At 47.2% G+C, this 57,671-nt stretch carries 53 protein-coding genes and 1 pseudogene (2 of these 54 cut by a window edge); 37 read left to right on the forward strand and 17 right to left on the reverse strand.

All coding sequences use genetic code 11. The features are described 5' to 3' along the window. On the reverse strand, window positions 1–607 hold the 5' portion of the coding sequence (locus AVZ68_RS10345; RefSeq protein ID WP_059104476.1) for a cell wall hydrolase. The gene continues 14 nt to the left of window position 1, outside the view; 607 of the gene's 621 nt are visible here — the first part of the coding sequence; it begins with the start codon at window positions 605–607; its stop codon lies off the left edge, out of view. Window positions 608–1,333: 726 nt separating this feature from the next. On the opposite strand from AVZ68_RS10345, the gene AVZ68_RS10350 reads away from it, so the two are divergent. Beyond that, window positions 1,334–2,350 (forward strand): MFS transporter, encoded by a 1,017-nt coding sequence (locus AVZ68_RS10350; RefSeq protein WP_059104477.1) that lies wholly within the window; start codon window positions 1,334–1,336, stop codon window positions 2,348–2,350. Here the strand turns inward: AVZ68_RS10350 and AVZ68_RS19820 are convergent. The 4 genes from AVZ68_RS19820 to AVZ68_RS10365 all read right to left on the reverse strand — a co-directional run bounded on the left by AVZ68_RS19820 (window position 2,294) and on the right by AVZ68_RS10365 (window position 6,913). Continuing rightward, the gene (locus AVZ68_RS19820; protein WP_082676489.1) at window positions 2,294–3,076 is read right to left on the reverse strand and encodes an AraC family transcriptional regulator; all 783 of its coding nucleotides are present in this window, start codon (window positions 3,074–3,076) and stop codon (window positions 2,294–2,296) included. The two genes, AVZ68_RS10350 and AVZ68_RS19820, sit on opposite strands and share 57 nt — an antisense overlap. 480 nt (window positions 3,077–3,556) lie before the next feature. Then, window positions 3,557–3,832, reverse strand: a complete 276-nt coding sequence (locus tag AVZ68_RS10355) for a thioredoxin family protein (protein WP_059104478.1) — start codon at window positions 3,830–3,832, stop codon at window positions 3,557–3,559. A gap of 2 nt (window positions 3,833–3,834) precedes the next feature. Further along, a complete protein-coding gene (locus AVZ68_RS10360; protein WP_059104479.1) occupies window positions 3,835–4,242 on the reverse strand; it encodes a MerR family transcriptional regulator in 408 nt (135 codons plus the stop codon). A 253-nt stretch (window positions 4,243–4,495) separates the two neighbouring features. Next, the gene (locus AVZ68_RS10365; RefSeq protein WP_059104480.1) at window positions 4,496–6,913 is read right to left on the reverse strand and encodes a penicillin acylase family protein; all 2,418 of its coding nucleotides are present in this window, start codon (window positions 6,911–6,913) and stop codon (window positions 4,496–4,498) included. 166 nt (window positions 6,914–7,079) lie between these two features. On the opposite strand from AVZ68_RS10365, the gene AVZ68_RS10370 reads away from it, so the two are divergent. The 3 genes from AVZ68_RS10370 (at window position 7,080) to AVZ68_RS20890 (ending at window position 8,482) form a co-directional block, all read left to right on the forward strand. Further along, window positions 7,080–7,964 (forward strand): aldose 1-epimerase family protein, encoded by an 885-nt coding sequence (locus AVZ68_RS10370; RefSeq protein ID WP_059104481.1) that lies wholly within the window; start codon window positions 7,080–7,082, stop codon window positions 7,962–7,964. 142 nt (window positions 7,965–8,106) lie between these two features. Next, window positions 8,107–8,256 carry a protein YhfH gene (gene yhfH / locus AVZ68_RS21055; protein WP_157404636.1) on the forward strand — a complete coding sequence of 50 codons (150 nt, stop codon included), beginning with the start codon at window positions 8,107–8,109 and terminating at the stop codon, window positions 8,254–8,256. A gap of 97 nt (window positions 8,257–8,353) precedes the next feature. After that, window positions 8,354–8,482, forward strand: coding sequence for a hypothetical protein (locus AVZ68_RS20890; RefSeq protein WP_281176613.1), 129 nt, complete (start codon window positions 8,354–8,356; stop codon window positions 8,480–8,482). A 92-nt stretch (window positions 8,483–8,574) separates the two neighbouring features. On the opposite strand, the gene aceA is transcribed toward AVZ68_RS20890, so the two are convergent. The 3 genes from aceA to AVZ68_RS10385 form a co-directional block, all read right to left on the reverse strand. Next, a complete protein-coding gene (gene aceA / locus AVZ68_RS10375; protein WP_059104482.1) occupies window positions 8,575–9,855 on the reverse strand; it encodes an isocitrate lyase in 1,281 nt (426 codons plus the stop codon). A 388-nt stretch (window positions 9,856–10,243) separates the two neighbouring features. Then, complete coding sequence (locus AVZ68_RS10380; RefSeq protein ID WP_059104483.1) at window positions 10,244–11,143, reverse strand: hydroxymethylglutaryl-CoA lyase; 900 nt, start codon at window positions 11,141–11,143, stop codon at window positions 10,244–10,246. After that, window positions 11,127–11,786, reverse strand: coding sequence for a GntR family transcriptional regulator (locus AVZ68_RS10385; protein WP_059104484.1), 660 nt, complete (start codon window positions 11,784–11,786; stop codon window positions 11,127–11,129). The genes AVZ68_RS10380 and AVZ68_RS10385 overlap by 17 nt, the downstream gene beginning before the upstream one ends. Window positions 11,787–12,038: 252 nt before the next feature. Between AVZ68_RS10385 and AVZ68_RS10390 the strand changes: the two genes are divergently transcribed. The 24 genes from AVZ68_RS10390 to AVZ68_RS10495 all read left to right on the forward strand — a co-directional run bounded on the left by AVZ68_RS10390 (window position 12,039) and on the right by AVZ68_RS10495 (window position 38,999). Further along, the gene (locus tag AVZ68_RS10390) at window positions 12,039–13,238 is read left to right on the forward strand and encodes a CaiB/BaiF CoA transferase family protein (protein ID WP_059104580.1); all 1,200 of its coding nucleotides are present in this window, start codon (window positions 12,039–12,041) and stop codon (window positions 13,236–13,238) included. A gap of 43 nt (window positions 13,239–13,281) precedes the next feature. Continuing rightward, a complete protein-coding gene (locus tag AVZ68_RS10395; protein WP_245628111.1) occupies window positions 13,282–13,542 on the forward strand; it encodes a hypothetical protein in 261 nt (86 codons plus the stop codon). Continuing rightward, a complete protein-coding gene (locus AVZ68_RS10400) occupies window positions 13,539–15,074 on the forward strand; it encodes a sodium:solute symporter family protein (RefSeq protein WP_059104485.1) in 1,536 nt (511 codons plus the stop codon). The genes AVZ68_RS10395 and AVZ68_RS10400 overlap by 4 nt, the downstream gene beginning before the upstream one ends. Window positions 15,075–15,091: 17 nt before the next feature. Then, window positions 15,092–15,721 (forward strand): flavin reductase family protein, encoded by a 630-nt coding sequence (locus AVZ68_RS10405; protein ID WP_059104486.1) that lies wholly within the window; start codon window positions 15,092–15,094, stop codon window positions 15,719–15,721. Window positions 15,722–16,104: 383 nt separating this feature from the next. After that, window positions 16,105–16,236 carry a hypothetical protein gene (locus AVZ68_RS20895; RefSeq protein WP_281176614.1) on the forward strand — a complete coding sequence of 44 codons (132 nt, stop codon included), beginning with the start codon at window positions 16,105–16,107 and terminating at the stop codon, window positions 16,234–16,236. 593 nt (window positions 16,237–16,829) lie between these two features. Further along, on the forward strand, window positions 16,830–17,516 hold the full coding sequence (gene pcrB, locus AVZ68_RS10410; protein WP_059104487.1) for a heptaprenylglyceryl phosphate synthase: 687 nt from the start codon (window positions 16,830–16,832) through the stop codon (window positions 17,514–17,516). A gap of 31 nt (window positions 17,517–17,547) precedes the next feature. Beyond that, window positions 17,548–19,794, forward strand: a complete 2,247-nt coding sequence (gene pcrA / locus AVZ68_RS10415; protein ID WP_059104488.1) for a DNA helicase PcrA — start codon at window positions 17,548–17,550, stop codon at window positions 19,792–19,794. 15 nt (window positions 19,795–19,809) lie between these two features. Further along, entirely contained in the window at window positions 19,810–21,819 is a 2,010-nt protein-coding gene (gene ligA / locus AVZ68_RS10420; RefSeq protein ID WP_059104489.1) for an NAD-dependent DNA ligase LigA, read from the forward strand. A 32-nt stretch (window positions 21,820–21,851) separates the two neighbouring features. Continuing rightward, window positions 21,852–23,024 (forward strand): CamS family sex pheromone protein, encoded by a 1,173-nt coding sequence (locus AVZ68_RS10425; protein WP_059104490.1) that lies wholly within the window; start codon window positions 21,852–21,854, stop codon window positions 23,022–23,024. Window positions 23,025–23,278: 254 nt separating this feature from the next. Further along, on the forward strand, window positions 23,279–23,983 hold the full coding sequence (locus AVZ68_RS10430) for an N-acetylmannosamine-6-phosphate 2-epimerase (protein WP_059104491.1): 705 nt from the start codon (window positions 23,279–23,281) through the stop codon (window positions 23,981–23,983). After that, window positions 23,980–25,014 carry a DctP family TRAP transporter solute-binding subunit gene (locus AVZ68_RS10435; RefSeq protein ID WP_059104492.1) on the forward strand — a complete coding sequence of 345 codons (1,035 nt, stop codon included), beginning with the start codon at window positions 23,980–23,982 and terminating at the stop codon, window positions 25,012–25,014. Before AVZ68_RS10430 ends, AVZ68_RS10435 begins: the two co-directional genes overlap by 4 nt. Before the next feature lie 19 nt (window positions 25,015–25,033). Continuing rightward, window positions 25,034–25,510, forward strand: coding sequence for a TRAP transporter small permease (locus AVZ68_RS20500; protein ID WP_059104493.1), 477 nt, complete (start codon window positions 25,034–25,036; stop codon window positions 25,508–25,510). After that, window positions 25,511–26,788: a TRAP transporter large permease gene (locus AVZ68_RS10445; protein ID WP_059104494.1), complete on the forward strand. Its 1,278-nt coding sequence runs from the start codon at window positions 25,511–25,513 to the stop codon at window positions 26,786–26,788. It abuts the gene before it with no gap. A 27-nt stretch (window positions 26,789–26,815) separates the two neighbouring features. Next, window positions 26,816–27,733 carry an ROK family protein gene (locus tag AVZ68_RS10450; protein ID WP_059104495.1) on the forward strand — a complete coding sequence of 306 codons (918 nt, stop codon included), beginning with the start codon at window positions 26,816–26,818 and terminating at the stop codon, window positions 27,731–27,733. 24 nt (window positions 27,734–27,757) lie between these two features. Beyond that, a complete protein-coding gene (locus AVZ68_RS10455) occupies window positions 27,758–30,193 on the forward strand; it encodes a sialidase family protein (RefSeq protein ID WP_059104496.1) in 2,436 nt (811 codons plus the stop codon). Window positions 30,194–30,292: 99 nt separating this feature from the next. Next, complete coding sequence (locus AVZ68_RS10460) at window positions 30,293–31,159, forward strand: N-acetylneuraminate lyase (protein ID WP_059104497.1); 867 nt, start codon at window positions 30,293–30,295, stop codon at window positions 31,157–31,159. 255 nt (window positions 31,160–31,414) lie between these two features. After that, entirely contained in the window at window positions 31,415–32,254 is an 840-nt protein-coding gene (locus AVZ68_RS10465) for a MurR/RpiR family transcriptional regulator (protein WP_245628112.1), read from the forward strand. Window positions 32,255–32,547: 293 nt separating this feature from the next. Beyond that, window positions 32,548–32,838, forward strand: coding sequence for an Asp-tRNA(Asn)/Glu-tRNA(Gln) amidotransferase subunit GatC (gene gatC / locus AVZ68_RS10470; RefSeq protein ID WP_059104498.1), 291 nt, complete (start codon window positions 32,548–32,550; stop codon window positions 32,836–32,838). An 80-nt stretch (window positions 32,839–32,918) separates the two neighbouring features. Beyond that, complete coding sequence (gene gatA, locus AVZ68_RS10475) at window positions 32,919–34,370, forward strand: Asp-tRNA(Asn)/Glu-tRNA(Gln) amidotransferase subunit GatA (RefSeq protein WP_059104499.1); 1,452 nt, start codon at window positions 32,919–32,921, stop codon at window positions 34,368–34,370. 17 nt (window positions 34,371–34,387) lie between these two features. Continuing rightward, window positions 34,388–35,818: an Asp-tRNA(Asn)/Glu-tRNA(Gln) amidotransferase subunit GatB gene (gatB, locus tag AVZ68_RS10480; RefSeq protein WP_059104500.1), complete on the forward strand. Its 1,431-nt coding sequence runs from the start codon at window positions 34,388–34,390 to the stop codon at window positions 35,816–35,818. Window positions 35,819–36,009: 191 nt separating this feature from the next. Next, the gene (locus AVZ68_RS10485) at window positions 36,010–36,915 is read left to right on the forward strand and encodes a diacylglycerol kinase (RefSeq protein ID WP_059104501.1); all 906 of its coding nucleotides are present in this window, start codon (window positions 36,010–36,012) and stop codon (window positions 36,913–36,915) included. Window positions 36,916–37,110: 195 nt separating this feature from the next. Then, entirely contained in the window at window positions 37,111–37,245 is a 135-nt protein-coding gene (locus tag AVZ68_RS20900) for a hypothetical protein (protein ID WP_281176615.1), read from the forward strand. A 70-nt stretch (window positions 37,246–37,315) separates the two neighbouring features. After that, window positions 37,316–38,191, forward strand: a complete 876-nt coding sequence (locus AVZ68_RS10490) for an ROK family protein (protein WP_059104502.1) — start codon at window positions 37,316–37,318, stop codon at window positions 38,189–38,191. Between the two features lie 22 nt (window positions 38,192–38,213). Continuing rightward, on the forward strand, window positions 38,214–38,999 hold the full coding sequence (locus AVZ68_RS10495; protein WP_059104583.1) for an SDR family oxidoreductase: 786 nt from the start codon (window positions 38,214–38,216) through the stop codon (window positions 38,997–38,999). Between the two features lie 167 nt (window positions 39,000–39,166). Here the strand turns inward: AVZ68_RS10495 and AVZ68_RS10500 are convergent, their stop codons facing one another. From AVZ68_RS10500 to AVZ68_RS10520, 5 genes are all read right to left on the reverse strand, one after another. After that, complete coding sequence (locus tag AVZ68_RS10500; protein WP_059104503.1) at window positions 39,167–41,134, reverse strand: TRAP transporter permease; 1,968 nt, start codon at window positions 41,132–41,134, stop codon at window positions 39,167–39,169. A gap of 5 nt (window positions 41,135–41,139) precedes the next feature. Then, on the reverse strand, window positions 41,140–41,640 hold the full coding sequence (locus AVZ68_RS10505) for a DUF1850 domain-containing protein (protein ID WP_059104504.1): 501 nt from the start codon (window positions 41,638–41,640) through the stop codon (window positions 41,140–41,142). 21 nt (window positions 41,641–41,661) lie between these two features. Then, complete coding sequence (locus tag AVZ68_RS10510) at window positions 41,662–42,663, reverse strand: TAXI family TRAP transporter solute-binding subunit (RefSeq protein WP_059104505.1); 1,002 nt, start codon at window positions 42,661–42,663, stop codon at window positions 41,662–41,664. A gap of 145 nt (window positions 42,664–42,808) precedes the next feature. Further along, on the reverse strand, window positions 42,809–44,170 hold the full coding sequence (locus AVZ68_RS10515) for a sigma-54-dependent transcriptional regulator (protein ID WP_059104506.1): 1,362 nt from the start codon (window positions 44,168–44,170) through the stop codon (window positions 42,809–42,811). Then, on the reverse strand, window positions 44,167–46,161 hold the full coding sequence (locus tag AVZ68_RS10520) for a transporter substrate-binding domain-containing protein (protein ID WP_059104507.1): 1,995 nt from the start codon (window positions 46,159–46,161) through the stop codon (window positions 44,167–44,169). The genes AVZ68_RS10515 and AVZ68_RS10520 overlap by 4 nt, the downstream gene beginning before the upstream one ends. 247 nt (window positions 46,162–46,408) lie before the next feature. On the opposite strand from AVZ68_RS10520, the pseudogene AVZ68_RS19825 reads away from it, so the two are divergent. After that, window positions 46,409–46,525: pseudogene (locus AVZ68_RS19825) on the forward strand (SDR family oxidoreductase); the annotation flags it as partial. Between the two features lie 63 nt (window positions 46,526–46,588). Here the strand turns inward: AVZ68_RS19825 and AVZ68_RS10525 are convergent. After that, window positions 46,589–48,040 carry an aldehyde dehydrogenase family protein gene (locus AVZ68_RS10525; protein WP_059104508.1) on the reverse strand — a complete coding sequence of 484 codons (1,452 nt, stop codon included), beginning with the start codon at window positions 48,038–48,040 and terminating at the stop codon, window positions 46,589–46,591. A 151-nt stretch (window positions 48,041–48,191) separates the two neighbouring features. On the opposite strand from AVZ68_RS10525, the gene rlmD reads away from it, so the two are divergent. From rlmD to AVZ68_RS10550, 6 genes are all read left to right on the forward strand, one after another. Continuing rightward, entirely contained in the window at window positions 48,192–49,565 is a 1,374-nt protein-coding gene (rlmD, locus tag AVZ68_RS10530) for a 23S rRNA (uracil(1939)-C(5))-methyltransferase RlmD (RefSeq protein WP_059104509.1), read from the forward strand. Window positions 49,566–49,659: 94 nt separating this feature from the next. Further along, window positions 49,660–51,135, forward strand: coding sequence for a protein adenylyltransferase SelO (locus AVZ68_RS10535; protein ID WP_059104510.1), 1,476 nt, complete (start codon window positions 49,660–49,662; stop codon window positions 51,133–51,135). Window positions 51,136–51,270: 135 nt separating this feature from the next. Beyond that, window positions 51,271–51,414 (forward strand): YycC family protein, encoded by a 144-nt coding sequence (locus AVZ68_RS19830; RefSeq protein ID WP_082676493.1) that lies wholly within the window; start codon window positions 51,271–51,273, stop codon window positions 51,412–51,414. A 110-nt stretch (window positions 51,415–51,524) separates the two neighbouring features. Beyond that, window positions 51,525–52,007 (forward strand): nucleoside deaminase, encoded by a 483-nt coding sequence (locus AVZ68_RS10540; RefSeq protein WP_059104511.1) that lies wholly within the window; start codon window positions 51,525–51,527, stop codon window positions 52,005–52,007. 126 nt (window positions 52,008–52,133) lie between these two features. Further along, the gene (locus AVZ68_RS10545) at window positions 52,134–52,397 is read left to right on the forward strand and encodes a type II toxin-antitoxin system Phd/YefM family antitoxin (protein ID WP_059104512.1); all 264 of its coding nucleotides are present in this window, start codon (window positions 52,134–52,136) and stop codon (window positions 52,395–52,397) included. A gap of 11 nt (window positions 52,398–52,408) precedes the next feature. Further along, entirely contained in the window at window positions 52,409–52,708 is a 300-nt protein-coding gene (locus tag AVZ68_RS10550; protein ID WP_218970841.1) for a type II toxin-antitoxin system RelE/ParE family toxin, read from the forward strand. 173 nt (window positions 52,709–52,881) lie between these two features. Here AVZ68_RS10550 and AVZ68_RS10555 read toward each other — a convergent pair whose 3' ends face one another. Both AVZ68_RS10555 and AVZ68_RS10560 read right to left on the reverse strand, forming a co-directional pair. After that, a complete protein-coding gene (locus tag AVZ68_RS10555; protein ID WP_059104514.1) occupies window positions 52,882–54,633 on the reverse strand; it encodes an ABC transporter ATP-binding protein in 1,752 nt (583 codons plus the stop codon). A gap of 46 nt (window positions 54,634–54,679) precedes the next feature. Next, window positions 54,680–55,465, reverse strand: coding sequence for a MerR family transcriptional regulator (locus AVZ68_RS10560; RefSeq protein WP_059104515.1), 786 nt, complete (start codon window positions 55,463–55,465; stop codon window positions 54,680–54,682). Between the two features lie 209 nt (window positions 55,466–55,674). Here AVZ68_RS10560 and AVZ68_RS10565 point away from each other — a divergent pair, with 209 nt between their 5' ends. Both AVZ68_RS10565 and AVZ68_RS10570 read left to right on the forward strand, forming a co-directional pair. Continuing rightward, window positions 55,675–56,106, forward strand: coding sequence for a VOC family protein (locus AVZ68_RS10565; RefSeq protein ID WP_059104516.1), 432 nt, complete (start codon window positions 55,675–55,677; stop codon window positions 56,104–56,106). Next, window positions 56,107–56,535: a DinB family protein gene (locus AVZ68_RS10570; protein ID WP_059104517.1), complete on the forward strand. Its 429-nt coding sequence runs from the start codon at window positions 56,107–56,109 to the stop codon at window positions 56,533–56,535. Window positions 56,536–56,612: 77 nt separating this feature from the next. Here the strand turns inward: AVZ68_RS10570 and AVZ68_RS10575 are convergent, their stop codons facing one another. Continuing rightward, a protein-coding gene (locus AVZ68_RS10575; RefSeq protein ID WP_180316694.1) for a multicopper oxidase family protein crosses the window boundary here: on the reverse strand, window positions 56,613–57,671 show its 3' portion. It continues 486 nt past the right edge of the window; 1,059 of the gene's 1,545 nt are visible here — the last part of the coding sequence; the start codon falls outside the window, past its right edge; its stop codon occupies window positions 56,613–56,615.

Consider the following 57,671-nt stretch of genomic DNA (forward strand, 5'->3'; position numbering starts at 1 on the left):
CGTGGTTCCCGATCGTTTCTGTCGTTGAGCGGCTATCCAACCAGTTGTTGGTTGCAATGGCTGGGTTATAAAAAAACATCGCATCATTTCCTGACGAAGCATGTGTCGCCAGCGCTTCTTCCGCCGCGCGTGTGCTCTGTGCGTCAGCAGGTGCGTGGATGCTGCCGTCTATAACCGGAGAGAACTGTCCTGCTTCATAGATCACGCCTTCGATGGAGTTCGGATGACTGCCTGCATCCACACGGTTGAGGACAACATGTCCAACCGCCACTTGACCAGCGTACGGCTCTCCCTCAGCTTCAGCACGGATAGTGCGGGCGAGAAGGTCGAACTCGCTAGTTGACGCTGCGACAGCCTCTGTTTGCGTTCCGCCGACTTGAGCGGTGTTTGATTCGGTTTGAGTACCGTCAATCGAAAGTTGCTGACCTGGAAAGATCAACTCTTTATTATCAATCTGTGGATTCATTTGCGCAAGTTGTGATTGAGAAAGGCCATTCTTGCTGGCAATTCCTCCAAACGTATCTCCGCTTTTGACTTCATATCCTAGGGCTGGAGTGGCAACGAGCATTGAGACTCCTAGAACTGATGTAGCTACTAGTTTTTTCATACGATGTGCACGCTCCTTTTAAAGTAGTAGTGAGCCTTTCCTTCAATCCATAGACTCGAACCTGCATTCAAACACAGGCAGGAAGGCCCCGTCAACCAATGGGCTTGGCTCACTGTGTGTGAGTCTAACAATCTAGCGAGCAGATGTCTAATAGAAGGGCTTGGGAATCTGGGGAAGTGGAGGCGGTTTGAACAGAAGCAAGGGTCTTGGAAGGCCTGTTAGCAATCTCGGCTTTAAAATTTCAAGGCAGGACTGAGAATCTCGACAGTAAAAATTGTATCGCCATGTAACAGTTACCCATAATAACAAAACCACTCCTGAAGTGTAATATAGAAGTGGTTTTTTCATTCCAAAAACGTTTTTTTTACGCCTGTTTACGGAAAAAACTCGCAATTAGGAGCTGATTTACTGTTGGTTAAATATGCAGATAGATGTCTAGTTAAAAAATATTGCGCTTTATCGAGCAATATTTGAGCAGACAGCTTTTAGATTTATCTCCTATGATAAATCTGAGGTGATACGCATGCTCCGAGCTTTAAAGAGAGCCAACATTAGAGATTACTTGCTTGCCACAACTTTTTCAAGTTTGGGTAACAGTATAAGTGCCTTTGCTTGTTTATTTATCGCATATGAGCTTACAAGCTCTGAATGGCATACTACACTCAGTGCAGCTGCCACAACAGCTCCCTACTTGATAGTCGGGCTACCTGGGGGAATTGTTGCAGATTGGTACCCAAAACAGTTTTTACTGCAACGGTTGTCACTGGTTTATATCTTATTGTTAATGACGCTTTTTATCATTGGTGTTTTTGGTGCACTTTTTGGTTGCTACTCACACTTACATTTGCACTACATACCATTGGAAGTTTCTACAATCCTCCATTGAGAGCTTTATTGCCGTTAATTACGCTTCAAGAAGAACGTTCTACAGTTAATAGCCTATTTGACCTTGTGAGTCGAGGATCAACGGTATTAAACCCAATGATTGCGGGAGCTTTTATTTTATTTATGGAGTTGTATGTATTGTTTGCTGTGAGCATGGCTTGCTTTATCCTTACATTTCTAAAGTTAAAAAAGATCAACGTTTCTGAGTTCAAAACATCTGATAGAAAGTCTTTACGAAAAGGGTGTGAGTCACTTGCCCAATTTTTTACATGGGCTAAAAACGATTCGATGATGCGATTACTTTTTCCTTCAACTTTTATGGTGGTATTCTTCTATACGTGGACATGGCAAGTTGGTCTTTTATTAGCTCTCCATGAGCTCACCCAAAATGGTGAAGAATACTACACCTTTCTACAAGGAATTTTTGGTGCAGTTGTTGTTATTGCTAATATAGTGATCCCTATTGTTTTTAAGCATTTCTCCATCAAAACCTACGCGTACGCATCTTTACTATGGGGTATAGGAATGCTTGGCTTTGGTTTATTTTATAACGTCCCAGGGTTCATATTTAGTATAACTATTGTTGGCTTATCCGTGCCTTTCGCTGGCTTGGCTCGTGTCTATATTCTACAACATTATGTTCCAGAGTCCATGCATGGTAGGGGATTTAGTGCGAACGCTGTACTTTTATATGCTTCAAACACCTTGTCATTGCTACTGATCGGTTATCTCGCTTCATATGTAGAAATTGCTTCACTGATGCTTATTAGTGCTGTACTCATGCTACTAAGCAGCTTCTGTTTAATAGTGATCATTACTATAAAGCGACCGAAAGTTAGAAGGAGTGATGCCATATAATGTTTTAAAATAAAAGGTGTAACTCGAAACATTTTTAAACCCATACTCATGACTAATGGAAGTAATTGTTTTCACGTTTCTCTTTAAATCTTCTTGACTTTTCATCACTCGGTAGATCTGTAACCAAGAATAAGGAGAGGTTCCTGTTTGCTCTTTAAAAATTCGACTAAATTGATACTTGCTTGTATTTGCGACAGATGCCATCTCACCTAGGTTCCATTGGTTCCGATAACTTTGTTTTAGAGCGTCGATAACACGTTCCACCAAAGCATGATCATGAACCGAACTCCAAGATGACTGATAACTATGAATCGTGTATTGCTTTAGTAAATGAACAAATTGAAAGATGCTATGCTCAATAAAATTCAATAAGTCATCTTGATTCGGTTGACTTCGTAAATATCCTCGTACAAAGTTAGACCATTGATTGAGGGATGGATATTTATAAGTAACGCTGGCAAACGTTAAGTCCGTACTGTGGAATAAATCAGAATTAATCTCAATAAGAAACTTCTCTTCTGTAACCGACAATTGGCGGTGTGAATCGTGAGGATTTAAGAGTAATAATTCGTCTCGACCAATTTGAAAATCACCCTGCTGGGTAGAATATCTACTTGGTCCTTTTAGAGAAAAGATACATTTGTAAACTCCATCGTCTCTCCAAGGTCTTTCTCCAAGCCCATCATGACGGTATAGAATTCCTCCATTTGAGGATAGTATATACATGGGAATTCACCCTTTACGATAATCTTACCACTAAAAAACGAACTAACCTACACAAATGCTTCTTCAGCTATATGGTCCTAAAAAAGAAAACGGACGCTAACTCTTATTTAAGTTTAGCGCCTCGTTAGTTAAATATTGTTTAATCGTATACTGAAATAGGGGTTGCCTACTACCCTTCCATTCACTCAAGCCATCTTGGGGCTGTTTTTTTAAAGTGAACGCCTTTGCCTAGCCACGTTAAAAAAATACCCCGAAGAGACTTCGAGAGATTCATGACCAGTAATTGAAGGGCAATCACCGTTTCACTGGTGTTTCGAAGGCATGCTCGGATAAGACCGGGCCATAGAAACGCCCATCCGTGGACATGGCTCATGGCCACCTTAGCCTCAACTCCACATTCGTATGGGCTTTCCCACGGACCAGCGCCTGTGAAGCACCGTTCTGTAAATTAAAAGCCTTAAATCACACTGTTCCGGTGAATTATTTACCTTGTATCTCTGCTTCTAAAGTATTGAAGTCCACTCCGTTGTTAAGGCAGCAATCCACTAATTTCCCGTCAATAGCAACCGCCGGAATCGATTGAACCCCATACTCTTTAGCTTTATCTCCACATTCATTGGTGTCACACTTTTCGTTCAAATCATACACAACAACTTGATGCTCAGAACTTTGTTGCGTAAGTTCCTTGACTCGTTTTACAGTGCCTTCACAGATGGGGCAACCTGACGTAAATACTTCTACTAAACGCTTAGCCATTTCTAACTCACTCCTTTAAAATTTTTGATAATGGGACATTCTCCTTTTGAAACACTGGAACCAGGACACTTTTCCGTCAAGTCTTCAAGCAATGTTTTCATTTGGTGTAGATCATGAATTTTCGTTTCAATCTCTTTTATTTTACTTGTTGCAAAATCTTGGATTTCCACAGAACGAAAATTTTCATCCTTTGAAGCAGATAAGAGGTTTTTAATTTCTTCGAGAGTAAACCCTAAATCCTGCGTAAGTTTGATGAATTTAACATCTTCTACGACTTCTTGAGGGAATTTCCTGTAACCTGATTCCGTTCGAGGAGGATCAGAAATTAACTCACGCCTTTCATAATATCGAATGGTTTCAATATTGACGTTTGCTTCTTTTGCTACTTGGCTTATTGTTAATCCTTCCATTTCATCCCCTCCTTGGCTATTAGTATGTACCCTGTACTATGGTACAGGGTCAATAGTAATTTTATCCTTTTTATCAATAACCTTTTTCCATTAACTGCCCCAATCATAAGATTGATAATCGGTTTCAGTATAGAACTTTATTTCCATGTAAGACCCTCCTTTTAACTTGATCTGGCAGTCTAAAGAAACCTTAAGCGAGTGGACGCCGAAGCTAGAAAAAACTTGCTAGAACGCTAGCACGCAAAAGCGATTTCTATTCAGGAACAAGCTGCAAGTGCTCACCTTCTGCCCGATATACCTCTAAATCGGTCGAAGTCGCGTGAAATCGACCTTCCACCCAGTCTTCAAGCTGACTGTGGTACGTATCACTGGTCACGTGTCCTGATTGGCCCGGGCCGACAATATGGTAGCTCTCGCTCAAGTCCTGCAAATCCATCACGCCTCGCCAGCCGGCTCCGTGGGTCGTCGCCCCGGTTTCACTGTTGTAGCCGGCCGCCATAACCGTGATGCGGCTGCCATCCACGGGAGTAGGGCTTGCATTGAAGAGATAGTTAAGCGGAGTGACGGCCGCAAGCGGGTGGCTAAACGTCACCTGGTGGAACTCTCCCCATTGCCACTCCTCTGGCGTACTTCCTTGAAGCGCTTCGGCACGATCGACGGCTTGTTGAAGGCTGGCCGTGGCGACTTCACCAAGACCGCCCCCTGCCTCGATCCACGGTCCAGCATCTCCAGCATGGGCCGCACGGATCAGCTCATCAACGATTCCAGCCCGGCCTTCAAATAGTTCAAGCATTTCTTCTGGAATCCGCTCTTTAAACAGGAGGGCGGACAGCTCCTCCATCCAAAAATGAAACAGCAGCGGTCCGGCTTCCTCGCGGTTATCGAGCTGGTTCCATGAGGCAAGCATTTCGAGCGCCTCTCTGTCGATGGCTCGCAAGCTCTCCTTATTTAGTGCCTCTGTTAAAATCGGAAGCATTTCTTCAGCCTGCAGGTTCACGGTGTCCATCTGTAGCGTCTGCATGTCTTCGGCCGTGTGCGCATCGCTTTCTCCAAGTACATCAAGGATGCGTTGATGACGATAAGGTTGAGCCCATGTGTGCGAGAGATGATATGGGTAATCCTCTCCGCCAATTTGATTGTTTGCGGTGGAGATCATTCCTGATTCGGGGTTCACAATCTTCGGCAACTCCTCCCAGGGAATGTAGCCTTCCCATTCATAATCCGCGTCCCAGCCTGGTACAGGCAAAAGGGCGTCTTCCTCACTTGAGCGTATCGGAATTTTTCCGTTGGCCCGGTAGGCAATCGTCCCGTCTGTACTCGCAAAAACAAAATTTTGCGCGGGGGTCTGGAAGTCGGTTAAGGCTTCGCTAAACGCGTCCCAATCATCGGCCCTGTTGTAATCCAACACGGCTTGAAGTTCCGTTGAAGCTTCGTGAGCGGTCCAGCGCATCGAGAGCGCGTAATCGGCTTCCTCATCAACATGAGCATATTCAGAGAGGAGCGGTCCGTTCCTTGTCAGCACCACCTCATGCAACACAGGCTCTTCTTCTCCAGAGATCGCAATCTCTTCGGTGACGACCTCGGCATCGTACCATTCTCCCTCATAGCGAAACTGTTCAGGGTTGTCAGGGTTGCGCTCTTCTAAATAAAGCTGCTGTACATCCGGCCCGACATTCGTCACGCCCCAGGCAATGTCTTGATTGTGACCAAGGATAATGCCAGGAACGCCAGCGAAAATCACGCCGGTCACATCGACGGTAGGGGAGGAGAGGTGGCTTTCATACCAGATGCTCGGTGTTCCCATTCCTAGATGTGGATCATCGGCAAGAAGCGGCTGTCCGGACGCGGTTTTTTCCCCGGAAAGCACCCAGTTATTGCTTCCATTAAAAGGGTGAGGCAAATACGAGGAGACGTTGGCAAACGCTTTTTCTACATCCACGTCCGAATCCTTGACCGCTTCTAAAATCACAGGCCCATCCTCTGGATAGCTTGGCAAAAGATCCAGTGCTTCCTCTTCACTCACATTTTGGGCCAGCCAATAGCGAAACGCCTGCCCTTGCCAGTTGCCGCCAAGGTCATAGGCCATATACTTGCCAATGGTAAGCGAATCAAGCGCTGTCCATGGTTCGGGCTCATAGCCTAGGAGGCGAAATTCTATTGGCAGCGTCCCTTCGTGTACGGCGTTTTCGATGTAGGCATTCACCCCCTCCGCGTATGCCTCTAAGTAGTCAAGTGTTTCACTGTTGTACGCAGATAAAGACGCTTCTGCTGCCCGTCTGAGCCCGAAGGTACGAAAATACTTATCGGTATCAAGCGCCGATTCACCAATAACCTCACTGAGCATCCCGGATGCCTGACGCCGGCTTAAGTCCATTTGAAACATGCGATCCTGTGCAGTGATGTAGCCCTGACTGTAATATAAATCCTCATCGTTGTCTGCTTCAATATGGGGCACGCCCTGCTCGTCACGATAGACGTTCACCGGTGCATGGAGTCCCGCTAATGTGTGCTCGCCGCTCGTCTCTGGGATCGGTTTTTTCAGCTGTAAATAGGCCCAGAAAGCCACACCAATAAGCACAAAGACAAAAATTGTAATCGTAATGAGTACAATTCGTTTCCAGTTTAGTCTCTTTTTTGGCGGTAGCCGTCTTTCAGGTAAAGGCATGTTCATAAAATTCCCCCTTGTCTATATAAGAAAACGGTTACAACTTAGGGTATTCGGGATGAGCAAGCAATAATCCTGCTAGATGGATTCTGCAAACAACGTAAGCGTTCTTGCAATTTTTGTTCAATCCTTCATACTACGAAAGTAAAGAGGGAGAGAGGAAGGGAAATTAATGATCGTCATCGAGAATGAGTGGTTGAAAGTGAGTATCGCCAGCCGTGGGGCAGAGGTGCGCGAGGTTGTTCATAAGAAAAACGAGCGAAGTTATATGTGGGAGGGTGACCCTACTTACTGGGGACGTATATCCCCCGTGCTTTTCCCGATTGTCGGGCGTTTGAAGAAGGATCGCTATCAAGTGGATGGAGTGCAGTATGAGCTTTCGCAACATGGATTTTTGCGTGACCAAACGTTCACGATCGGGAAGATAAATACAGAGCAAGCGGAATTTATTTTTCAATCAGAAGGGCGCTTTCAAGAGCAATATCCGTATGAGTTTAAGGCTGTGATTACGTATTCCCTTCAGCGGGAAACGCTCTCCGTTCACTGGGAGGTTACGAACGAAACTAACGAAGCGATGTATTTTTCCATTGGCGCTCACCCGGCATTTCGCGTTCCACAGTTCGAAGGGGAAACGATCAACGACTACGAGGTAACGCTGAGGCCAGCGGAAGGGAAAACGGTGATGGAATACGAGCTTTCAGAAGGACTGGTCCGTGAAAAAGAACTGCTCACCAGTATGGATCGAGCGATTCCACTAAGCCACTCTGCTTTTAAAAATGACGCTCTGATCTTTAGCCATATAGACAGTGTGCGGCTCGCGTCAACAAAAAACAAATTTGCCATTGACGTCGTGCTCCCAGGCTTCCCATTCTTGGGGATTTGGTCGAAATACGATGAGAAAGAGGAGCGCATCGCCCCTTTTGTTTGCATCGAGCCATGGTACGGGCTTGCTGATATGGAAAAAGCAACGGGGGAATTAAGCGAGAAAACCGGTATGAACAAACTGGAAGCGTCTGAGGTGTTTCAGGCGGAATATCAAATGACCTTTTACGAATGAAGGAGAAGCATCGCTCAATGGGCGGTGTTTTTTTCTGAAAAAAAACAGCCGTATTTTATATAACAGTGTTTACTTTTTTCTTCTGTTATAATACAATACAAGTAACAAGCTCACATCAAAACGAAACCGAGGAGGGGTTCCTATGCAAGAACCGAAAGTACGTACACACATCGAGTTTTCTAGTATGACGGATTTGAGAACATGCCAAGATTGTGGTGAAGTGATGACGGACGCAGAAGAGACAGTTTTCACCCAATGTGACCGCTGCTTGCGGCATGTGGACCATAATTAAGACGGGTTAGATGAGTTCGAGGGAATTCCTCGAACTCATTTTTTGAGCGGATATGTAGGTAGAGGGAGTGGTGAGTGTGAGTGAGGAGGGCTCGAATGTGGGTGAGAAGGGCTCGGATGTGAGAGAGAAGAGCGCGGATGTGAGAGAGAAGAGATCGGATGTGAGAGAGAAAGTCGCGGATGTGAGAGAGAAGGGCGCAGATGTGAGAGAGAAGGCTCGAATGTGAGCGAGAAGAAGGGCCCGAATGTGAATGAACAAGAAAAAATGCAGAGAAATTGAAAAAGCGAGCGTCTCCCCACGGGCGCTCGCTCTTCTCATTTAAAACTGTGCCGCCTCGGTCGATCCAGCAAGGGCCGTCGTTGAGGAGGTTCCCCCTGCAATGGCCTGAGCCACCTCGTCAAAGTAGCCTGTGCCAACCTCGCGTTGGTGGCGGGTGGCGGTGTAGCCCTTTGCTTCAGCGGCAAATTCGTTTTGCTGTAGCTCCGAGTAAGCGCCCATGCCCCGCTCTCTGTAGCCGCTAGCCAGTTCAAACATACTGTAATTAAGCGCATGGAAGCCAGCGAGCGTCACAAATTGGAATTTGTACCCCATTTTTGCAATTTCTTTTTGAAAGGTCTCAATCGCCTCTTTATCGAGATTGGCTTCCCAGTTGAAGGATGGGGAGCAGTTGTACGCGAGAAGTTTAGTCGGATACTTTTCATGAATTGCCTCCGCAAACTGTCTGGCCTCTTCAAGACTTGGCTTCGATGTCTCGCACCAGATCAGGTCGGCAAAAGGGGCATAAGAAAGTCCGCGAGCAATCGCCTGCTGAATGCCTGCATTCGTACGGTAAAAGCCTTCAGCCGTCCGCTCTCCGGTGATAAATTTCGCATCCACGGGGTCAATGTCGCTCGTAATCAAGTCCGCGGCGTCGGCATCTGTTCGCGCTAACACCACGGTTGGTGTCCCGGATACATCGGCGGCAAAACGCGCCGCGACAAGATTGCGCACCGCGGTTTGTGTCGGAATGAGCACCTTCCCGCCTAGATGGCCGCATTTCTTTTCTGAAGCGAGCTGATCTTCAAGGTGAACGCCGGAAGCGCCTGCCTCAATCATCGCCTTCATCAGCTCAAACACATTCAGCTGCCCACCAAACCCGGCTTCAGCATCGGCAATGATCGGGGCGAAGTAGTCCACGTCATCGCTGCCTTCCATATGCTGAATTTGGTCGGCGCGAGAGAGGGCGTTGTTGATACGCTTCACGACTTGGGGCACTGAATTCGCAGGATAAAGGCTTTGATCGGGGTACATTTCCCCAGCCAAGTTTGCGTCAGCTGCGACTTGCCAACCGCTCAAGTAAATCGCTTTCAGACCTGCTTTGACTTGCTGCACCGCCTGGTTTCCGGTAAGCGCCCCAAGCGAGTGGATGTAGTCTTCTGTATGCAAGTAGTCCCATAGTTTCTTTGCGCCCGTTTTGGCGAGCGTATGCTCTACGGACAGTGAGCCGCGCAGCCTCACAACATCTTCCGCGGAATACGGACGTTCAATCCCTTGCCAGCGCTGCTCTTTTTCCCACTGTCTGTTCAATTCGTCGACTTGTTGCTGAAAGCTTTCGTTCATTTCTCTCATCTCCCTTTCTGTTATATTACAGATTTGGTTACATGTATTAATATATAACAGTTGATGTTGTTATGCAACAGATTTTTTTGAAAAATTTTGCGCGGGTGGCTGGCTCTTTAACGCTTTCGCGGGGTGTATACTTAATACTGTTTGCATGTGTACCAAGAGAGAAAAGTCTCTAATATGGACTTGCTTCGGGATCAGAAGCGCAAAAAAAAAGGGGAAGAAGATGTATGAAAGAGAGGATGCTTACTAACGAGCGATCTTCAAGGTGGAGTTTGAGAAATAAGCACGGGGATTCTAAGAGTGCTGGTAGAGGTCTGGTCCTTTCCGTTCAAGGGAGAAAGGGGCACTGTCATTCCCGGTGCCCCTTCCACAAGCTCTGAGTTTAAGCTTTCGTCAACTCGGACCGTTTGCCCGCCTTCATCACTAACCCATCAAGCGCCTTGCCCATCCAAGATTCCACGTCTTTAGCGAGGGCAATGACCGCGTCAAGATCTACTCCTGTCTGTATATCCATCTCGTGGAATAGATGAACCAAGTCTTCTGTGCAAATATTTCCTGTCGCCTTTGGGGCAAACGGACAGCCGCCCAGTCCGCCAATGGAGGAATCAAAGTGGGAAACACCTGCTTCATAGCCAGCAACCACATTTGCGAGGCCAAGGCCGCGAGTGTTATGAAAATGGAGGCCGAGGGAAGTTTCGGTTCCAAACTGTTGGTAGAAACGTTGGACCACTGTTTTCACTTGCATGGGATTAGCCATTCCTGTTGTATCGGCGAGAACGATTTCCTTTACCCCTGATAGGAGAAACTGCTCGCACACGCGAAACACGCGGTCAGTGGGCACATCGCCGCTAAAGGGGCAGCCGAAAGAAGTCGCAAGCACGGCGACAGTCGGACGCTCAGAGGCGGCCTCCCGGACGGAGGGCAGGAGGTCCTGCAATCCTTCGTCAACGGTTCGACGCGCGTTTTTTTGGTTAAAGGCATCGCTTGCGGCCATGGTGACATGAAGCACATCGATTTTCGTTTTCAGTGCCCTGGCAATCCCCGATTGGCTAAGTGCCAGCCCTGCAATGCTGACGCCCGCACGTGGCTGCCATGTGCTCATCACGTCCTCGGCATCAGCCATTGTCGGGACAAGCTTGCGGTTCACAAATGACACCGCTTCCAGTTTTGGGATGCCGCTTGCCGCAGCTCGTTCCATCATCTCGATTTTCTGGTCGACGGATAAAAACGTCTTTTCATTTTGCAGCCCATCTCTAGGTCCTACCTCACAAATCTGTATCATCGGTTTTTCCTCCTTCATAGTAATGAAGCACGTAATCCCTTCCTCTGAAAATATGTTCATTCATTGCTGCTCTCGCTCGTTCGCTGTCTCGCTTTGAAATAGCTTGCACGATGGTCTGGTGAGCGCCAAGCGATTGCCACAACCCCTCTTCACCGAACCAATAGAAAGACCGGTAAATAAACGGGAGGACGACAACTTTCGAGATCAACTCCTGAACATGCTTGTTTTGACTGGCTTGAAAAACAGCGTCGTGGAAACGTTTATTCACCTCTATAATGCGATGAATGCGTTTGGAATGGGGCTGTTGGGTTGTCCGTATTGCTTCCTCGTAGTTGGCGTTGGCTTGCATCATTTGTTCAATGTCTGAGGCCGTATGGTGGGCGGAAGCCTGCCCGGCGGCATAGCTTTCGAGCATCGCTCTAAGGTCATAAATTTGACGCAAGTCGTCTTTTGAAAACGTTCGAACGGTAAACCCCCTCTTTAACGGTGTGATTAGGCCGTCAAATTCGAGTTGCTTCAATGCGCTTCTAATCGGAGTGCGGCTCACATCCCAATCCTTCGTAAGTCCTTCTTCTGTTAACCGCTTGCCTTGGGCATACACTCCCGTCACGATGGCTTCTTTGATTTGTTCATATACGCTCATGTCAACACCTCAGACCTATCTTATCGAATGTTGGCAGTGTTGGCAATTAGAAATGTATACAAATGTGTTGGAGGAAGAAGATTTAATTGATGAATAAAATCTGTTATTTAAGGGTTTATGGGATATATATTAAACTTTTTAAAAATTACATTAGACTTTTTGTATACAAAGTGGTAGATTAGATGAAAAGAAAGCGCTGACATTTAAAGAAGGATGTGATTCATCGTGGTCAAACAAGATCGTGAAGGGAAGATTGACGCGCGGCTCCCGTTGGAAGGGGTGCGCGTGCTTGAATTAGGGACACTTATTGCGGGGCCTTTTGCTGGGAGGTTGCTTGCCGATTTTGGAGCTGAAGTCATTAAGATTGAAGCCCCTGACAAAGAAGACCCCATGAGAGGGTGGGGGCAAAGCAAGGATGGGGTAGGGTTGTGGTGGCCCATCCAGTCAAGGAACAAACAGTCGATCACCCTCAATTTACGTGAAGCGAAAGGACAGGAGTTATTCAGAGACCTGGCAAGAGAGGCAGATGTCATTATTGAAAATTTCCGACCAGGAACGATGGAGAAGTGGGGGCTTTCCTATGAGGCTCTAGCCGAAATCAACCCGCGCTTGATTATGATGCGCACTTCGGGGTTTGGGCAGACGGGTCCATATAAACATCGTGCAGGTTTCGGCAGTGTAGGCGAAGCGATGGGCGGAATACGTCATGTTACGGGCTATCCTGATCGGCCGCCGTCTCGGATTGGGATTTCCATTGGGGACACGCTTGCGGCGCTGTTTGCCACCATCGGATGTTTGACGGCCCTTCACGAACGTGAGCATTCTGGTCAAGGCCAGGTCGTTGATACGGCGATTTACGAGTCTGTGTTCTCCGTGATGGAAAGCATGATTCCTGATTATCTGCTGGCAAGTGTCGTTCGTGAAAGGATGGGCAACATCTTGCCAGGTATCGCTCCGTCCAACATTTATTTCACAAAGGATGAGACCTACATTGTCATTGGCGCCAATGCGGATGGAGTGTTTCGCAGGCTTTGTGAAGCCATGGAGGCGGACGACCTTTCTTCGCATCCAGACTATCGCACGCACGAGGCTCGCGGAAAGAATATGAAAGCGTTAGACGCGCGTATTGAAGCATGGACAAAATCGTTAAACGCAAGGGAGGCACTGGAGGTTCTAGAGGAAAAAGGCGTGCCCTCGGGGTTGATTTTTTCAGCGGAGGACATTGTCGACGATCCTCACTATCAAGCGCGAGAGATGATTGTGGATGTGGACCATTCGGAACTGGGGACGTTTCCCATGCCTGGCGTCGTACCGAAGCTTAGCCGGACACCAGGAAAAATTAGAAAGCCAGGAGCTACCAGTGTGGGAGCGGATAATGAATTCATCTATAGGAACATCCTAAACATCGACAAAGACGAGATGGAAAGGCTTAGAAAGGAAAGCATCATTTAGTGGCTCGTTGACAACCGATTCATTGAAGGGGAGGTAAGATGAAGTGGAGCGAAAAATAAAAGAGCCCGTAAAAAAACCGTGGATTTGGGTCGTTATGGGACTGCTTGTGTTGTTGAATGCGCCCTGGTACTTACCCGTAGGAAGTATTGAACCTTACATTTTCGGCGTCCCTTACTGGGCACTGATTACCGTTGTTCTTTCTCTTGCTCTGTGTGGATTTTTAAGCTGGCTTTGCCTTCACCACTGGAACATTGTTGAGGATATTGAAGAAGAGGAAGATAGGGAAAGGAGGGAGAAAGAGTGAACCTAACATTTTCCGGTACGGATGGGATTATCATATTGAGTGTGTATGCGTTCATTATGCTGTTTATCGGCTGGTGGGCGGGCCGGGGAAAAAAGCTGAATGAATCCCTTAGCGATTATTATTTAGCGGGCAAAAACTTAGGGATCATTGCGCTATTCTTTACCCTTTATGCGACCCAATACAGTGGGAATACAGTAGTGGGGTATGCGCCAACTGCTTACAGGGAAGGCTTTGCCTGGCTGCAATCCATCCCGTTCATGACGATCATTGTTGGGGTTTACTTGTTGATCGCTCCTCGCCTTTACGCCATTTCTAAGCGTGCCAATTTCATCACACCGACCGACTGGGTGACGTATCGGTTTAAGTCCAGCGCCGTAACGGTCCTCGCAATTTTTCTTATGCTCTGGGGGTTAGGGAATTACTTGCTTGAACAGCTTGTTGCCATCGGCCAAGCGGTGTCCGGTTTAACTGGAGGAACGATCCCCTATGAGTTTGCCGTCATCGCCTTTGTCTTCGTGATGCTGGCGTATGAATGGATGGGAGGAATGAAAGCGGTTGCCTTCACGGATGTGATGCAGGGAATTGTGTTAATGGTAGGAATTGTCATTCTGCTAGTAGGGGCTTTCACGCTCACAGGGTCCGGCTTTACGGGATTATCGGCGGATATTGCTTCTACAGCCCCGGAGAAAATAGGGGTCCCAGACACGGTCACCTCAGTTAATTGGATTAGCATGATCTTACTCGTTGGGTTCGGGGCGGCCATTTATCCCCATGCGGTTCAGCGCATTTACTCCTCCAAAAGCGAGCGGACGCTAAAGCGCTCCTTATCGCGCATGGCCTGGATGCCGCCTATTACGACTGGATTGGTCTTCATTGTCGGTATTATCGGAATTCAGCTTTATCCAACTCTTGATGTAGCTGAATCCGAACAGCTCATAGGCATGATTGCCAATGAAGTGGCTGCGATCAATAGCTTCTATTATTGGGTGATGGTTCTGTTCTTTGGCGGGATTGTCGCGGCGATTGTATCGACCGCTGACTCCGCTCTGCTTAGTTTCTCATCCATGGTTTCCAACGACATCTACGGAAAGTTTGTAAATCCAAAGGCCACAGAAAAGAAAAAAGTAAAGGTCGGGAAATTCGCTGGTATCGCCGTGATTGGGCTGCTTTTGTGGATTGCGTGGAATCCGCCGGGCACGCTTTATCAAATTTTTGTGCTGAAATTTGAGCTACTCGTACAAGTCTTCCCTGCGTTTGCTCTTGGGTTGTACTGGAAGAAGCTTGCGGCTGGGCCGGTTTTTTGGGGGATGCTAGTTGGGGCGATCATCGCTGGTACAATGACATTGACTGGAAATAGTACCATCTGGGGGATTCATGGCGGGGTACTGGGACTTGCGGCCAATTTCTTTATTTGCGTCACGGGGTCTTTGTTGATGCCTGCACCGGTTGAAACGCAAGAAGAAGCCAAGCAACTTACCTCCCTTCAATTAGATCAGGTTCGAAGCATGGAAAAAACAAAATCGTTAGGCTGACAGAGGAGGTATCAGTTATGCCAACAAATGAAGCGTACACATTTGACCCAAAAGAGTTAACCGATAAAAATATCTACAAACTGATGACAGGGTCGATCGTTCCCCGTCCGATTGCGTGGGTCTCTTCAAAGAACAAGAAGGATGAATTGAACTTGGCTCCCTTTAGCTTTTTTACCGTTGCTTCTCGCAAACCGCCAACCCTTCTAATTTCGATAGGGCCTGGGGTGAATGAGCGAGAAGGAACCATCAAAGACACACTGACAAATATTCGTGAAACGAGGGAGTATGTCATTAATATTGTCCCGGAGCAGCTCGGGCAAAACATGCATCACTCCTCGGCAAGCGTGAAGCCAGACATGAACGAATTTACGCTAGCGGGAGTCACGCCGCAAGCTTCGCAGACGATCCATGTGCCCGCTGTTCGAGAGGCGCCGATTGCATTTGAAATTAGGCTTGATCAGGTTATTCCAATTGGTGAGGATCATCTTGTCTTAGGTCAAGTGCAGCGAGTACGTGTTGAACAGTCAGCGTATCTAGGGAACTACAAAATCAATATTGATGGCTGGAAGCCGCTTGCACGCTTAGCTGGCAACTATGCGGGGCTGACCGACTCTTATTCGCTGGAAGACTACGAGGGTAAGATCTAAAAAGAAACGTTTGTTGAACGTGGGTGCTGACCTTAAAGGAAAGCACCTTTCTTTTGGCTAGCTCCGGCGGGGGGAGCTCGGTATTCCCAGTCCTGCCCGGAAATCCAAGGCCAGGATTTCTCGTGCAGGCCTTCCAAAATCCGGGCTCACTGGCAACTCAGCTGCGCTTTTCGGTTTCTGCTGCTTTCCCACTACTTTTGCCGAATGTTGTAAAACTTCTCTGTCCATGAAGGATTGCAAAGGACGATGCCGAATCCAGTTACAAGGCTCTTTCGTTTAATTGATTCTCTATTCTTTCAAGGAGTTACATCTACTCTGAATGATTGGAGCATAGAATAGGGGATGTAAGGAGCATTCCGAATGGATAGGGGGCGAACCTAGTCATGCAACCAAAGGAAAGGATGGAAGCACCAGAAAACGTCGTTGTTGGTTTTTTGTGGGCATTCCTGCTAAGTCTTCCAATGTGGACGTTCGTTATTTACATCAGTTTCCTTGGTTTTCGCTATTTCTTGTAAATAGGTTTTTGAGATATGAATGCCAGCCAGCCACAAAAGCGCTGGTTTTTTTTCTTGAAAACCGTTCAGAAAGCTATTGACAGTGATAATGATATTCGTTATCATTTATTTAGACGTTGACATTCGTACGTTACGTCTTGGTTAATATAGACCCCCTCTAACCTTTGCCCATCCCAGGCAAAGGTCTTTTTATGTATAGCTTCGCGCTTCTGTGCGACCCGCCCGCGCCTTTCGGTTTGTCTAGCTCCGGCGGGTAGAAGCGTCGAGATTTTTCAGTCCTGGCTCGAAAGCCAAACCCGGGATTTCTCGTCCAGGCCTTCCAAAATTCGCGCTTCTAGGTGACCCGCCTGCGCTTTTCGGTTAATTTCTAGGTTTAAGGAGTGAAACTGAAAGCGACTAGGGCTTTTCCTTAATCTCTCTCACCCCTACGGCAAGATTCCTTCCACAAGGCAACCACAGATTTTGCCATTGCCTCCTCTTTTTTCGTCATTTGTTCAGGGGACAAAGCGGGGGATCTTTGATATAATGACACGCAGAACGAACGTACGGGACATAAAGGAGGCAGGGGCTACTCAGTCGTAGCCTTTTTACGAATGAAAAATTACAATGAATGGCGCCATGTGTTCAAATTGGACCCGAACAAGGAGCTGACGGACGAAACGCTTGAGGCGATTTGTGAATCAGGGACGGATGCGATTATCGTTGGCGGGACGGACGAGGTGACGCTTGATGACACGCTTGCGCTACTTGTGCGTGTGCGACGCTACCCTGTAATGTGCGCGCTTGAGGTTTCCAACATAGAGTCGATCACCCCGGGCTTTGATTATTACTTAATTCCGTCGGTGCTAAATAGCCGTAACGTCGAATGGATCATCGGACAGCACCATGCGGCCGTTAAAGAACATCGTGTGCTGATTAATTGGGACGAGCTTCTTATTGAAGGCTACTGTGTCCTCAACCCAGAAGCGAAGGTTGCGAAGAAGACGGAGGCTGACACTGCCTTATCCACGGAGGATGTGATGGCGTATGCCACACTCGCTGAACAAATGTACACATTTCCGTTCTTCTATTTGGAATACAGCGGGGCATACGGAGATCCAGAGCTTCTGCGTCAAGTGAAGAGCGTCTTGAACAACACTCGCCTCGTGTACGGGGGCGGCATCAGAACGGCAGAAGAGGCCAGAGAAATGGCGGCGTATGCAGATACAATTGTCGTCGGAAATGCGATTTATGAGAATGAAAAAGAAGCCATCAAGACGGTCAAAGCGGTGAAAGGATAACGAATAACGGATTTTTTAAGGCGGTGAGCTTATGCAAGATACGATTATTGAAAAGATGCTTCAGGGACTCAATAAGGAGCAGCGAGAGGCGGTCACGCATACCGAAGGCCCTGTGCTGTTGATGGCTGGAGCGGGAAGTGGGAAGACGCGGGTGCTCACCCATCGCATGAGCTATTTGCTTCGTCACAATGGGACGCCCCCATGGAGCGTTCTCGCACTTACGTTTACGAACAAGGCGGCAAGAGAAATGAAGGACCGTGTCGCTTCCCTTGTTGGACCGATTGCGGAGGACATTTGGATTTCGACGTTTCACTCCATGTGCGTGCGCATGCTTCGACGAGACATTGATAAAATCGGCTTTAGCCGCAACTTTTCGATCCTGGATTCCTCGGATCAACTGTCGGTCATTAAGCAAGTGTTAAAAAGTCAAAACATCGATCCGAAGAAATTTGATCCCAAAAGCATACTCGGGACCATTTCAAGCGCCAAGAATGAACTGAAAACAGCGAAGCAGTTTGCCAAAGTGGCAGCGGGTGTCTACGATGAAGTCGCTGCGGATGTGTATACCGATTATGAAAAGCGGCTTAAACAAAACAATGCGCTTGATTTTGATGATTTGATTATGCGGACGATTCAGCTGTTCTCAGATGTGCCAGAAGTGCTAGAGTTTTACCAGCGGAAGTTTCAATACATCCATGTCGATGAGTATCAGGATACCAACCGGGCGCAGTACCAGCTTGTGCGTATGCTTGGCGACCGGTCGAAAAACGTCTGTGTTGTCGGGGATTCTGATCAGTCGATCTATCGCTGGCGCGGGGCGGACATCGGCAACATCCTCTCGTTTGAAAACGACTATCCCAATGCCAAGGTGATTCTGCTTGAGCAAAACTATCGCTCAACGAAGACGATTTTGAGCGCGGCGAACAGCGTCATTGAAAACAACGCCAATCGGAAGCCAAAGAGATTATGGACCGAGAATACCGAGGGAAGAAAGATTGGCCTTTATGAAGCGGCGACAGAGCAGGCCGAGGCGCAATTTGTCGTTGAAAAAATACGAGAAGCGGCCAGAGAACCGGGGTTTTCCTACTCGAATGTGGCGATTTTGTACCGGACGAATGCGCAGTCACGTATTATTGAGGAATATTTTGTGAAGTCTAATCTTGACTATAACATTGTCGGCGGAACAAAGTTCTACGATCGAAAAGAAATTAAAGACATACTCGCATACTTGCGCCTCATCTCAAACCCAGACGATGACATTTCCCTGCAGCGGATTGTCAATGTACCGAAGCGGGGGATAGGGGCCACAACCGTCGACAAGATTGCTGCGTATGCGGCCGCCAGCGGGCTTTCGATGTACGCGGCCCTTGGTGAGCTTGAGGAAATTGGCGTCACCGCTCGCGCCTACACAAAGCTTGTGGAGTTTCGGGAGCAAGTCAAAAACTGGACACAGATGCAGGAGTATCTCTCTGTTACGGAGCTTGTCGAAGAGTTGTTAGAGAAAACCGGTTACCGGGAGATGCTAAAAAAGGAGCAGACGCTGGAAGCGCAGAGCCGCTTAGAAAATATGGATGAGTTCATTACGGTGACGCAGGAATTTGAGAAAGGAAGCGAGGACAAGACACTCGTTGCGTTTCTCACCGACCTTGCCCTCGTCGCTGACATTGACAAACTGGATGATGAGGAAGAAACGACAAAGCGGGACGCGATCACGCTTATGACGCTTCACTCGGCCAAGGGTCTAGAATTCCCACTCGTCTTTCTCATCGGGTTAGAGGAAGGCATTTTCCCTCATAACCGTTCCTTGTTTGAGGAAGAAGAGATGGAGGAGGAGCGACGCCTAGCCTATGTAGGGATTACGCGCGCGGAAAAACAGCTCTATGTTACCAATGCGAAACTGCGTACGCTTTACGGCCGTACCAACACGAATCCAAGCTCGCGCTTCATTGCGGAAATTCCGGCAGAGTTTGTAGAGAGTGAAAATCAACCGTCAGGGCGTATGGTGGGCGCCAGCCGAAAAACCGCTGCTAGTGCCGCGGCTGGAAGTGTCCGTACTCGTGCTAGCGCCCAGAGCTCGGGGCGTTCTCAGATGGTCACAACCGGCGGGGACGCCTTTGAATGGCAGGTCGGAGATAAAGCGACCCACAAAAAATGGGGCAGTGGGACCGTTGTGAGCTTAAAAGGAGAAGGGGATGCGCTTGAGCTGGATATTGCTTTTGCTCAGCCGACAGGCATCAAGCGGTTGTTCGCCAAATTTGCCCCGATTACAAAGGCGTAGGAAAGGAAGTCGTGTATGGAAAAGCACCAGGCCGAGCAGGAGATGGACGCACTACGGAAGGAGCTAGAGGACTACGGGTACCATTACTATGTGCTCGATGCCCCGATCGTTCCAGATTCCGAATATGACAAGCTCCTCAATCGTTTGCTTGAGCTGGAGGGGCAGTTTCCAGAACTAATAACGGAGGATTCCCCAACGGTACGCATCGGCGGGGAGCCTCTTTCTGCTTTTAAAAAGGTTGCCCATCGTGTACCGATGATGAGCTTAGGCAACGCTTTTTCCGCGCAGGACCTGCGTGACTTTGACCGACGCGTTCGTCAAAACGTCGGTGATGAGGTTGCGTATGTCTGTGAACTGAAGTTTGACGGTCTCGCTGTCTCGCTCACCTATGAAGAGGGAAGGTTCGTACGGGGAGCGACGCGCGGCGACGGAACGACGGGGGAAGACATTACCCATAATTTAAAAACGATCCCGGCGATTCCGCTTCGGTTGAAGGAGAACGTTATGCTTGAGGTGCGCGGAGAAGCGTATATGCCGAAGCACTCGTTTGAGACGCTAAATGCGGCAAAGGAGGAAGCGGGCGAAGAGAAATTTGCCAATCCACGCAATGCGGCTGCTGGTTCTCTGCGTCAGCTTGACCCGAAAATCGCTGCTAAGCGCAATCTCTCTCTCTTCGTCTATTCAATTGGGGAGCTAACGGGAAAAAACATGGACACTCATTACAAAGGGCTCATGTATTTAGATGAGCTAGGATTTAAGGTAAACAAAGAAGCCACGCGCTGCGAGTCTATGGATGACGTGATTGCCTATACCGAGCGCTGGGTGGAGAAGCGTCATGAGTTGCCATATGAAATTGACGGCGTGGTCATAAAGGTCGACTCCCTTGCAATGCATGAGCGTCTCGGTTTTACCGCGAAGTTCCCACGCTGGGCCACTGCCTATAAATTTCCCGCGGAAGAAGTGGTTACCGTCTTACGGGAGATTGAGCTGAACGTCGGTCGCACAGGGGTAGTCACGCCAACCGCTCTTCTTGATCCGGTTCTTGTGGCTGGAACGACGGTGAGGCGGGCGTCGCTTCACAATGAAGACCTGATCCGAGAAAAGGATGTGAAACTTGGCGATACAGTGGTCGTCAAAAAAGCGGGGGACATCATTCCCGAGGTGGTTAGCGTGCTCACGGAAAAACGCACGGGCGATGAAGTCGATTTTGCGATGCCGACTCACTGCCCGGAGTGTGACAGTCAGCTAGAGCGACTCGAAGGAGAAGTGGCGCTGCGCTGCCTGAACCCGAAATGCCCTGCTCAAATTCGTGAAGGGTTGATTCATTTTGTTTCCCGGAATGCGATGAATATCGATGGTCTCGGAGAGAAAGTCATCAGTCAGCTGTTTGCTCATGAATTGATTGCGGATGTTGCTGATTTGTACTCCCTCAAGCGCGAGGACCTTCTTGAGCTGGAGCGTATGGGGGAGAAGTCGGTGGACAATCTGCTAACGGCGATTGCTGTATCGAAAGAAAACTCTCTGGAACGTCTGCTATTTGGCCTCGGCATTCGCTTTGTTGGTGCCAAAGCCGCACGGACACTCGCCGAACAGTTTGAGACAATGGAAGCACTGCAAGAAGCTTCCGAAGAGGATCTACTGGCCGTTAATGAGATTGGTGAGAAAATGGCGGCTTCGATTGTCGCCTATTATGCGAAACCTGAGGTACGCACACTACTCGCCGAATTACGCAGCGCAGGCGTATCCATGGAGTTTAAAGGCAAACAGCCGCGGGAGTCCGAGCAGGTCGATTCCTTTTTCACGGGCAAAACCGTTGTCTTAACAGGTAAACTTTCAGAACTAACACGTAACGAAGCACAGGAAAGAATTGAAGCACTTGGCGGCACGGTAACCGGAAGTGTAAGCAAGAAGACGGATCTGGTTGTAGCTGGGGAGGACGCTGGATCGAAGCAAAAAAAGGCAGAAACGCTTGGCATCGAATTGTGGAATGAGGCCAAGTTTATCGAGGAACTAGAAAAGGCATAGATCAGCTTTTTAGAAAGAGGGGAAGCTTTCGCGTGAAACGGTTAGGGATTCTAGCAATGGCGAGTGTGCTGATGCTTAGTGGATGCTTATTTGGAAGCGAAGACGAGGAAGGCACGGAAGACGGAAATGAGAATGAAGAGGAAATGGCTGTCGTTCCTCAAGTTCCCAGCTCGGAAAACTACTACCAAAGCATTCTCGGGGAGGACGGCTCGTATGTAACGGGGGCGACTCGTGGAGTCGGCGTAAACAGAATGGGGAGTCGTCTCGATTTGGACCGGTTAGAGCTTGGGTTAACTGACCTTGCAAAAGACGAGTTTAGCACAGAGGACTACGTGTTTCGGGAAGGGCAGTTGATTTCAAGAGATGAGTTAAATAGCTGGTTAGGCCGGTACTCAGAGGGAGAGGAAGGCAATCCCCTCGGTCTGAACCCCCCTTTAGGGGACGGGGATTCAGAGATGGAGCAGGAAGAGAATAGCCCTCTGGTTCTTTCCCATCTGTTGGAGCATAACTACTTGGTTGAGGGGGAGAATGGAAGCTATCATCTCGGAGGCATCGTTGTGGGTCTCTCGCTCAACAGCGAGTATGATTTTCGGGTGACAGATGATGAAGGAAGAATTGATTTTGGCAATGCCACGGTTAGTGAAGAGTTGCGCGAACAAGTGGGAACGGAAGCGGCAGAACAAGTTGTTGAACGGCTTCGAACTTCTGATGAGGATGAGGAAGAAGCGGCTGCTGCGGAGGTTCCGATTATGGTCGCCTTATTCACAGAGGAATCGGGCAATGCGGTTGGTGCAGGATCTTTCTCGATGGTAGGTGTGGCTGAGCCAGGGGATGAACTTTCATGGCAAGAATTAAATCAAGAATCGTATGTTTTCCCATCGTCAGAAGCCAATGAAAATAGGCGTCCGGACGTTGAGCAGTTTGAACGGTTCCAATCCGACATCCAGAACTTTTTCCCGGATTACGATGGCGTCGTTGGTCGTGCTTCCTATGAAAACGATCAGCTCCAGGAAATAACGGTGGATGTGACGATTCGTTTTCAGGGGAAAGCAGAGGTTGTGGCTCTAACGCAATACATCGCCGGTCTTGTTCAGGACCACTATGATCACATCTACATGGATGTTAACATCACTTCCGTTTCTGGTCATGAGGCCGTCGTGGTTAGTGAACCAGGGGAAGAACCGATGATTCACGTCTTTAATTGATGAAAGGGGCTCATGAGGGCCTCTTTTTTTATTTTGTTTTTGAGAGAGCCTAGCCAATAACTTTACCCGGTGTTCATGCATTTGCACAAACCGAGGAGGTGTCCATCTCTCATTTTGAAAGTAAACTCCATAAATAAAATTATATTGACAACTAGGTGTCTTGTTGATACGATGAATGCAACAGAAACATGGTAGCGCTTTCTGACTATCTAGAGAGCAAACGTGATAAAGACGTAAGTAGGGAGATAGGAATCATGAACAAACAATTAATTATTTCTTGTCAGGCGTTAGAGGATGAACCTCTCCACAGTCCGTTTATCATGGGGAAAATGGCTTTGGCAGCCTCCCTCGGAGGGGCGAGCGGGATTCGGGCCAACAGCGTGGCCGACATTCAAGCGATAAAGAAAGAAGTGAACATTCCTATTATTGGAATTATTAAAGAGACTTATACAGATAGTGATGTTGTTATCACGCCAACTTTGAAGGAGGTGAAACTCTTATATGAGGAAGGGGTCGATGTGATTGCGTTTGATGCCACAGCGAGAATCCGTCCCGGCCGTCTCAGACTTGAAACGTTTGTATCAGCCGTTAAAGAACAGTTTCCTGATCAAAAGTTAATGGCGGATGTGTCTACGGCAGAAGAAGCGCACCATGCAGAAAAGTGCGGAGTGAATTTGGTTGCGACGACCTTGGTCGGCTATACCGAGTACACCGCAGGGCATGACCCGTTAACGGTGTTAGAAGAAATTATTCAATCCACGCGTGTCCCGGTTATAGCGGAAGGGAATATAGACACCCCTGAAAAAGCCAAGCAAGCGCTTGTACTTGGAGCAAAAGCCGTTGTCGTCGGCAGCGCCGTGACACGTCCACAGTGCATTACGAAAAAGTTTAATGAGAAAATGAGAGAATTGGATGAAGTTAAGGATATGAAATCAACCAAAAGGGGGCAGCAACGATGAAAAGAAGCTTGGTTCTCTCGTCTGTGTTAATGGGACTGTTTATGACGGCTTGTGGAAGCGATGAAATGACATCAGAAAATGAGGGCAATGAAAGTAATGTGGAGCCAGAGGAGTCCTATGAGTTGCAATTCGGGATGCAAGCAGGAACTCAGTCCAATGAATACGAGGCAGCACAACAGTTGGTGGATTATGTAGAGGAAGAAAGCGATGGAGAGTTAAGCATTTCCTTATATCCAGATGGTCAGCTCGGGGATGATCTAGGCATGCTCGGTCAGCTACAGGATGGCTCCCTCGATATCACCTTAGCGGAAATGGGGCGGTTTGGGCAGTGGGTTCCACGTGCAGAACTTTTAATGGTCCCTTACATGATTGAAGATTACGAGCATTTAGAGCAGGTTGTCTATGAAAGCAGTTACGGGGAAGAGTTGCGCGAAGAGCTCATCAACGATTTTAATCTTCGGGTTGTAGATACTGGTTATAATGGGACCAGGCAAACAACAACAAACACCGAAATTAATGAGCTCAAGGACTTGGAAGGCTTAAGTCTGCGTGTACCGGAAGCGCAAACACTGCTCGATTACGCGCAATATGTCGGAGCCAACCCAACGCCAATGAATTTTGGAGAAGTCTATTTGGCCTTACAAACAAACCAAGTGGATGGACAGGAAAATCCACTATCAGCAGTCGATGCGCAATCGTTTTATGAGGTGCAGGATTACCTGGCGATGACGAATCATGTGGTTAATGACGCAAGCTACGTTGTGAGTGAATTAACATGGCAGGAGCTTCCCAATCATCTGCAGGAAATTTTAAGTGATGGAATTAGTGAGGCCTCTCAGTATCATACAGAATTATTTGTCACAGAAGAAGAAGAATTGCTTGATTTCTTTGAAGAGGAAGGAATGACCATCACTCACCCGGACTTGGAAGAATTTGAAGAAGCTGTGTCAGAAGTGTATCCGGAGTATTTAGAGAAGATCGGCGAAGGCGCGGAGGAATATATGGATCAAATTGAGGAAGCCCGGCATTAAAACGTAGGTGGGATCAACCATGTTAAAAAAACTGTATGACAACTTTGAAGAAATTGCTGGCGGCGTTCTGTTTATTGGAATGTTTCTTGTATTGGTTGCCCAAACTTCAGCACGCCAAGGGTTTAGCGCACCCTTGGTCTGGTCTGAAGAACTCAGCAAACTGATCTTTATCTATGTCGCTTATTTTGGTGTCATCTCTTGCATCAAAGATAATAGCCATGTCTCTATTGATATATTCGTGAAAAAACTTCCTGAAAAGGCACAAAAATGGGTGTATATCTTTAACCAATTGTTAATTCTGGCAGCGCTCGTGCTTATTTTTATTATCAGCATTCCTATTGTTGAAAGGCAGGCAACGCTCAATATTATTACTCTCCAAATCTCGTACATGTATATGTACATTGCTCTCCCTGTCCTGACGCTTTTCATGATTTTCCGTTTAGTCGAACGGATTGTCAATGAATGGCGTAGAGGGAAGACAAGGGAGGTAGAATAAATGGATGTCCTGTATCTCTTTATTTTGTGGATCATACTGCTTTTCTTGAGTGTTCCCGTAGGCTTTTCTCTAATCATTGTTGCGTTGTTGTATTTCATCATGGGCGATTGGCATCTCGTCTATGCATCGGCGACTCAGTTGGTCAATGGGATCGACAATTTCACGTTGTTAGCGATTCCCTTCTTTATATTAACAGGGACTTTAATGAATTCTTCTGGTATCACGGATCGCATTTTTAATTTTGCTAAATCACTTGTAGGACATGTAACCGGTGGCATGGGCCATGTCAATATTACGGCCAGTGTGATGTTTTCAGGAATGTCCGGGTCCTCGCTTGCAGATGCAGGGGGTTTGGGGCAGCTCGAAATCAGAACGATGCGCAAGGCAGGGTATGACGATGACTACAATGGGGGATTAACTGCATCATCGGCCATCCTCAGTGGGATCATTCCGCCCAGCCTGAATATGATCATTTATGCAGCGATTGCAGGCGTCTCTGTTTCTTCCATGTTTATAGCAGGCATCATCCCCGGACTACTTGTTTGCTTATCCCTTTATATAACAGCGTATGTGATGGCCAAAAAACGGGGGTACCCAGTCCAAGAACGAGCCAGTATGAAAACGATCGGTAAAGCCTTTTGGAAAGCCTTTTGGGCCCTGTTGACGCCTTTTATCATTATTATTGGGATCTTTTCTGGGTACTTTACTCCGACGGAAGCTGCGGTTGTCAGTACGTTATATGCGATGATTCTAGGGTTTTTTGTCTATAAAGAACTGACGTTAAAAATATTGTTTTCAAATATTGTGGAGGCGATGAAATTAACGGGGGTCGTCGCATTGATGCTCATGGCCGTGGAGTTTTTCGGTCAAGTGATTGCTCGCGAGCAAATTGCTATTCGGGTGGCTGATTTCTTTTTGAACGTCACTGAAAATCGGATCTTGTTGCTGTTGTTAATCGGCTTGCTGTTACTTATACTCGGTACGTTTATTGAAGCGCTGGCGTTACTTGTCTTGCTTGTACCTGTGCTTATTCCTGTTATCACTGCTCTTGGCATTGACCCAATCTTTTTCGGAGTTTTTGTGATCCTCATCTTGATGATCGGTATTTTGACACCCCCGATGGGAATGGCGTTATTCGTTGTTTCGCGTGTGGGGGATATTCCGATAGGGACGATGTTCAGAGGGGTCATTCCGTTTTTGCTTCCACTCGTTGTAACAGCAGTGATTTTAATTCTATTCCCTGAGCTTGTGACGTTCTTGCCAAACTTTTTTAACTAGTGTGTGCATGGAAATGGGGGACGCAGATTGCTTTATGGAGCTTTTGATGTAGGTGGAACAAGTATTAAATATGGCGTTGTTGATGAGCAAGGAAGCATAGTATTCAAATCTCATATGGCAACAGAGACCAGGGCAGGCGGACCGGCCGTGGTTAAACAGATCAAAACAGTCACGACAGCTCTAAAAGACATGTATGCGCTGACCGGCATCGCCATCAGCACGGCCGGGCAGATTGATAATCGCGAAGGCAAAGTCGTCCATGCGACGGAATCGATTCCCGGGTATACCGGGCTGCCGATCAAACGAGAGCTGGAAAAAGCTTGTCAATTGCCTGTGGTCGTGGATAATGACGTGAACTGCGCAGCGCTTGGAGAGTATTGGAAGGGGGCTGCACAAGGAACGGAAAACTTTCTGTGCATGACCCTTGGTACGGGCATCGGTGGTTCCATTGTGGACGTTGGTGAGATCTATACCGGTGCCTCTTTTTCCGCAGGGGAATTCGGGCATATGACGCTTTACCCTAACGGAAAATCGTGCCCGTGCGGCGACAAAGGATGTTATGAAATGTATGCTTCCAGTCGGGCTCTTGAAGAGAGGGCGCAGGAATATTGGAAAAGGGGTGTTTCGCTGCCGAAGTTGTTTGAAGAGGCCAGAAACGGAGAGAAAACAGCGGAACTCATGATTGATCGGTGGGTCTCGGATGTAGCCCTAGGCATTAAGACGCTCGTCCACGTGTTCAACCCCCCTTTACTGGTCATCGGGGGCGGAGTTTCTGCCCAAGGCGACTTTTTGTTGAACAAAGTAAAAAAACAAGTATTTGCACACATCATGCCATCCTTTCAACGATCCTTACAGCTGAAGATGGCCGAAAATGGAAACGAGGCCAACTTACAAGGCGCTGTTTTCCAATGGATTGCTGCTAACGGAAGCGAGCGATCATTTTGAGTAAAAAGTGAGGAGGCGTTTATATTGACCACAAAACTGTTCAAATTTCTTTTTGTGATGACTATGGCGTTGCTTATTGTTTTGCAAGTGGGGGAGGATTCTCCAACATTCGCCAAGACCAAGGAGCCTGTCTTGAGAGTGGAAAATCAAGCGATTGTGGATAATCAATTTGTAAATCTGGAAGATGAAGTTGGTCAATTGAAAGAGTTGGATGAAGGAACGATTATCGTAAGATTCCGCCACACTGGATCGTCTTTCATGTCCCTTATTTCATTGAGCAATAAAAACTTTCCGGACAGCCATTTCCATTTTTATATTTCCCCCAGCGGTGTAGGAAGTGAAAATCGATATGAAGCACCTGGGGAGCCGAAAGAAAACATCCATGTTCAGTCGGACTCGCTGACATTGCAGGAAGGTGAAGTGTACACCGTAGCGATGGTGATGGATAAGGGTGAGGGGTATAAGTATTTTCTGGATGGTGAATTAATCAAAGAAGATACACAATCTCCACGAAAGTTTTTGAGCAATGTTTATGAACCGAACAGTGCCTACTTAGGACAAACAGACAGATCACAAGGGAACTCTTATCCTTTCAATGGAGACATTGATTTCGCTGAAGTGCACAGTGAACCTCTTTCTGACGGAGTACTAGAGGATATTACTGGCGAAACTGCGAAATCCGATCCGGTTACGAATCCTATGCCTGATGACGCATTTGTATCAGAGCCTGAGAGTATCTTTTATCCAGGGTTTATGGATTCGCCTAATTTCCGAATCCCCGCATTGTACTATACAGAAAATGGCACACTTCTTGCCGGTATTGACCGTCGCGTAGGGGGTGGAGGCGATTCACCAAATGATATTCATGCGGCAGTACGGAGAAGTTTAGATCAGGGTGATACGTGGGAAGACGATGGGATTCTGATTAATGCTTACCCGGATGATGCTTCTAATATTGACTTATCTTTTGTGCAGGATCAATCAAGCGAAAGAGTCTTCGCACTTGTAGACGGATGGCCAGCCGGAGCAGGCCTAATGGGTGGATTTGGTACCAATACGTATAAAGGAACCGGCTTTGAAACGATAGATGGCAAAGATTATATGTTCCTTACCGATGAAGATGATAACAGGTACACGATCAGAGAAGAAGGTAAGGTGTATGATGAAGGAGGGAATTCAACCGATTATTCCGTTGACACGGAAAGGAACTTATTTCAGAACGGGGAAGAGATTGATAACATTTTTAGTCAAACATCACCTTTGAAGCCATTTAAAACTTCCTATTTGGAACTGTATTACAGTGATGATGAAGGAGAGACGTGGACGGGACCGATTGACTTGAATGATCAAACAAAAGAAGAATATATGATGTTTTTAGGGGTGGGTCCCGGTAATGGTATTCAGCTGAATGAAGGATCGAATAAAGGCAGACTCGTGTTTCCTGTTTATTTTATAAATGACAATCTCAGACAGGCGAGCGCTGTTATTTACAGCGACGATAATGGGGAAACATGGCATCGTGGAGAGTCTCCTAATGAAGGCAGAGATGTGGGCGATGGAGAGATCATCAATGAAGAAGATTTCACCAACCAAGCTCATGAAATCACAGAAGCGCAAGTTGTGGAGATGCCGGACGGTCAGCTTAAGATGTTCATGCGTAATTACTCGGGATACGCGCAGATTGCGACAAGCTTTGACGGGGGTGAAACCTGGGACACCGAAATTGTAACGGAAACAGATCTGGTGGCTCCGTACAGTCAGATGTCTGCGATCCGCTACGATGGCCAGGTGGATGGTCAGGAAGCTGTGGTCTTTTCCAGTGCCAATCATCCTACCAGCCGTATCGATGGCACGGTAAAAATCGGACTGATTGAAGAAGACGGGGAGCATAAGAATGGTTACACGAAATACAGCTTTGACTGGAAATACGAGCAGCTTGTCAAACAAGGCCATTACGGTTACTCGAGTTTAACCAATCTGCCGGATGGAGAAATCGGTCTCTTATACGAAGGGACAGCCAACACGGAAATGGATTTTATGAAATTCAATACGGATTTTGTGAAATGGGATCGGGTAGAAGAAAGACCGCAGCCAGAGTTGGAGTCAATGAATGTAATCTCTTCGCCTCCCCCTGTACACCGGTCCGGGGAGAAGATACAAATCGAAGCTACCTTTGATGATTATGTGATGCTTATCGGGGATAAACGCCTAGTCGGTACAATTGCAGGAGAAGAGGTACATTTCGATTTGGTCGATCGAACAGGACAGGACCATTTTGTCTTTGAAGCAGAAGTCCCCGAATTGCCACCTAGAACACATCAGCTCGAAGCTGAGTTTGATTCGGATTTGACTATCTACAATCTATACGGAAAGCGGTTTTCCGAAGAAACTAAGCTAGCCGATACGATTCGTGTAAGGGCCACTGGCAGAGGGGGAAATACATTTTCGATGAGCAATTGAATCTGGTTCAAACAGCGCCCGGTTCCTTAGGCGAGACGGGGCGCTGTTTCCAATTACAAGTGTTGAAGGCAAAATCTTAGTAGTAGAAAGGTGATAAGAATGAAAGGGTTATATTCAGCTCTGATGTGTTCCTTTGATGAAGAGGGAAACGTACATGAACAGGGATTAAGAGAAATCGTTAGACACAACATTGATGCATCCAAGGTTGACGGGTTGTATGTGAATGGGAGTACAGGCGAAAACTTTCTCATTTCTAAAGAACAAAAGAAGCAAGTCTTTGAAATTGTTAAAGATGAGGCGGGCCAAGAAGTGAAACTGATTGCACAGATTGGCGCATTAAATATAGATGAAGCGATTGAGCTTGCGCAGTTTGCAACAACCCTCGGATACCATGCCATTTCTGCGGTCACACCTTTCTATTATAAATTTGACTTTGAAGAGATTAAGGACTACTATTCAACGATTTTAGAACAAGTAGATAACAATCTGATCATTTATTCCATTCCTGCCTTAACAGGGGTGAACATGGACCTTGAGCAGTTTGGTGAGTTATTTGAACATGAAAAAGTGATTGGCGTGAAGTTTACAGCCCCAGATTTCTTTTTGCTTGAACGAATCCGACATGCATTTCCTAATAAACTAATTTACTCAGGATTTGATGAGATGCTTTTGTCTGCAAGTGTTTTAAATGTAGATGGGGCAATTGGAAGTACGTTCAATGTCAACGGGACAAGAGCGAGACAAATCTTTGAATTAGCCCAGAGTGGCCAAATTGAGGAAGCTAGAGAAATACAAAGAGTCACCAATGACTTCATCGCGGAAGTCTCGGACAATGGTCTCTATCAAACGATCAAAGAGGTATTAAAAAGCAAAGGAGTCAACGCTGGATCTTGCAGGAAGCCGATGAAATCCCTTACGGATGACGGCATCGCAAAGGCTAGGCAAATTGCTGAAAAGTATCTGTAGCCAATAAAAAGGAGCACTCGCCAGCATTTATTTTTAGAGGAAAACCCTTTACCGGTGTTTTTCTCTTTTTTTTGAGAAAGTAGGGTTTAAAATAGGGATACTTCTTAGTGCGGATGACTTTCTTCGTGTCGAGGTTGGAACGTGCATTGGTGAGGCGTTATCCTCGCGTGGTAAACTGTAGACAGATTTTTATTTTCTCTCAACAGAGGAACTTAAGCCTGTCAATCAATAGTCAAGAAAGGAGCAGGGACTAAAGTGGATAAACAGCAGCGAAACGGAATGAAACCTTCCATCCTAATGGAGCAAAACAAACAGATTTTTACAAAATCTGAGATTAAAATCTATCACTACATCCAATCCAGTAAGCAACAAGTCATCTACCATTCATTAACAGAATTATCGGAGGCTAGTGGGGTCGCAGAAGCAACGGTGTTACGTTTTTTTCGGAAGCTCGGATTCAAAGGGTTTCAAGATTTCAAGTTTTTACTTGCCCAAGAAGTATCATTAGAGTCTGCTCCGAATAATGATGGGACATTTATTGAAAAGATAAGAAACAATATCGTTGAAGCCGTTGAAGACTCCTATGAAGTTGTTGATACTGGAGAGTTGAACGCGGCTGTTGATGCTATCGATGCATCGGATGATGTCGTTGTATTTGGAATTGGTTCCTCGGGCATTGCGGGGCTTGACATGCAGAACCGGTTAATGCGAATTGGCAAACAAATCAGTGTCGTGACAGATCCTCACTTCCAAGTCATGCGCGCCTCATCTATGAATGAAAACACAGTAGTGATTGCCATTAGTCTGACTGGAAGTACAAAGGATATTATTGATACTGTGGAAATAGCGAAAGAGAAAGACGCGACGATCATCGCTTTAAGCAATTATATGAAATCGCCGTTAACCAAGTTCGCGGATCACGTCTTACTTTCGTCCGCAAAAGAGAGCCCGTTAGACAGCGGATCGTTGGTATCTAAAATTACACAGTTATTCTTGATCGATTTAATTTGTACGGGGCTGACGATAAAAAATTATAGGAAGGCCGAAAAAGTTAAAATGGAGATTACTGAAAGCATATCGAGCAAACTGTATTAGGTGACTATCGCTGGATGTCAAAAAGCTATTCCATTCATGATTCATGCTGGAGGAATTCTTTTGCGAGGCCGATGCAGCGCCATTCAGCGAACTTTCCTAAAGACGTACACTTAAGGAATTCTTACTTTGCCTGAAAAAAGTCTTTGGAGAAGTGACTTTTACACAAAGGATATTCTACAAGTATTAAAGGTAGTAAATTCCGTTTTTCAACTGTCCTATGCGCTTTGTTGCCTGTCCCGTCTGAATTTGGTATCATAAGTCATATTGTCAACATGTACCTGGAGGTGAACGAATTGTCTAGAATAACCGCAGAACAAGTCAAGCATGTGGCTCATCTTGCGCGTCTGGCGATTACGGAAGAAGAGGCGGAGAGGTTTACTAGCCAGCTTGATCAGATCATTTCATTCGCCGAGGAATTGAACGAGCTTGATACAGAAGGTGTGAAGCCCACGACGCATGTGCTGCAAATGTCGAACGTTCTTAGAGAAGACCAGCCAGAGCAAGGTCTTCCTGTGGAAGAAGTCTTAAAGAACGCCCCGGATTCAGAGGAACGTCAAGTTCGTGTACCATCCGTTTTTGATTAAGATTTCATTAGTTACATAGCGAAAAAGCGTAAGCGTGTGGCAACCGTGTAGGCACGCTTTTTAAGGAACAGGAGGAGACCATGTCATTATTTGACCATACGCTCAAAGAGCTGCATCATAAGCTCGAGAAAAAAGAAATAACGGTAACGGATCTCGTTGACACCTCGTATGCACGCATCAAGGAAGTCGATGCGAAAGTGAAAGCATTTCTAACCCTTGATGAAGAAAACGCTCGTGCGCAAGCGAAGAAGTTGGACGAGCGGAATCCGGCAGACGGAGGGTTGCTGTTTGGAGTGCCGATTGGTGTGAAGGATAATATCGTTACCAAAGGTCTACGCACCACCTGTGCGAGTCGGATTTTAGAAAATTTCAATCCGATTTACGATGCGACGGTCGTCGAAAAACTACGCGAAGCTGAAGCGATTACGATCGGAAAGATTAATATGGACGAATTTGCGATGGGGTCCTCCAATGAGAATTCAGCCTTTGCGACAACCACGAACCCGTGGAATACAGACCATGTTCCCGGAGGATCAAGCGGAGGCTCCGCTGCCGCCGTAGCTGCAGGAGAAGTCCCGTTCTCCCTTGGGTCAGATACGGGTGGCTCGATTCGTGAGCCGGCGGCCTATTGTGGAGTGGTGGGGATGAAGCCTACCTATGGACGTGTGTCTCGTTTTGGACTCGTCGCTTTTGCTTCCTCCCTCGACCAAATTGGCCCACTTACTCGCACCGTGGAAGATAACGCTTATTTGCTTCAAGCCATTTCCGGGTTCGATCCAATGGATTCCACATCGGCGAATCTTCCCCTCCCTGATTTTGAAGCAGGGCTGAAAGGGGACGTCAAAGGGTTGAAAATTGGGGTCCCGAGCGAATACATTGGAGAAGGGGTTGACCCAGACGTTAAGCAGTCTGTGCTTGATGCTCTTAAAGTTCTTGAAGCAGAGGGAGCCGAGTGGGAGGAAATTTCCCTTCCGCATTCCAAATATGCCCTTGCTGCATATTACTTGATTAGTTCCTCAGAAGCGTCTTCCAATCTGTCTCGGTTTGACGGCGTACGCTACGGCTACCGGGCCGATCAGGCGGACAACCTGATTGACATGTACAAACAGACGCGCTCGCAAGGCTTCGGAGACGAAGTGAAGCGTAGAATTATGCTTGGGACGTTCTCGCTTAGCTCTGGCTACTACGACGCGTATTATAAAAAAGCGCAACAAGTTCGCACACTCATCAAAAAAGATTTTGATGACGCCTTTGCGACCTATGATGTCATTATCGGACCGACAACGCCAACCCCGGCGTTTAAAATCGGCGATAACATCGATGACCCAATGACCATGTACGCCAATGATATTCTAACGATTCCTATCAACCTCGCGGGTGTGCCGGCCATTTCTGTCCCTTGTGGATTCAAAAACGGCTTGCCGTTAGGCTTGCAAATCATCGGTGAGAACTTCGACGAAGCGACAGTCTACCGCGTTGCCAATGTCTATGAAAAAGCCACTCAACATACAAAAGAAAAGCCTGCACTGTAAGGAGGGAGACGACGACCATGAATTTTGAAACTGTGATTGGACTTGAAGTGCACGTTGAGTTAAAGACAGCCTCAAAAATTTTCTCTGCGAGTCCGAACCACTTCGGTGCAGAGCCGAACGCGAATACGAGCGTAATTGACCTGGGGTACCCTGGCGTATTGCCCGTCCTGAATAAAAAAGCGGTGGACTATGCGATGAAAGCCTCCATGGCCCTGAATTGCCAGGTAGCGACCAATACAAAATTCGACCGGAAAAACTACTTTTACCCGGACAATCCAAAAGCCTACCAAATTTCACAATTCGATAAGCCTATCGGCGAAAATGGCTGGATTGAAATTGAAGTCAACGGCAAGAAAAAGCGCATCGGCATTACCCGTCTTCACCTTGAAGAAGATGCGGGAAAACTCACCCATGCGGGCGACGGTCATTCCCTTGTTGACTACAATCGGCAGGGAACACCTCTTGTGGAGATTGTCTCTGAACCGGACATTCGAACACCGGAAGAAGCGTACGCGTATTTGGAAAAGCTAAAAGCGATTATTCAATACACTGGCGTTTCTGATTGCAAAATGGAAGAAGGCTCCCTTCGCTGTGATGCGAACATCTCGCTCCGTCCGGTCGGCCAAGTTGAGTTCGGCACAAAAACAGAGCTAAAAAACTTGAACTCCTTTAACTTTGTACGCAAAGGGTTGGAGTTTGAAGAAAAACGCCAGGAGCAAATGCTTCTCTCAGGCGGAGTGATTGAGCAAGAGACGCGTCGCTATGATGAAGCGGCGAATAAAACGATTCTCATGCGTGTCAAGGAAGGATCCGATGATTACCGCTACTTCCCGGAACCGGATCTTGTGGAACTCTACATTGACGATTCCTGGAAAGCACGCGTGCAGTCCGAAATCCCCGAGCTTCCTGATTTGCGCAAAGAGCGATATGTTCAAGACCTCGGGTTGCCCGCGTATGACGCCCATGTTCTTACCCTAACCAAAGAAATGTCGGACTTCTTTGAGGAAACGATTGGCGAAGGGGCCGATGCCAAGCTCTCCTCTAACTGGTTGATGGGAGAAGTGCTCGCCTACCTTAACGCTGAGCAAAAGGAGCTTGCGGACGTCGCCCTCACCCCTCAAGGGCTTGCGGGGATGGTGAAGCTCATTTCAAAAGGCACGATCTCCTCCAAGATTGCCAAGAAGGTCTTTAAGGATCTAATTGAAAAAGGCGGCGACGCTGAGGAGATCGTGAAAGAAAAAGGGCTTGTGCAGATTTCAGACGAAAGCGAGCTTCGTCCGATGGTCATTGACGTGCTTGACAACAATGCACAGTCGATTGAAGACTATAAAAACGGAAAAGACCGAGCGATCGGCTTCCTCGTTGGTCAAATTATGAAAGCCACCAAAGGGAAAGCGAACCCGCCGATGGTCAACAAGCTCTTGCTCGAAGAGATTGAAAAACGTTAGAACCATGCTCCTTGCAAGAGGCGGTCAATAGGCCGTGCTCTTGCTTTTTTATAACAGTGACAATGAAAAATGATTGCAAAAATAGGTATTATTACATAGTTATACGAGTATGTTTCTTATAACTTCTCTCTCACTTAAGGTATAATGAAGGAAGTGACAATCGAAAAGCTTATAAAAAGTAGGAGATTCTTATGAAAACGGCACGACTGATTTACAATCCAACATCCGGGCGGGAACAAATTCGAAAAAACCTCGCTTACGTGCTTGAACGCTTAGAACAAGCGGGGTATGAAACGTCGACCCACGCTACACAGGAGGAAGGATGCGCGAAACGAGCAGCACGTTCCGCGGCGGAACATGGCTATGACCTTGTCGTTGCGGCAGGGGGGGACGGGACGATTTTTGAAGTGGTGAACGGGTTGGCGGATTTAGAGAAGCGTCCAACACTCGGCATCATTCCGGCTGGAACCACGAATGACTTTGCCCGCTCGCTGGGGATTTCAAGGGAGATTGAAAAAGCATGCGATGTGCTCTGTGATGGGCATTCTGAGCCCATTGATATCGGGCGAAATAATGATAAATATTTCACAAGCATTGCCGCTGCCGGGTCGCTGACCGAGCTCACGTATGAAGTACCCATTAAGCTGAAGACGATGGTCGGGCATCTAGCTTATTATCTGAAAGGAATTGAAAAACTCCCGCAAATCAAGCCGACCCCCGTGCGAATTGAGTATGACGGGAAGCTCTTTGAGGGCGAAATTATGATGTTTCTTGTCGCCAACACCAATTCTGTTGCCGGGTTCGAGAAACTCTGTCCCGACGCCTCCATGCAGGACGGCATGTTTGATTTCATTATTGTCCAAAAAACCTCGTTTCCAGAATTCTTGCATTTAGCCTCTCTCGCCTTGCGCGGCGAGCACATCAATCACGCGAAAGTTATGTATGTAAAGGCGAACCGGATTAAAGTGCAGGTAATAGGCGGGGCAGAGATGCAGATCAACCTTGACGGAGAGCGTGGAGGCATCTTGCCAGCGGAGTTTGTGAATCTTTACCACCATTTTGATATGCTGATGCCAAAAGAGCGGAAGCGGAAATAAGCAGGGGTTGAGACACTCATTCCAAGGGGATGAGTGTCTTTTGGCGCGGGAGTTGATTTGGGGGATTAGCTGTTTCGCTGCGAAAAGAGGGTACTAGTTTTTGGGTGAGTTTACCGCGAACTTGATAGACAGGCAAGTATACCTCATAGAGGGCATGTAGATTCCGGATTGAAGCAGGTAAAAGAGGAAAGAGGCATGTATTCGAAAGCGGATGCAGGAGGATTGTTTTTTAAAAATCAGCAGGTAAAATGTTCAAATCGGCAGATGAACCGTAAAAAAGGGGAAATGTCGGGAGCCTTGAGTCAAAATAATGCTCAAGTATCTTTCTGATTCAACTAGTCCTATAGATTCCGTGTATACTATAATAAAGAGAAAGTTGCTAGAAAGGTGGAGAGGAACGATGAAACTAGGTGGTCTTGAGGCAGGCGGCACAAAAATGGTCTGCGCTGTTGGGGATCGAGAAGGAACTGTCCTGGAAAGGGAAATGTTTCCGACATTAACGCCAAATGAAACGATTCCACATATCGTTGATTTTTTTGCGAGGCATGAGATTTCCGCTTTGGGTGTGGGCGGCTTTGGGCCGCTTGATTTAATGGAAGGCAGTGAGACATACGGGTTCATTACCAATACGCCCAAAACAGCGTGGATCGACTATCCGCTTTTAGATACGCTGAAGCAGAAGCTTGATGTCCCCGTAAAGCTAACGACGGATGTGAACGCAGCCGCGCTTGCTGAATCGGAGAAGGGGGCAGCCAAGGGTCTGGATAGCTGTCTCTATATTACAGTGGGCACGGGGATCGGGGCCGGGGCGATGGTTCATGGCGAGATGCTACACGGGTTGTCTCACCCCGAGATGGGGCATATTTCCATTCCTCGTCACAAGGCCGACACGTTCAAAGGCATCTGCTCTTACCATAACGATTGTCTGGAAGGACTTGCTGCAGGTCCAGCAATTGAAGCGAGATGGGGCGAGTCTGGGCATGCCTTGGCAGAAAAGCCGGAAGTGTGGGAGATGGAAGCGCATTACCTGGCAGAAGCGCTTGTGCAATACATTTTGATTCTTATGCCAAAAAAAATCGTTCTAGGCGGAGGCGTGATGAAACAGCCCCAGCTTTTCCCGCTAATCGAAACTCATGTGAAAAAGCGCATCGGCAGCTATGTCCCGTTTCTTGAAGACCGTAATTATATCGTACCACCGGGACTAGGGGATAATGCCGGGGTTACGGGAGCTCTTTTGCTTGGACATCAAGCGCTTGAGGAAGCCCAAGCTGTCTAAATCGAAGAGAGGGTGAATGCGAATGGATCTGAATTTGAAGGGAAAAGTCGCTCTCGTTGTTGCGTCGAGCCAAGGGCTAGGAAAAGCGATTGCGACTCAGCTTGTGACAGAGGGCGTCGATGTGATGTTGACAAGTCGCACGGCAAACAAGCTGGCGGTTGTGAAAGAAGAGCTTCTTCAACTGAAAGGGGGACGGGTGGAGTTTTGCCCTGCGGACCTGACAAGTAAGGCGGATATCACGGCACTCGTTCAACAAACAAGAGAGAAGCTAGGTACCATTGATATTCTCATTAATAACTCCGGTGGCCCTCCAAGCGGAACGTTCGAAGATTTCTCAGATGAGGACTGGGCGCAAGCGTTTGAGCTAACGTTACTGAACTATATTCGCTGCATACGAGAGGCTCTGCCTGACTTGAAGGAAACAGGAGGACGAATCATTAACATCACTTCCTCCTCCATTAAGCAACCGATTCCAAACCTCATTCTATCGAATACGTTTCGAACGGGGATTCAAGGCCTTGGGAAAACGCTCGCAGAAGAATTTGCTCCGTACGGCATTCGCATCAATACGGTAGCACCAGGCCGGATCGAAACGGACAGGGTCCAATCCCTCGATGCGGCAAAGGCAGAGAAAAGTGGACAGGATGTGGGGCAAGTCGTGGAGGGGAACAAAAAAGCTATTCCTCTTGGGCGCTACGGCCAGCCTGAAGAATTCGCAAACGTCGTGACGTTTCTTGTATCAGACGCCTCTAGCTATGTGACGGGGAGTTCGATTCGTGTGGATGGTGGGATGGTTAAGTCATTGTGACGAAGAGCAGACGCTGGTGGGTGCCAGCGTCTGTTTTGTGTCTAGCTCCGGCGGGGAAAAGCTCGAGATTTTTCAGTCCTGCCCGGAAATCCAAGATTAGGTTCTCGTGCAAGCCTTCCAAGTTTCTCACTTTTGGGAACCCGCCTACGCCTTTTGAATACGGATATTTAAATCGCGCGGATTGAGGCTACTCCTTCTCGCTTTGCGCGGATTACTTGCAGAACGAGAACAAACAGAATGAGCGCGAGTCCAATACTGTCCTGGGTCATGTTTGGTGTCATGAACAGCACTGCTCCGACTGAGAGGATTATGCGGTAGATGACGTTCATATGTGTCATCAAGAAGCCTTCGGCAGCTACTGCGAGTAAACTTACTCCAAGCACAGATGTGAGGGCGACAACGATTCCTTCCCCTAAGCTCGTATTTATTAAAAGAAGCGCGTCGTTATAAACGAATAAAAAGGGAACGATGAAGCCTGCAAGTGCCAGTTTCATCGAAATGAAGCCTGTTTGCATTGGCTGTCCCCCAGATACGCCCGCCGCCGCAAATGAAGCAAGAGCAACCGGAGGGGTAATGTTGGCGAAAATGCCGAAGTAAAACACAAATAGATGAGCGACAAGTGGTTCAATTCCGAGTTGCACGAGAGCTGGAGCGGCCATTGTCGCCGTAATGATATAGGTGGGAATACTCGGAAGTCCCATTCCAAGGACAATGCATGTCACCATCGTGAACAGTAAGGTTAAAAAGAGGCTTTCCCCTCCAAGTGTCACAATCGCATTTGCTAGATTGAGACCGAAGCCTGTTAGCGTAGCCACACCGACAACGAGACCGACCGTCGCACAAGCAACAGCAACGCCAAGAGCTGTCTTTGCACCGTTTTCCAGAGCTTCGAGAAGATCCCATCCGCTCATTCTTGTAGTTTTACGCACCATTGCCACGGCAATGGTTACGAGAATCGTCAGAAACGCGGAAAAGATGATCGTCCGTCCACTAAAAAAGAGCATATACAAGAGAAAGATAAGAGGAATAATGAGGTGTCCTCGGTCCTTAAGTACTTCTCTGACTAAAGGCAGGTTGTCCTTTGATATGCCTTTGAGCCCTTCTTTGGAAGCACGTATATGCACTTGAACGATGACTCCTAAGTAGAAGAGAACAGCGGGCAATAACGCAGCGAGTGCGATTTGACCATAAGGAATACCTATAATTTCTGCCATGATGAAAGCAGAGGCCCCCATAATAGGTGGCAGAAGTTGTCCACCAACAGAGGCAGAGGCTTCAATGGCACCGGCAAAATTCTTTTTATAGCCGATTTTTTTCATGAGCGGAATGGTAAAGGCTCCCGTGGTCACAACGTTGGCAATAGCCGAACCGTTGATGCTGCCAAGAAAGCCAGAGGCAATCACCGATACTTTTGCTGGTCCGCCTCTCGTTTGTCCAGCAATGGCGAGGGCGATGTCGTTAAAAAACTGGCCCATCCCCGATTTCTGTAAGAAGGCCCCAAACAGAATAAATAAGAAAATATACGTCGCCGACACACCAATGGCCGTTCCATACACGCCTTCGGTGGTCACATACATAAAATTCACAAGGTCTTGCCATTCATAGCCTCTGTGTCTAAATATTCCCGGGAGCTCTCTTCCGAACAGTCCGTACAATAGGAATAAAATGGCTAGTGCCGGCAATCCCCATCCAGTCAGCCTTCTTGCGGCCTCTAGGACGAGAACAATAAGAATGGTTCCGAAGATGAGATCAACCGTATTAGGCAACCCCCCTCGTTGCACAAGGTCATCATACGCGTACATGATATAAACGGTTGTAGATAAAGCACTTGCAGCAAACAGAACGTCATACCAGGGGATGGTTTGATTCTTTGCGGCTTTTTTAAATGGCGGATAGAGAAGAAAGACAAGAATTAAGACAATCGACACATGAAAGGATCGATGAATAAGCGTAGCAGGTGTGCCAAAGTAAGACGTGTAGAGGTGATAAAGGGAAAACATAATAGCAATAGCCGATATCAGATACAGCAGCCATTTGTTTTTAAAGGCACGCGTTCTTGATTCAGCGTCGTATTTTTTCAGGATTTCTTGATCGATGTCTTTTTCGGCAATGTCTGATCTCACTAACTTTTCCATACAGGTCACCTCTTTTTCAGCACCATTTCAATGCTCTCATGATGTGGAAGCTCACTTGACTCAAGAATCACTGCCCCGTTTTTTTTTAAGCGATACTCAGCGGTGTGGGAGTGAATCCAGCGAATGGCTTCGTGTGCTTCCTCAATGTTCGTCATCGTTATAAGCCCATCATTCATAATAAGTTTTCCTTTGTTTGCTGGCGTTCCAGCCCCAAATGATTGTAAGACGAGCTCGTTAAGTACAAACGTCCCGTCTTCCTTAACGCGATAGCGTTCGATCCAGGGCGTTTTTTCAATAGAATGAATCCAAGAGAGTTCAAGAACGTCTCCTGCTTCAACCGTGGATTGATAGAGGCGTTCCCCTTGCCGCTCTTCCCTGAGAATGAGTGTCCATTGTGTTTCTGTTGGTCCAAAAGGCAAAAGAGTTACAAGAAGGCATACAATGAGCGCGAACTGTTTCATCCGTTTAATGGAAGAGAAGGATGCCCCTTCCCCTCCTCCCTCCATTCACATTTTGACGTAAGTTGATTATTCTAGGGCTCCTTGTTCTTCAAAGTAGCGTTCTGCTCCAGGGTGGAAGGGAATAGGCAGCCCTTGGTCCACCGTTTCAATTGTAATATCCGCTGCGGCATTGTGGGAATTTTGTAGCGTCTCCAGTTGGTCAAACAGCGCACTTGTGACATCATAGACAGCATCCTCTGAGAGTTCGTTCGAGATAATTAATAAGTTTTCAATGGAAGCAGTAGTAATGTCTTCTTCGTTATCATAAGTTCCTGCTGGAATCGTCGCTTCGGAAAAGAAAGGATACAGTTCCTGGAGCTTGGCTAGTCCTTCGCCTTCAATGGGAACGATCTTGGCATCGTTTTGTGTAGATAGGTCGATCACGGTAGCGTTTGGAAGACCGCTCGTCACAAAGGCTGCTTCAATCATTCCATTTTGAATTTGATCAATCGCTTCACTATAGGACAAATAATCCTCGTTGATATCGTCATAAGACATGCCGTGGGCCTCTAAGATCATCTGTGCATTTAGTTCCACCCCTGAATTAGCTGCACCAACCCCTACATTTCTTCCTGCTAAGCCTTCGATGGAGTCAATGTTGGCATCCTCTGTGGTGACCACTTGAACAAAATTGGGATACAAGGAAGCAATCGCGGTTAAATTTTCGACAGCGCCCGTTTCCTCAAAGGGTCCCGTTGCCTCTGTCGCCTGTGTAACCGCATCCGCCATTACAATAGCCAGTTCAGCTCGTCCTGTATCGATTAAGTTAATGTTCTCAACGGAAGCGCCAGTGGCCTGAACCGACACATCTGAATTCAGCTCATTTTCAAGCATGGTTCCCACTTGCGCTCCAATTTGATAGTAGACGCCGGATGTTCCTCCTGTTGCAATCGTTAGGAAATCAGCATCGAGGCCACCAGTGTCAACGTCCCCCTCGCCTTCGTTTCCATTGCCAGTTGTCTCTTCTCCGCCGTTACAAGCCACAAGAGCTAGTGCTAGGCCCGCGATGTAAAATGGTGTTTTCCTCATTGTGTCTCCCCCTCAAGAAAAATGTAGATCACAATACCTAGAAGCAAGAAGCGTGCCAAGGAATCTCCTACGGAAGTTAAGCATTTTCAATGATTTTACGTTCTTGCAAGCGGCAAATAGTGCTGATCCGGAAATATTTGCCGGATCAGCTTTCTTGCTCATAGGTTTTCAATTTATCTCGTAAACTACGTTCGCTCATTCCAAGCATGGCAGCCGTATTCTTTCGATGTCCGCCTAACGAGTCTAACGAAGCAAGAATCACTTCTTTTTCCACTTGCTTCATCGTCGCTCCGACAAACGCGTGGGCAGCCTGCGAACGAGAAATAGGAGCCAACACTTGATGGTCTTGGAGATAGCGTGGCAAATGGTGAAGTTCAATTGCCTCTCCATCTGACATAACCATTGCCGCCTCAATCATGTTCGAAAGCTCACGAATATTCCCTGGGTATTCGTAATGAAGAAGAAACTGTTCAGCCTGCTTTGAAAATCCGCGTACATTCGTTTGCAGCTCTTCATTGAACTGTTCAAGAAAGTAGCGAAAGAGCAGCGGAAGGTCATCCTTCCGTTCACGAAGTGGGGGGACTTCAAGCTGAATGACATTTAGGCGAAAGTAGAGATCCTCACGAAATTCTCCTTTGACGCACGCCTGCTGCAAATCCTTGTTCGTCGCTGCGATGACGCGGACATTCAGTTGCTCGGTCCGGTTAGAGCCAAGGGGGGTCACTTCCTTTTGCTGAAGGACGCGCAGCAACTTCGCCTGAAGGCTTAAAGGCATGTCGCCAATCTCATCAAGGAAAATTGTGCCTTCATTGGCAAGCTGAAACTTTCCAGCTTTGGCGGAGGTAGCTCCTGAAAAAGCCCCCTTCTGGTAGCCGAACAACTCGCTTTCAAGGAGTTGCTCAGGGATGGCGGCACAGTTAACGACTTCAAAAGGATGCTTTTTGCGCTTCCCCGAGAAATGAATTGCCCGTGCGACAAGCTCCTTGCCTGTGCCGCTTTCTCCCGTAACTAAAATGCTCGTATCCACATTTGTGACTTTCTCTATTAAGTGAAATAGCTGCCTCATCGCTTGCGAGGAGCCCACCATTCCTTTTAAGTGATAAGAGCGTTCGAGCTCTTGGGACAAGTATTCTACTTTCTCATTCAGGTCGGTGTACTCAATCGCTTTGCTCAGAACGGAAAGTAGTTCTTCTGTATTTACCGGCTTTGTGATATAGGAATACGCTCCATTTTGCAGTGCTTTTACCGATGTCTCAATTGTTCCGTATGCGGTAGCCATCACTACAGCGGTTTTGGACGAACGAGATTTGATTTCCTCGAGCACGTCAAGTCCGCTGCGCTGGCCAATCCGTAAGTCTAGGACGCAGACATGAACGATTCGTTCTGATATAAGGGAAAGGCCTTCATCTGGATCCGTTGTCGAATACACATTGTAATCATCCTCTAGGGCAAAGGTGAGCGCTGCACAGATCGATGGCTCATCGTCAATGATTAGGACGGTTTTCATTTTTGGTTCTCTCCTTTCTCACAAGAGACAGCGGGGAAAGTGATCTCTATCCGGCTGCCCTTGTTTTTTCTACTATAAATCGTGATTGTGCCTTTATTCTCATGAACGTATTGGAAGGAAATCGCTAACCCGAGACCCGTTCCGTTTTCTTTTGTTGTGAAAAAAGGCTCATAGGCTCTCATTCTCTGTTCCTCCGTAAATCCCATGCCTTCATCTATAATCGCAATTGTCACACGATCAGTGTTTTTTCGTGCTTCTACTGTTAAGTTGCCCTCATTCAAAGAATTCATGGCATCAATGCCGTTAATGATAAGGTTAATCAGCACTTGCTTTAGCTGAGAGGGGTCGGCAAAAACACAGAGGTCACTTTTCCAAAGTTTCACAAGTTGCACACCTGCCCCCTGTGCTGAACGCTCGAAAAGGGCAGTGCTTTCCTCCAATAGGGTGGCCACGTCGACGACCGTCTGTTTTTGTTTTTTGGGATTCGAATAATCAATAAGCCCTTTCATAAGTTGGTCAATACGGTCAATTTCTTTAGGAACGTATGTCACTATTTGCTCTTGGAAGCGTCGATTGCTCATTTTTTTCGGTAGCATCTCCACAAATGTCTTGATAGCAGAAAGTGGGTTCCTAGTTTCATGGGCAATGCTTGCAACTAGCCGCGAGAGTGCTTGACTCTTCTCCTGCTCATACATTTGGGTTCGCAGTGTTTTTTCTGTGGTGATGTCTTCGATAGCAAAGATCAGGCCCGTAATTGATTTCGTAAAGTCATAAAGAGGATACACATAATAACGAAAGTAGAGGGTCGAACCATCACTAGGGCGCCACGTCGTTTCTATGCCCAAGTAGGTTTGGCCAGACCCCAGAATAGAAGAATGTTTGTCTTCCAACCATTCTTTTAACAAAGGATTCTCTCGGTAAAAGGTGCCTACTAATTCGTGCGTTAGGCGAAGAATGGCTGCTGCCTTCGGGTTGCTGCTCGTAATGAGACCGTCATCACGAATGGTGATGATCCCCCTTGGACTTGAACTGAGAATTTGCCTTTGAAATTCAGTGCTGTTCTTCGTCTGTTTGATTTGTGATTGCAGAGAAAGATTCAACTCTTTCAGGGCAGAAGTCTGCTTATCAACCTCGCTCTTAAGCTGACGATTCCAGCGAATGCCTAAAAAGACGATGGCAATCACAATAAGAAAAAGAGCGCCAATGATTTGGATGACGAGCCAGAGTTGATCGGTCAGCTTTGTATCAATATCTAAAAACCAATCATCATGAATCGTCGAATACGTATTGTCTCGCTTTAACTCTCGTAGACCACTATTGATTTCGTGAAGCAACGCGTAATTATCTTTCGCGACAACGATCGAGTAGTCTGCGGGTAGAAAGTAAGAATCTACCATCTCGTACTCGCTTTGTCCCGTGTGCTCCAAATAATAAGAGGCTGTTAAAACATTGCCGATAAACACATCGGCCCGATCTCGCATGAGAATCTCCATCGCTGTAAGAGGGTTGGAAGCCACGTGATAGTGAACGTCGCGTATATTGCTAAGAAACTCGTACTCAAGCGTGTCCATTTGTAAGGCGATTCGATTTCCAGATAAATCGGTCGCGTTAGTGACTTCTTCATAGGCAGAAGGAGCGACAATACCGATCGACGTGGAGAGAATCGAGTCGCTAAACTCAACTTCATTGGCGAGATCATCCGTAAATGTTACCGAAAGAATAAGGTCGACGTCACCCTCCTTAAGGGAACGAACGGCTTCCCGTTCTCTCATCGGTACAAACTCGACGTCTAATTCCTGTCTCTCAGATATCGCTTTCATTATATCAATCGAAAAACCGTCCAGTTCGCTCCCGTCAATGTGGAGCGGGGGCAGCTGTGGATCGTAGGCGGCTATAAGGGCTTCTGACTCAGCAAAAAGGACCCTCTCATTTGAGGAATAAGTCACAAGGATAAGGAAAAGCGCCCCTCCGATCTTCAAAAAAGGTCGCATCGTTTACACCTCCACCTCTCATTGACATTTCCCCAATCTTACAGTGAAGCTGAAGAAAGTGGTAGTGTGATTTAGCGAAAAGAAGTCGTCTTTAGTTGAAGCGGGTCTACAGGGAAACCTTGAAGCGATCACTGGTGCCAGCTGCAGCATTAACCAATGTGAAATTGGCCTCGTGGGGGGAGGCTGAGTGGTACGCCCAAGGCCAACACCGAAACCGTGGTGATTCGACCTGTCGTGCAAAGGAAAGCGCTACGGCCAGCCCGAAGAATTCGCAAACGTCGTGACGTTTCTTGTATCAGACGCCTCTAGCTTTGTGACGGGGAGTTCGATCCTTGTGGATGGTGGGATGATTAAGGCATTGTAACGAAGAGCAGACGCTGGTGGGTACCAGCGTCTGTTTAAGCTATAGTAACCACTTGTCCTAAAATTAGACAGGGTAGTGACGATCTTCCGCCTGAACGCTAATCCATTGGATGGTCGTAAATTCCTCAAGAATCCATTCTCCATTAAAACGTCCGCTCCCGGACTGTTTCACTCCCCCAAACGGCATGTGGGCTTCATCGTTGACAGACATGTCATTGATGTGCACCATGCCGGACTGAAGTTTACGAGCGACCTGCATGCCGTGATAACGGTCATTTGTGAATACAGCACCGCTTAGTCCGTACGGAGAATCATTGGCAATCCTGATCGCTTCTTCTTCACTAGAGGCACGAAGTAGCGTAGCTACCGGGCCAAACACTTCTTCTTTGGCTGCTGGCATATCATTGGTGACTTCCGATAGGATCACTGGGTGAATAACCTGGTCCTCTGACCTAAATGCCGTATGCAATTTCGCACCCTGATCAATGGTTTTTTGGACCATTTGTTGGATATGCTCAAGCTGTTCCTTATTAATAATGGGTCCAACCAAAACGTTGTCAAGGGCTGGGTCTCCTGCTTTGATTCCTTTCGCTGCCTGAACGAATTGTTCCACGAACGAATCATAAATGTCATGATGAATAATGATCCGGTTGAGCGCCAAGCATATTTGTCCCTGATGTAAAAAGGAGCCGAACGCAGCGGCATTCGCTGCTTTTTGAATATCCGCATCCGGTAAAACAATCATCGCGTTATTTCCGCCAAGTTCTAGGGCGGTTTCTTTTAAACCTTTGCTTGCCAATTCTGCAATATGGGTGCCAACCTCTGTAGAACCTGTAAAAGAGATGAGTTTCGGCACGGGGTGCGTCACGAATTCGTCCCCGATTTCTGAACCACGACCGGCGACGACGTGAACAGTACCAGCAGGAAAACCGGCTTCCTGAAGCAGATCAGCAATCAACAAACCAGAAGTAACGGGCGTCTCAGATGCGGGTTTTACAACGACAGTGTTGCCTGTCGCAAGTGCCGGGGCAATTGTACGAATGGCCAGATGAAACGGGAAATTCCATGGTCCGATAAGACCAATGACCCCTTTGGCCGAGCGGAATGAATAGTTTTCTTTCCCCTCTATATTTGAGGGGGCGGTCGTCCCCTGCATCCGTGTCGGAAAAGAAAGGGATTCACGGATGATACTCATGGCTGACTGAATTTCAATAGCGGCCTTTGTTTTGATGCTTCCTGATTCTTGAATCAGCCATTTTATAATATGGTCTTTATTGCTCTCAATGGCATCCAGTAAACGCAGAAGATAATTCTGGCGCTCTCCAGGAGATAATGCTTCCCACTCAGGTTGATAGGTCTCTGCAGCTCGGTATGCTCGGTCCAAGTCAATTGCGTTAGCGGAAGTTATTGTCCCTAACGATTCGCCATTGTAGGGATTTGTATTTTCAATGGTTTTTTTAGAGGAGCCATTAACCCACTGTCCATTAATGAATAGTTTTGTATATTGGGTTTGCATTCGAATCATCCTTTCCATAACGTTCTCACACAAAATAGAGTTCCCTGGGAAATATTTTTTCAAACGTTGGGGGGAATGAAGCGTCTTTTTTTGTTCCTCGGCTTCATGGTACAATGGGACAACTAGGAAAATGAACGGAGAAAATACTGTTATGAAAAAACAAGAAGCACCCGTACAGAAAAATGAAACCGTGACGGTGACAATTGAGGACTTATCCCATGACGGTTCAGGAGTCGCGAAAGTCAGTGGGTATGCCCTCTTCATCCCTAAAACAATCCCAGGAGAGAAGGCGACAGTGAAAGTCGTCAAAACAAAAAAGGGCTACGGCTTTGCTCGTCTCATCAAGATCGAGACTGAAAGTGATGACCGCGTAGACCCTCCGTGTCCGCTTTTTCAGCGCTGCGGCGGTTGCCAAATCCAGCACATCGATTACCCAGCACAGCTGCGCTATAAGCAGAAACAAGTGAAAGACGTGATCACGCGTGTGGCAAAACTGCCCAATGTTACTGTACATGGAACGATCGGCATGGACGACCCGTGGCGCTACCGCAACAAAGCCCAAGTGCCCGTCGCTTATCAAGACGGAGAATTCGTCGCCGGCTTTTACGAAAAACGAAGCCACCGCATCGTCGACATGGAGGAGTGCATCATTCAGAATGAGCACAACGATGCCGTCATTCATATCGTGAAAAAGCTCGCTCAAGAATATGGCATTCATGCCTATGACGAAGCCAGCCACTGTGGGACATTGCGCCATATCGTTGCTCGTTACGGGAAATCAACCGGGCAAGTGATGGTCGTTCTTATCACAAAAGGCGCTGAGCTTCCGCACAAACAGAAGCTGATTGAAGCCATTCGCGAGAAAGTTCCAAACGTCAAGTCCATCATGCAAAACGTTAATTCCAAGCGTACAAACGTGATCTTCGGCGATAAGACGAAGGTTCTCTGGGGCGAAGAACACATCTACGACGAGATTAACGGCATTCGCTTTGCGATTTCCGCTCGCTCCTTCTACCAAGTCAACCCAGATCAAACGAACCGTCTCTACGGCAAAGCGCTTGAATACGCGAATCTCACCGGCTCCGAGACGGTAATTGATGCCTACTGCGGCATCGGCACCATCTCTCTCTTCCTTGCCAGAAAGGCGACGCACGTCTACGGCGTAGAAGTGATTCCAGAAGCGATCACCGACGCCAAGCGCAACGCCAAGCTGAACGGTCTAACCAACGCTGAATTCGCTGTCGGAGAGGCGGAAAACGTCATGCCGTGGTGGCACGCACAAGGCGTGCGCCCGGACGTCATCGTTGTCGACCCGCCACGCAAAGGCTGTGACGAGAAGCTGCTTGAGACGATGATTGCGTTGAAACCGAAGCGGATTGTGTATGTGTCCTGTAATCCAGGGACGTTGGCAAGGGACTTGCGGATTTTGGAAGACGGCGGGTACCAGACGAAGGAAGTGCAGCCGGTGGATATGTTTCCGCAGACGACGCATGTGGAGACAGTTACTTTGTTAGGGCGGAATTAACAGTATCAATGCGTTTAATCAACGGCGACCGCAAGTGGACAAGGCAATAACGAAGGATAGACGCCATAAAAAACAAAGCAGAAAAGGGGATACAATGACAAAGAAGGTAGAAACAACCGAAACAGGATGGAACTTTGACAATAGTTATGCTCGTCTGCCGAAGTCATTCTTTAGCAGCCTCAACCTAGATCCTGTACACTCACCGGAGCTGGTTATTTTCAATTCTTCATTGGCAACATCCCTTGCGTTGAACGCTGAGGCGCTGCAAAAAAATGATGGTGTAGAGGTGCTTGCTGGCAACCAGGTCCCCGAAAGCGGTCTGCCTCTAGCTCAAGCTTATGCCGGACATCAATTCGGGCATTTTACGATGTTAGGGGATGGACGGGCGCTGCTGCTTGGCGAGCAGATCACTCCCCAAGGCGAGCGAATGGATATTCAGCTAAAGGGTTCAGGAAGAACACCCTACTCACGTGGAGGCGATGGGCGAGCGGCACTTGGACCGATGCTGCGCGAACACATCATCAGCGAAGCCATGCACGCGCTTGGTATCCCTACCACCCGTAGTCTCGCAGTCGTCTCAACAGGAGAAGCAGTAATCCGCGAAACGAACTTGCCGGGAGCCATTCTGACTCGCGTGGCGGTCAGTCATTTGCGCGTGGGCACCTTTCAGTACGCAGCAGGATTGGGCAATGTTGAGGACCTTAAGGCCTTGGCTGATTACACACTACAAAGACATTTTCCAGACGTTGATACTACTGAGAATCGCTATCTTTCCCTGCTTCAGGAAGTGATCAAGCGTCAAGCCGCATTGTTGGCCAAATGGCAACTCGTTGGCTTTATTCACGGGGTGATGAACACCGACAACATGGCGATCAGTGGCGAAACGATTGATTATGGTCCGTGCGCCTTTATGAATACCTACGACCCAGCAACGGTCTTCAGTTCCATTGATACACAAGGTCGCTACGCCTATGGAAATCAGCCGTATATGGCCATTTGGAACCTCGCAAGATTTGCGGAAACCCTGTTGCCGCTGCTGCATGATGAACAAGAGCAAGCGGTCAAATTGGCCGAGCAGGCGATTTCAGATTTTCAAGAATTGCATATTCATCATTGGCATAAGGGAATGAGAAACAAGCTTGGACTGTTTAACGAAGAGAAAGAAGATGAAGCATTGATTAAAGACCTTTTGAGCCTGATGCAGAAGCATCAGGCGGACTATACCAATACGTTCCGTGCATTAACGTTTGATCAACTGGAAGAGACGGCTCTGTCTGGGACCGAAGAGTTTAATCAGTGGCATGAGCAATGGCAGGAGAGACGGGGCAGACAGCAGGAATCGAACGAAGACTCACAGCAGCTGATGAGAAACAGCAATCCTGCGGTTATCCCACGCAACCACCGGGTAGAAGAGGCGCTGGAAGCCGCAGTAGAGCAAGGAGATTACAGTGTGATGGAGCGGTTGCTTGCTGTTCTTTTGCGTCCATATGCGCACTCTCCTGAACAGGAAGAATACGCGAAACCGCCTGAGCCGTCAAATCAACCGTACCGCACGTTTTGTGGGACTTGATAGACGGATTTTATGAATCATGAGTTAGGGGCCCTGTTGATTGATGGAAGCAGGGTCTTTAAACTAAAAAGCAAAGCTCTTCTCTTCTTGAAGCAAGGCCAGTAATCACGTACACTAGTCAGAAGGAGTGATAGGATGAGACCTTTACAGATTTCCGAAGAAACAGCGCTGGCATTATCGAAGTCTTTGAATGTACCGATCGAGCAAATCATGCATATGCCGCAGCATATCTTACTGGCAAAGCTTGCCGAGCTAGAGAAAAAAGAAGAGCAGGACTAAGAAAGCTGATTCCTCGTAATCGTATGAGGAATCAATTTTTTTAGGAGATGTCATGGTACGGAATGAATGCTCTGCGTTTTTTAAAACAGTACGAGGAAGGAGCATAAAGGATGATAAACGATTCAGATTTGAAGCATCTGCGACGTTGTATTGAATTAGCAAAGGTTGCTCTAGAGAAAGGGGACGAGCCATTTGGTTCCGTTCTTGTCTCAGCTAACGGAGACGTGCTTGCGGAAGACCATAACCACGTTGCAGGTGGTGACCATACCCAACACCCGGAAATTGCCTTGGCGCGTTGGGCAGCCGGGAATATGACATCTCAAGAAAGAAGCAAGGCGACAGTATATACCTCGGGCGAACATTGCCCGATGTGCGCAGCGGCCCACGGCTGGGTGGGTTTGGGTCGGATCGTTTATGCCAGTTCGTCTGAGCAGCTGGTACAATGGTTAAGTGAAATGGGAATGACTGAATCGCGCGTTCGTCCTCTTTCAATCCAAGAGGTTGTTCGTGATACCTCAGTAGACGGACCTGTTCCTGAACTCGCGGAGCAAGTTCGCCAACTCCATCGCCAATCTAACGCGAGGAGACGTTAGGGGCACTACGAAAAAGGATTGAACTTAGACAAATAAATGAGGGGAAAAACGGAGATGATATCGCTCTTGTTCTGATATCGATATTTTGATAAAATATATGTATATTAAAGGGAGGGGTGAGCGATAATGCCGAACATCAGGCCAAGCTCGGATCTTAGGAATAAATATAATGAAATATCTAAATTTTGTCATGAACATTCTGAGCCAGTCTACATTACTAAGAATGGCGAAGGAGATCTGGCTGTAATGAGTATCGAGACTTATGAACGCCTTGTTGGAAAGTTTGAATTATATAAACTGCTTGATGAGGGTATGGAAGCGGTAAAAGAAAATAGAGTAAAGCCGTTTCGTGAAACCGTAACAGATATTCAGAAAGGGCTGCCAGAGTGAAGTCCTATCACTTGGTTATTACGGAGCCTGCAGAAGCCGATTTAAAAGAAATTGCGGATTATATTGCAAAAGAGTTGCAGGAACCTTCCACCGCTCAATATATAATTTCAACAATTACGGAAGCTGTTTTAGATTTGGAGCAGATGCCTAAACGACATGCACTGGTTGCAGATGGACGGTTAGCCAATGAGGGTGTAAGAAAAGTATTGATTGACAACTATATCGCTTTTTACGTAGTTTCTGAAGAAAATCAGTCAGTCGCGGTTATCAGAATTCTTTACGCTAGACGGAACTGGAACCATTTATTATAGGGTGTTAAGGCTAAACCGCTTACTAGTCCTAAAAACGCAATTTTCCAACAAGAGCCTGTTTTGATCAACTCTTTTCAAAAGCAGGCTCTAATTTTAGTGACAGTTAAAAATATCTAATTGCATAAGCGCAACCAAGATTTTCGCCACGAAGGCTTGGCTGATCTCCAAGCCTTCTAAGGAAGCTGATTCCCCTCCTTGGTTAGCTGCTGTTCCGCAAACTCCAGGTACAGAGGGTGGGATTGAATTAATTCCTCATGGCTGCCGCTTCCTGTGATTCTCCCTTTATCAATGAAAATGATGTTGTCTGCATCCACGATGGTTGATAATCGATGGGCAATCACGAAAGTCGTCCGGCCTTCCATGAGCCTTGTCAATGCTTGTTGCACCATCCCTTCGGATTGACTGTCCAAACTGGCCGTCGCTTCATCCAGCATGAGAATATTGGGATCCCGCAAAAAGGCGCGGGCAATGTTGATTCGCTGTTTCTGCCCGCCGGACAGCCTCACCCCACGTTCTCCCACTACCGTGTCCAGCCCTTTTTCGAAGGATTGGATAAACCCCTCTGCATACGCCATCTTCGCAACTTCCCACAACCGCTCCTCTGGAATCATTGCTGCACCCGGCAATCCATACGTTAAATTATCCCGTATTGATCCATCCATCATCGCACTTTCCTGAGAAACATAGCCGATTTGTTTGCGCCAAGCATGTAAAGACAGCTGGTGAATCGGTGTTTCACCAACACGGATTTCTCCGGCATCTGGTTCATAATAACGCTCCAATAAGGAAAACAGGGTCGTTTTCCCCCCACCGCTAGGGCCAGCAAAGGCAATTTTTTCACCTGGCAAAGCGGAGAACGTGATGTGCTGCAAGACGGATTCCTTATGATCATAGGAAAAAGATACATTCTCCACACACACAGGTTGATTCGCTATGTCCTGGTCGATTCCTTCCTGACCCGTTTCATCCGGCGTTTCCAAGATAGTGATGATTCGTTCCGTCGCTCCCTTTGCTTTTTGCAGCTGGGTGAAAAACATGGCGAATGAGGTGATTGGAAATACAATTTGAAAAAGGTAGAGCAAAAATGCGACCAATGAGCCGGTAGACATGGATCCTTCAGCGACGCGAATCCCTCCATAACCGATAATCGCAACAATGACCACCATAACGATGAAATACATAAGCGGGCCAACGAGAGCAAGGATCCTTGCTTCCTTCAGGCCGAAGCCAAGCAATTTCTCGATTCCTTTCAGACCTCTTTGTGCTTCGGAGGACTCAGCAGTCGACGATTTAACCAGGCGCATTTCGCTGATCGTCTGCTGGATGCTACCGGAGAAGGTCGCTGTTTCATCCTGCAGGCCACGGGATATGTTGGCCATCTGTCCACCAAGTGGGATCATAATAGCGATGGTGACAGGGACTGCAAACAGCATGATCACGGTCATTTGCCAATCCATGAACAAAAGTATCGTGACAGCCCCAATAATCGTAATCAGCCCCGAAATAAACTGAGGAAAATACTGGGATATTAAGTCTTTCACAATCCCTGTATCGTTGACGACTCGGCTTACCGAGGCACCACTTGCCTGCTCGTCAAAATAGCCAACCGGCAAGCGGATCATCTTCAGCCACATCTGATTCCGCAGTCCGGCGACAATCTTCTGCCCGGTCGCAGCAAGCAAATACGTGGATACCCCATCGATCACAGCCTGCACAATAAAAACCGCGCCAATCGTGATCATCAGCCCGACTCCCAAAGCCTCCACAGAGAAACCGTCCACTAGCTCTCTCGTTAAAAGGGGAATAATTAAGCCAACAAGGGTGGTAAGAATGCTGCCAATCAGCCCGACTGTGAGCGCCAGCTTGGGAATATTGGTGGTTAATATAAGGGATAGGAACGGTTTTAAACTCGCTTTTTTCTGCATAGAAATGTCTCCTCTTTGGTATCTTTAGCAGGCATGGGCAGGAGGGTTACTGTTCCTCCTTTCCTGTCAGCATTTCTGTTTGTTTCATATAATATTCGATAGCCTCATTCAGCCATTTTTCCTCCTCTGCTGTAAATGGAGAGGGAACAAGATCCTCCAGCTTCTCTATCTCCTTTTCGTCTAATTCTACGCTGCCAAGCATTTGAATGGCATCTTCCCCCAAGTAGGAGAAAGAAAATTGAATATACGATTCAATCATTTCTTGCACCTTGGGGCTGTCAATTGGTTCCCCGGCCAGTTTTTTCAATTCCGTGGAAAACTGGATAAATTCTTTTTCAAAAGCCAGCTTCTCCTCTTCTGTTTTATTATAGAGGGTGTCGATCATATCACCAGGAAAATATTCTTTCATCCACTCCATTTGGGTTTGTTCTGTCTGCATGTTGCTGATTAGGCTCATTAGCACGGAGCTGTCTATTTCCCCTTCTGTTTCCAGTAATTTGGTGGTTCTTTTAATGGCAGCGATGGATGCTTCCATCTGCGCTTTCTTTTCTTCCAATACTTGCAGGTGCAAAGTTAACGTCTGGTTCAGATCCACGGTGAAGCTTGGCTCGTGCAGGATTTCTCCTATTTGTTCCAGACGATACCCTAAGAACTTGAGCGTAATAATTTTGTGCAGGATCAGAACATCTTCATCTGTGTAAATGCGGTGCCCGGAACGGGGATGTTTTTGCGGCTGCAATAGGCCAATGTCATCATAATAATGCAGGGTTCTTACCGACACCTTCGTACGTTTTGAAAAGTCACCAATCGTATAGCTGTTGCATTTTCCCATTGGAATTCCTCCTGGTTACCATTGTCTACCTTGATTATAAGACCTCACGTAACTGGAGGTGCAAGGGGGTTTATGAAAAATTAGGAAGAATGCGAGCTTCAGATGTTGAGAATCAACCAATATTAGCCGCAGCAGGCAGGATTTCTTTGATAAAAACAGAAGTTCGTATAGACAATCTACATCTACACTCAGAAAAGGAGCGAACCGTTATGAACTCGATTCACTTAATTTGTTTAGCCGTTAACGACATAGGAACCTCTTTAAAGTTTTACCGAGACGGGCTTGGTTTTAAAACATCCGCCGAGGGAGAGACTCCCGCGATTGTATTTTTCAATAATGGCGGAACCAAGCTAGAGCTTTTTCCGCTCACAGAGCTGCAAAAAGAAATTGGCGAGGCTGCAGCAGACGTGTCAAGTGGTTTTCCACGGTTCACGCTTGCCCATAATGTGAAGCACAAGCAAGGAGTGGACGAGCTGTTAAAGCGGGCGGAAAAGGCTGGGGCGACGATCGTAGCGCCGGCAAAAACGACCGATTGGGGAGGGTACAGCGGCTACTTTACCGATCCAGACGGGTTCTTTTGGGAAGTGGCGTACGGGGCTGACTGGAGGTTTGATGAACATGATATGTTGGTGATTGAGTAGATGGATGCGAAGAGTTTTCTGTATGCCGCAGAGATGACCGATCAATTAACGACGGTGATCAGGGAAGCGGACCTTCATCGTCCGCTTGTACCCGAGCTTGGCACGCCGTATCAGCTGTTCTGTCACTTGATTCGCGTGCGCGGGGTGTATCGTAATGGGTTGATCTCAGGGAAAGTAGAATTTCCCGGCGAACGCATCACTACACAGAATCCCATAGAAGACCTCCGAAAAAGCAGAGAGGTACTTGCGGAAGCGATTAAAAACACTAGCATTGCAGAGGTGTACTGGGGAGAGGATATGCTTAGCCCTTTCGAATTAATAGGCGCGGCGATACAACATGAGGGCATTCATCAAGGGCAGTGGCAGCTGGCTTTAAAACAGGCAGGCGTTGAGATTCCTGGGCAATGGGGGAAGGAGTGGGCATTATAGGAACTCAATGAAAAGAGCCTGCTTTGAAAAAAGATTGCTCAAAGCAGCCTCTAATTATTCAGAAACGTTTTATTTCCCTACTTGTCGTCATCCGAATGCTTTGAATCTATAACCGTAAACGGGCGCATCATGTCATAGTCCTCATGTTCTAAAATGTGGCAATGCCAGACATAATCTCCAGTGTAGGGGCCAAATCGAGCGATGACGCGTGTAATTTGGGCCGAGGGGGCAGATACGGTATCTTTCCAGCCCCTTTCGTTCGGCTTCGGTCGTATGGCTGCACCGGTGTAAACGATTCGACCCTCCTGGTTATAAAGATCCAGGTCAAATGGACGGCGATCTAACACTTGAAATTGAACCAAATGAATGTGAATCGGGTGGGAAAAGCCGGTAACGTTGATGAATGACCAAATTTCCGTTGAGCCTAAACGCGGTTTTTCCGTCACAGGGGCCGACCACGTTTTATTATCTAGTAAAAGCAAAGGTCTCCCGTACGTATCGGTTGAACCTGTAAGTTTCAAATTGCGAAGGGCCTTTATTTCATTGTGCCTAAGGGAGGAAATATGGGACAAATTTTTAGGAATGATGCTGTTATCCTTTCCCTGTAGACGTTGGTTCACTTTAAATTGCATAACGTCACCCATATCATCATCTGGATCGGCATTTGCACCAAGGTCATTTTTTAAAATAATGGTTTCTCCTTCATGTTTGGAGAAATCGAGAATGAAATCGACGCGTTCTGCCGGTTCGATGGCGAACTTTTTCACTTTCACTGTTCTCTGCAACAGGCCTCCATCTGATCCGATTTGGTAAAAAGACTGCCCGGAATCAAGGTGCAATTGATAGGCGCGAGTATTGGAGGCATTCACTAGTCGGAACCGATATTTGCGTGGTTCCACTTCCAAATACGGCCATGCCTTTCCGTTGACAAGGGTGGTGTCTCCAAGGAAAAAGGGAGTGATGGAAGGATTCGGCAAGTTTTCGGAAGGGTTGTTTGGTTGAGTCGGGTAAAAAAGAGAACCATCCTCATTGAACGAACGGTCCAAAATCATAAGCGGAATTTCGTAGTCCACTTTTGGCAAATTTAATAAACTTTCTTTTTCATCGCGAATGATATACATCCCAGCAAGTCCAGC

The sequence above is a fragment of the Shouchella shacheensis genome, assembly GCF_001484965.1.
Taxonomy (GTDB): Bacteria; Bacillota; Bacilli; order Bacillales; family Bacillaceae_D; genus Shouchella; species Shouchella shacheensis.

Bases quoted from the DNA above. Each gene is read 5' to 3' on its own strand.
- AVZ68_RS19820 (WP_082676489.1), bottom strand. From the start codon at position 3,076: ATGTATATACTATCCTCAAATGGAGGAATTCTATACCGTCATGATGGG.
- AVZ68_RS10355 (WP_059104478.1), bottom strand. From the start codon at position 3,832: ATGGCTAAGCGTTTAGTAGAAGTATTTACGTCAGGTTGCCCCATCTGT.
- AVZ68_RS10360 (WP_059104479.1), bottom strand. From the start codon at position 4,242: ATGGAAGGATTAACAATAAGCCAAGTAGCAAAAGAAGCAAACGTCAAT.
- AVZ68_RS10365 (WP_059104480.1), bottom strand. From the start codon at position 6,913: ATGAACATGCCTTTACCTGAAAGACGGCTACCGCCAAAAAAGAGACTA.
- AVZ68_RS10370 (WP_059104481.1), top strand. From the start codon at position 7,080: ATGATCGTCATCGAGAATGAGTGGTTGAAAGTGAGTATCGCCAGCCGT.
- yhfH (WP_157404636.1), top strand. From the start codon at position 8,107: ATGCAAGAACCGAAAGTACGTACACACATCGAGTTTTCTAGTATGACG.
- aceA (WP_059104482.1), bottom strand. From the start codon at position 9,855: ATGAACGAAAGCTTTCAGCAACAAGTCGACGAATTGAACAGACAGTGG.
- AVZ68_RS10380 (WP_059104483.1), bottom strand. From the start codon at position 11,143: ATGATACAGATTTGTGAGGTAGGACCTAGAGATGGGCTGCAAAATGAA.
- AVZ68_RS10385 (WP_059104484.1), bottom strand. From the start codon at position 11,786: ATGAGCGTATATGAACAAATCAAAGAAGCCATCGTGACGGGAGTGTAT.
- AVZ68_RS10405 (WP_059104486.1), top strand. From the start codon at position 15,092: ATGCCAACAAATGAAGCGTACACATTTGACCCAAAAGAGTTAACCGAT.
- AVZ68_RS20895 (WP_281176614.1), top strand. From the start codon at position 16,105: ATGCAACCAAAGGAAAGGATGGAAGCACCAGAAAACGTCGTTGTTGGT.
- pcrB (WP_059104487.1), top strand. From the start codon at position 16,830: ATGAAAAATTACAATGAATGGCGCCATGTGTTCAAATTGGACCCGAAC.
- pcrA (WP_059104488.1), top strand. From the start codon at position 17,548: ATGCAAGATACGATTATTGAAAAGATGCTTCAGGGACTCAATAAGGAG.
- ligA (WP_059104489.1), top strand. From the start codon at position 19,810: ATGGAAAAGCACCAGGCCGAGCAGGAGATGGACGCACTACGGAAGGAG.
- AVZ68_RS10430 (WP_059104491.1), top strand. From the start codon at position 23,279: ATGAACAAACAATTAATTATTTCTTGTCAGGCGTTAGAGGATGAACCT.
- AVZ68_RS10435 (WP_059104492.1), top strand. From the start codon at position 23,980: ATGAAAAGAAGCTTGGTTCTCTCGTCTGTGTTAATGGGACTGTTTATG.
- AVZ68_RS20500 (WP_059104493.1), top strand. From the start codon at position 25,034: ATGTTAAAAAAACTGTATGACAACTTTGAAGAAATTGCTGGCGGCGTT.
- AVZ68_RS10445 (WP_059104494.1), top strand. From the start codon at position 25,511: ATGGATGTCCTGTATCTCTTTATTTTGTGGATCATACTGCTTTTCTTG.
- AVZ68_RS10460 (WP_059104497.1), top strand. From the start codon at position 30,293: ATGAAAGGGTTATATTCAGCTCTGATGTGTTCCTTTGATGAAGAGGGA.
- gatA (WP_059104499.1), top strand. From the start codon at position 32,919: ATGTCATTATTTGACCATACGCTCAAAGAGCTGCATCATAAGCTCGAG.
- gatB (WP_059104500.1), top strand. From the start codon at position 34,388: ATGAATTTTGAAACTGTGATTGGACTTGAAGTGCACGTTGAGTTAAAG.
- AVZ68_RS10485 (WP_059104501.1), top strand. From the start codon at position 36,010: ATGAAAACGGCACGACTGATTTACAATCCAACATCCGGGCGGGAACAA.
- AVZ68_RS20900 (WP_281176615.1), top strand. From the start codon at position 37,111: ATGTATTCGAAAGCGGATGCAGGAGGATTGTTTTTTAAAAATCAGCAG.
- AVZ68_RS10490 (WP_059104502.1), top strand. From the start codon at position 37,316: ATGAAACTAGGTGGTCTTGAGGCAGGCGGCACAAAAATGGTCTGCGCT.
- AVZ68_RS10495 (WP_059104583.1), top strand. From the start codon at position 38,214: ATGGATCTGAATTTGAAGGGAAAAGTCGCTCTCGTTGTTGCGTCGAGC.
- AVZ68_RS10500 (WP_059104503.1), bottom strand. From the start codon at position 41,134: ATGGAAAAGTTAGTGAGATCAGACATTGCCGAAAAAGACATCGATCAA.
- AVZ68_RS10505 (WP_059104504.1), bottom strand. From the start codon at position 41,640: ATGGAGGGAGGAGGGGAAGGGGCATCCTTCTCTTCCATTAAACGGATG.
- AVZ68_RS10510 (WP_059104505.1), bottom strand. From the start codon at position 42,663: ATGAGGAAAACACCATTTTACATCGCGGGCCTAGCACTAGCTCTTGTG.
- AVZ68_RS10515 (WP_059104506.1), bottom strand. From the start codon at position 44,170: ATGAAAACCGTCCTAATCATTGACGATGAGCCATCGATCTGTGCAGCG.
- AVZ68_RS10520 (WP_059104507.1), bottom strand. From the start codon at position 46,161: ATGCGACCTTTTTTGAAGATCGGAGGGGCGCTTTTCCTTATCCTTGTG.
- AVZ68_RS10525 (WP_059104508.1), bottom strand. From the start codon at position 48,040: ATGCAAACCCAATATACAAAACTATTCATTAATGGACAGTGGGTTAAT.
- rlmD (WP_059104509.1), top strand. From the start codon at position 48,192: ATGAAAAAACAAGAAGCACCCGTACAGAAAAATGAAACCGTGACGGTG.
- AVZ68_RS10535 (WP_059104510.1), top strand. From the start codon at position 49,660: ATGACAAAGAAGGTAGAAACAACCGAAACAGGATGGAACTTTGACAAT.
- AVZ68_RS19830 (WP_082676493.1), top strand. From the start codon at position 51,271: ATGAGACCTTTACAGATTTCCGAAGAAACAGCGCTGGCATTATCGAAG.
- AVZ68_RS10540 (WP_059104511.1), top strand. From the start codon at position 51,525: ATGATAAACGATTCAGATTTGAAGCATCTGCGACGTTGTATTGAATTA.
- AVZ68_RS10545 (WP_059104512.1), top strand. From the start codon at position 52,134: ATGCCGAACATCAGGCCAAGCTCGGATCTTAGGAATAAATATAATGAA.
- AVZ68_RS10555 (WP_059104514.1), bottom strand. From the start codon at position 54,633: ATGCAGAAAAAAGCGAGTTTAAAACCGTTCCTATCCCTTATATTAACC.
- AVZ68_RS10560 (WP_059104515.1), bottom strand. From the start codon at position 55,465: ATGGGAAAATGCAACAGCTATACGATTGGTGACTTTTCAAAACGTACG.
- AVZ68_RS10565 (WP_059104516.1), top strand. From the start codon at position 55,675: ATGAACTCGATTCACTTAATTTGTTTAGCCGTTAACGACATAGGAACC.
- AVZ68_RS10570 (WP_059104517.1), top strand. From the start codon at position 56,107: ATGGATGCGAAGAGTTTTCTGTATGCCGCAGAGATGACCGATCAATTA.